This is a genomic window from Halobaculum magnesiiphilum (assembly GCF_019823105.1).
Taxonomy (GTDB): Archaea; Halobacteriota; Halobacteria; order Halobacteriales; family Haloferacaceae; genus Halobaculum; species Halobaculum magnesiiphilum.
In genome coordinates, this window is record NZ_CP081958.1 from 1,507,058 (window position 1) to 1,563,359 (window position 56,302).

Annotated in this window: 53 protein-coding genes, 3 tRNA genes and 1 pseudogene (2 of these 57 cut by a window edge); 29 read left to right on the top strand and 28 right to left on the bottom strand. The window is 71.7% G+C overall.

Features of this window, described 5'->3' with window-relative positions:
- The 3 genes from K6T50_RS07640 to K6T50_RS07650 form a co-directional block, all read right to left on the bottom strand.
- A protein-coding gene (locus tag K6T50_RS07640; protein WP_222606047.1) for a site-2 protease family protein crosses the window boundary here: on the bottom strand, positions 1-779 show its 5' portion. Its footprint begins 358 nt before the window's first position; the window shows 779 of its 1,137 coding nt (coding positions 1-779); its start codon is at positions 777-779; its stop codon lies off the left edge, out of view.
- 211 nt (positions 780-990) lie between these two features.
- Positions 991-1,257 (bottom strand): DUF7123 family protein, encoded by a 267-nt coding sequence (locus K6T50_RS07645; protein ID WP_222606048.1) that lies wholly within the window; start codon positions 1,255-1,257, stop codon positions 991-993.
- Positions 1,258-1,662: 405 nt separating this feature from the next.
- Positions 1,663-2,523, bottom strand: a complete 861-nt coding sequence (locus tag K6T50_RS07650; RefSeq protein ID WP_222606049.1) for a molybdopterin synthase — start codon at positions 2,521-2,523, stop codon at positions 1,663-1,665.
- Positions 2,524-2,658: 135 nt separating this feature from the next.
- On the opposite strand from K6T50_RS07650, the gene pyrH reads away from it, so the two are divergent.
- The 3 genes from pyrH to K6T50_RS07665 all read left to right on the top strand — a co-directional run bounded on the left by pyrH (position 2,659) and on the right by K6T50_RS07665 (position 5,880).
- Positions 2,659-3,375, top strand: coding sequence for a UMP kinase (gene pyrH, locus K6T50_RS07655; RefSeq protein WP_222606050.1), 717 nt, complete (start codon positions 2,659-2,661; stop codon positions 3,373-3,375).
- Complete coding sequence (gene lysS / locus K6T50_RS07660; protein ID WP_222606051.1) at positions 3,372-5,099, top strand: lysine--tRNA ligase; 1,728 nt, start codon at positions 3,372-3,374, stop codon at positions 5,097-5,099. The genes pyrH and lysS overlap by 4 nt, the downstream gene beginning before the upstream one ends.
- Positions 5,100-5,268: 169 nt before the next feature.
- Complete coding sequence (locus K6T50_RS07665) at positions 5,269-5,880, top strand: PadR family transcriptional regulator (RefSeq protein WP_222606052.1); 612 nt, start codon at positions 5,269-5,271, stop codon at positions 5,878-5,880.
- A gap of 28 nt (positions 5,881-5,908) precedes the next feature.
- On the opposite strand, the gene K6T50_RS07670 is transcribed toward K6T50_RS07665, so the two are convergent.
- A complete protein-coding gene (locus K6T50_RS07670) occupies positions 5,909-7,699 on the bottom strand; it encodes a site-2 protease family protein (protein WP_222606053.1) in 1,791 nt (596 codons plus the stop codon).
- Between the two features lie 103 nt (positions 7,700-7,802).
- Between K6T50_RS07670 and K6T50_RS07675 the strand changes: the two genes are divergently transcribed.
- Positions 7,803-9,377, top strand: a complete 1,575-nt coding sequence (locus K6T50_RS07675; RefSeq protein ID WP_222606054.1) for a heme-binding protein — start codon at positions 7,803-7,805, stop codon at positions 9,375-9,377.
- Between the two features lie 120 nt (positions 9,378-9,497).
- A complete protein-coding gene (locus K6T50_RS07680; RefSeq protein ID WP_222606055.1) occupies positions 9,498-11,099 on the top strand; it encodes a sensor histidine kinase in 1,602 nt (533 codons plus the stop codon).
- 174 nt (positions 11,100-11,273) lie between these two features.
- On the opposite strand, the gene K6T50_RS07685 is transcribed toward K6T50_RS07680, so the two are convergent.
- Complete coding sequence (locus K6T50_RS07685) at positions 11,274-11,468, bottom strand: hypothetical protein (protein ID WP_222606056.1); 195 nt, start codon at positions 11,466-11,468, stop codon at positions 11,274-11,276.
- Positions 11,469-11,478: 10 nt separating this feature from the next.
- Positions 11,479-12,543: an aldo/keto reductase gene (locus K6T50_RS07690; protein WP_222606057.1), complete on the bottom strand. Its 1,065-nt coding sequence runs from the start codon at positions 12,541-12,543 to the stop codon at positions 11,479-11,481.
- A gap of 128 nt (positions 12,544-12,671) precedes the next feature.
- On the opposite strand from K6T50_RS07690, the gene K6T50_RS07695 reads away from it, so the two are divergent.
- Entirely contained in the window at positions 12,672-15,062 is a 2,391-nt protein-coding gene (locus tag K6T50_RS07695) for a GH32 C-terminal domain-containing protein (protein ID WP_222606058.1), read from the top strand.
- Between the two features lie 45 nt (positions 15,063-15,107).
- Here K6T50_RS07695 and K6T50_RS07700 read toward each other — a convergent pair whose 3' ends face one another.
- The gene (locus K6T50_RS07700; RefSeq protein ID WP_222606059.1) at positions 15,108-16,496 is read right to left on the bottom strand and encodes a glycoside hydrolase family 68 protein; all 1,389 of its coding nucleotides are present in this window, start codon (positions 16,494-16,496) and stop codon (positions 15,108-15,110) included.
- Positions 16,497-16,643: 147 nt separating this feature from the next.
- Here K6T50_RS07700 and K6T50_RS07705 point away from each other — a divergent pair, with 147 nt between their 5' ends.
- Complete coding sequence (locus K6T50_RS07705; RefSeq protein ID WP_222606060.1) at positions 16,644-17,567, top strand: acyltransferase; 924 nt, start codon at positions 16,644-16,646, stop codon at positions 17,565-17,567.
- 36 nt (positions 17,568-17,603) lie between these two features.
- On the opposite strand, the gene K6T50_RS07710 is transcribed toward K6T50_RS07705, so the two are convergent.
- The 7 genes from K6T50_RS07710 to K6T50_RS07740 form a co-directional block, all read right to left on the bottom strand.
- Positions 17,604-18,032, bottom strand: coding sequence for a type II toxin-antitoxin system VapC family toxin (locus K6T50_RS07710; protein WP_222606061.1), 429 nt, complete (start codon positions 18,030-18,032; stop codon positions 17,604-17,606).
- Entirely contained in the window at positions 18,032-18,277 is a 246-nt protein-coding gene (locus K6T50_RS07715; RefSeq protein WP_222606062.1) for an AbrB/MazE/SpoVT family DNA-binding domain-containing protein, read from the bottom strand. The genes K6T50_RS07710 and K6T50_RS07715 overlap by 1 nt, the downstream gene beginning before the upstream one ends.
- Before the next feature lie 57 nt (positions 18,278-18,334).
- Positions 18,335-18,997, bottom strand: a complete 663-nt coding sequence (locus tag K6T50_RS07720) for a DUF7384 family protein (protein ID WP_222606063.1) — start codon at positions 18,995-18,997, stop codon at positions 18,335-18,337.
- Positions 18,998-19,052: 55 nt separating this feature from the next.
- Positions 19,053-20,153 carry a putative sulfate/molybdate transporter gene (locus tag K6T50_RS07725; RefSeq protein ID WP_225935284.1) on the bottom strand — a complete coding sequence of 367 codons (1,101 nt, stop codon included), beginning with the start codon at positions 20,151-20,153 and terminating at the stop codon, positions 19,053-19,055.
- A 113-nt stretch (positions 20,154-20,266) separates the two neighbouring features.
- The gene (locus K6T50_RS07730; RefSeq protein WP_222606064.1) at positions 20,267-21,031 is read right to left on the bottom strand and encodes an amino acid ABC transporter ATP-binding protein; all 765 of its coding nucleotides are present in this window, start codon (positions 21,029-21,031) and stop codon (positions 20,267-20,269) included.
- The gene (locus K6T50_RS07735; protein WP_222606065.1) at positions 21,028-21,747 is read right to left on the bottom strand and encodes an ABC transporter permease; all 720 of its coding nucleotides are present in this window, start codon (positions 21,745-21,747) and stop codon (positions 21,028-21,030) included. The genes K6T50_RS07730 and K6T50_RS07735 overlap by 4 nt, the downstream gene beginning before the upstream one ends.
- A 2-nt stretch (positions 21,748-21,749) precedes the next feature.
- Positions 21,750-22,706, bottom strand: a complete 957-nt coding sequence (locus K6T50_RS07740; RefSeq protein WP_222606066.1) for an ABC transporter substrate-binding protein — start codon at positions 22,704-22,706, stop codon at positions 21,750-21,752.
- A gap of 169 nt (positions 22,707-22,875) precedes the next feature.
- Between K6T50_RS07740 and K6T50_RS07745 the strand changes: the two genes are divergently transcribed.
- A complete protein-coding gene (locus tag K6T50_RS07745; protein WP_222606067.1) occupies positions 22,876-23,661 on the top strand; it encodes a TOBE domain-containing protein in 786 nt (261 codons plus the stop codon).
- A 66-nt stretch (positions 23,662-23,727) separates the two neighbouring features.
- Here the strand turns inward: K6T50_RS07745 and K6T50_RS07750 are convergent, their stop codons facing one another.
- Complete coding sequence (locus K6T50_RS07750; protein ID WP_222606068.1) at positions 23,728-24,609, bottom strand: dihydrodipicolinate synthase family protein; 882 nt, start codon at positions 24,607-24,609, stop codon at positions 23,728-23,730.
- A 336-nt stretch (positions 24,610-24,945) separates the two neighbouring features.
- Positions 24,946-25,602, bottom strand: coding sequence for a potassium channel family protein (locus K6T50_RS07755; protein WP_222606069.1), 657 nt, complete (start codon positions 25,600-25,602; stop codon positions 24,946-24,948).
- A 123-nt stretch (positions 25,603-25,725) separates the two neighbouring features.
- Between K6T50_RS07755 and K6T50_RS07760 the strand changes: the two genes are divergently transcribed.
- From K6T50_RS07760 to K6T50_RS07780, 5 genes and pseudogenes are all read left to right on the top strand, one after another.
- On the top strand, positions 25,726-26,334 hold the full coding sequence (locus K6T50_RS07760) for a metal-dependent hydrolase (RefSeq protein WP_222606070.1): 609 nt from the start codon (positions 25,726-25,728) through the stop codon (positions 26,332-26,334).
- 76 nt (positions 26,335-26,410) lie between these two features.
- Positions 26,411-26,782 (top strand): annotated as a pseudogene (locus K6T50_RS18910) (cupin domain-containing protein); the annotation flags it as partial.
- Positions 26,783-26,965: 183 nt separating this feature from the next.
- Positions 26,966-27,619: a VOC family protein gene (locus K6T50_RS07770; RefSeq protein ID WP_222606072.1), complete on the top strand. Its 654-nt coding sequence runs from the start codon at positions 26,966-26,968 to the stop codon at positions 27,617-27,619.
- A gap of 256 nt (positions 27,620-27,875) precedes the next feature.
- Entirely contained in the window at positions 27,876-28,811 is a 936-nt protein-coding gene (locus K6T50_RS07775) for a UbiA family prenyltransferase (protein WP_222606073.1), read from the top strand.
- Positions 28,812-28,895: 84 nt separating this feature from the next.
- On the top strand, positions 28,896-30,590 hold the full coding sequence (locus tag K6T50_RS07780) for a histidine kinase N-terminal 7TM domain-containing protein (protein ID WP_222606074.1): 1,695 nt from the start codon (positions 28,896-28,898) through the stop codon (positions 30,588-30,590).
- 53 nt (positions 30,591-30,643) lie between these two features.
- Here the strand turns inward: K6T50_RS07780 and K6T50_RS07785 are convergent.
- Both K6T50_RS07785 and K6T50_RS07790 read right to left on the bottom strand, forming a co-directional pair.
- A tRNA-Thr gene (locus K6T50_RS07785) sits at positions 30,644-30,715 on the bottom strand.
- Positions 30,716-30,839: 124 nt separating this feature from the next.
- Positions 30,840-31,505, bottom strand: a complete 666-nt coding sequence (locus K6T50_RS07790; protein WP_222606075.1) for a DUF7114 family protein — start codon at positions 31,503-31,505, stop codon at positions 30,840-30,842.
- A 60-nt stretch (positions 31,506-31,565) separates the two neighbouring features.
- Here K6T50_RS07790 and K6T50_RS07795 point away from each other — a divergent pair, with 60 nt between their 5' ends.
- Positions 31,566-32,246, top strand: a complete 681-nt coding sequence (locus tag K6T50_RS07795; RefSeq protein ID WP_225935285.1) for an enoyl-CoA hydratase/isomerase family protein — start codon at positions 31,566-31,568, stop codon at positions 32,244-32,246.
- An 87-nt stretch (positions 32,247-32,333) separates the two neighbouring features.
- A complete protein-coding gene (locus K6T50_RS07800) occupies positions 32,334-32,912 on the top strand; it encodes a thioredoxin-like domain-containing protein (protein ID WP_222606076.1) in 579 nt (192 codons plus the stop codon).
- 63 nt (positions 32,913-32,975) lie between these two features.
- Here K6T50_RS07800 and K6T50_RS07805 read toward each other — a convergent pair whose 3' ends face one another.
- The gene (locus K6T50_RS07805) at positions 32,976-33,809 is read right to left on the bottom strand and encodes an NAD+ synthase (RefSeq protein ID WP_222606077.1); all 834 of its coding nucleotides are present in this window, start codon (positions 33,807-33,809) and stop codon (positions 32,976-32,978) included.
- Positions 33,810-34,010: 201 nt separating this feature from the next.
- On the opposite strand from K6T50_RS07805, the gene K6T50_RS07810 reads away from it, so the two are divergent.
- The 3 genes from K6T50_RS07810 (at position 34,011) to K6T50_RS07820 (ending at position 34,926) form a co-directional block, all read left to right on the top strand.
- Positions 34,011-34,081: transfer RNA gene (locus K6T50_RS07810), tRNA-Gly, on the top strand.
- Between the two features lie 159 nt (positions 34,082-34,240).
- The gene (locus K6T50_RS07815) at positions 34,241-34,609 is read left to right on the top strand and encodes a DsrE family protein (RefSeq protein ID WP_222606078.1); all 369 of its coding nucleotides are present in this window, start codon (positions 34,241-34,243) and stop codon (positions 34,607-34,609) included.
- A 56-nt stretch (positions 34,610-34,665) separates the two neighbouring features.
- On the top strand, positions 34,666-34,926 hold the full coding sequence (locus tag K6T50_RS07820; RefSeq protein WP_222606079.1) for a hypothetical protein: 261 nt from the start codon (positions 34,666-34,668) through the stop codon (positions 34,924-34,926).
- On the opposite strand, the gene K6T50_RS07825 is transcribed toward K6T50_RS07820, so the two are convergent.
- Both K6T50_RS07825 and K6T50_RS07830 read right to left on the bottom strand, forming a co-directional pair.
- A complete protein-coding gene (locus K6T50_RS07825) occupies positions 34,927-35,685 on the bottom strand; it encodes an Nmad3 family putative nucleotide modification protein (protein ID WP_222606080.1) in 759 nt (252 codons plus the stop codon).
- A 230-nt stretch (positions 35,686-35,915) separates the two neighbouring features.
- On the bottom strand, positions 35,916-36,545 hold the full coding sequence (locus K6T50_RS07830) for a non-canonical purine NTP pyrophosphatase (protein WP_222606081.1): 630 nt from the start codon (positions 36,543-36,545) through the stop codon (positions 35,916-35,918).
- A 133-nt stretch (positions 36,546-36,678) separates the two neighbouring features.
- Between K6T50_RS07830 and K6T50_RS07835 the strand changes: the two genes are divergently transcribed.
- Positions 36,679-37,398, top strand: a complete 720-nt coding sequence (locus tag K6T50_RS07835; protein WP_225935286.1) for a DUF7119 family protein — start codon at positions 36,679-36,681, stop codon at positions 37,396-37,398.
- A 53-nt stretch (positions 37,399-37,451) separates the two neighbouring features.
- On the opposite strand, the gene K6T50_RS07840 is transcribed toward K6T50_RS07835, so the two are convergent.
- Positions 37,452-38,720, bottom strand: coding sequence for a M20/M25/M40 family metallo-hydrolase (locus K6T50_RS07840; RefSeq protein WP_222606082.1), 1,269 nt, complete (start codon positions 38,718-38,720; stop codon positions 37,452-37,454).
- A gap of 101 nt (positions 38,721-38,821) precedes the next feature.
- On the opposite strand from K6T50_RS07840, the gene K6T50_RS07845 reads away from it, so the two are divergent.
- Positions 38,822-38,929: transfer RNA gene (locus tag K6T50_RS07845), tRNA-Lys, on the top strand.
- Positions 38,930-39,096: 167 nt separating this feature from the next.
- Here K6T50_RS07845 and K6T50_RS07850 read toward each other — a convergent pair.
- Positions 39,097-39,555, bottom strand: coding sequence for a deoxyuridine 5'-triphosphate nucleotidohydrolase (locus tag K6T50_RS07850; protein WP_222606083.1), 459 nt, complete (start codon positions 39,553-39,555; stop codon positions 39,097-39,099).
- A 229-nt stretch (positions 39,556-39,784) separates the two neighbouring features.
- Between K6T50_RS07850 and K6T50_RS07855 the strand changes: the two genes are divergently transcribed.
- From K6T50_RS07855 to K6T50_RS07885, 7 genes are all read left to right on the top strand, one after another.
- Positions 39,785-41,770, top strand: coding sequence for an aconitate hydratase (locus K6T50_RS07855; protein ID WP_222606084.1), 1,986 nt, complete (start codon positions 39,785-39,787; stop codon positions 41,768-41,770).
- A 370-nt stretch (positions 41,771-42,140) separates the two neighbouring features.
- A complete protein-coding gene (locus tag K6T50_RS07860) occupies positions 42,141-42,722 on the top strand; it encodes a GNAT family N-acetyltransferase (RefSeq protein WP_345778647.1) in 582 nt (193 codons plus the stop codon).
- A gap of 83 nt (positions 42,723-42,805) precedes the next feature.
- Complete coding sequence (locus K6T50_RS07865; RefSeq protein WP_222606085.1) at positions 42,806-43,243, top strand: DUF5810 domain-containing protein; 438 nt, start codon at positions 42,806-42,808, stop codon at positions 43,241-43,243.
- A gap of 56 nt (positions 43,244-43,299) precedes the next feature.
- Positions 43,300-43,767 (top strand): DUF5809 family protein, encoded by a 468-nt coding sequence (locus K6T50_RS07870; RefSeq protein ID WP_222606086.1) that lies wholly within the window; start codon positions 43,300-43,302, stop codon positions 43,765-43,767.
- 32 nt (positions 43,768-43,799) lie between these two features.
- The gene (locus tag K6T50_RS07875; RefSeq protein ID WP_222606087.1) at positions 43,800-44,201 is read left to right on the top strand and encodes a hypothetical protein; all 402 of its coding nucleotides are present in this window, start codon (positions 43,800-43,802) and stop codon (positions 44,199-44,201) included.
- Positions 44,198-44,839, top strand: coding sequence for an NUDIX hydrolase (locus K6T50_RS07880; RefSeq protein WP_222606088.1), 642 nt, complete (start codon positions 44,198-44,200; stop codon positions 44,837-44,839). Before K6T50_RS07875 ends, K6T50_RS07880 begins: the two co-directional genes overlap by 4 nt.
- A gap of 87 nt (positions 44,840-44,926) precedes the next feature.
- Positions 44,927-45,301 carry a rhodanese-like domain-containing protein gene (locus tag K6T50_RS07885; RefSeq protein ID WP_222606089.1) on the top strand — a complete coding sequence of 125 codons (375 nt, stop codon included), beginning with the start codon at positions 44,927-44,929 and terminating at the stop codon, positions 45,299-45,301.
- On the opposite strand, the gene K6T50_RS07890 is transcribed toward K6T50_RS07885, so the two are convergent.
- The 5 genes from K6T50_RS07890 to K6T50_RS07910 form a co-directional block, all read right to left on the bottom strand.
- A complete protein-coding gene (locus K6T50_RS07890) occupies positions 45,290-47,515 on the bottom strand; it encodes a CARDB domain-containing protein (protein ID WP_222606090.1) in 2,226 nt (741 codons plus the stop codon). The genes K6T50_RS07885 and K6T50_RS07890 overlap by 12 nt on opposite strands.
- A 184-nt stretch (positions 47,516-47,699) precedes the next feature.
- Positions 47,700-47,993, bottom strand: a complete 294-nt coding sequence (gene yciH / locus K6T50_RS07895) for a stress response translation initiation inhibitor YciH (RefSeq protein ID WP_073307091.1) — start codon at positions 47,991-47,993, stop codon at positions 47,700-47,702.
- 125 nt (positions 47,994-48,118) lie between these two features.
- Positions 48,119-50,461, bottom strand: a complete 2,343-nt coding sequence (locus K6T50_RS07900) for a transglutaminase TgpA family protein (protein WP_222606091.1) — start codon at positions 50,459-50,461, stop codon at positions 48,119-48,121.
- On the bottom strand, positions 50,458-51,552 hold the full coding sequence (locus tag K6T50_RS07905; protein ID WP_222606092.1) for a DUF58 domain-containing protein: 1,095 nt from the start codon (positions 51,550-51,552) through the stop codon (positions 50,458-50,460). Before K6T50_RS07905 ends, K6T50_RS07900 begins: the two co-directional genes overlap by 4 nt.
- Positions 51,553-51,554: 2 nt before the next feature.
- Positions 51,555-52,553 carry an AAA family ATPase gene (locus K6T50_RS07910; RefSeq protein WP_222606093.1) on the bottom strand — a complete coding sequence of 333 codons (999 nt, stop codon included), beginning with the start codon at positions 52,551-52,553 and terminating at the stop codon, positions 51,555-51,557.
- A 309-nt stretch (positions 52,554-52,862) separates the two neighbouring features.
- On the opposite strand from K6T50_RS07910, the gene K6T50_RS07915 reads away from it, so the two are divergent.
- On the top strand, positions 52,863-55,115 hold the full coding sequence (locus K6T50_RS07915) for a hypothetical protein (RefSeq protein WP_222606094.1): 2,253 nt from the start codon (positions 52,863-52,865) through the stop codon (positions 55,113-55,115).
- Between the two features lie 104 nt (positions 55,116-55,219).
- A protein-coding gene (gene mutS, locus K6T50_RS07920) for a DNA mismatch repair protein MutS (protein WP_321170100.1) crosses the window boundary here: on the top strand, positions 55,220-56,302 show its beginning. Its footprint extends 1,710 nt past the window's final position; the window shows 1,083 of its 2,793 coding nt (coding positions 1-1,083); it begins with the start codon at positions 55,220-55,222; its stop codon lies beyond the right edge, outside the window.

Sequence of the window (56,302 nt, forward strand, 5' to 3'; positions counted from 1 at the left end):
CCCATGACCACGGGATGTGCGGTTTTCGTCGGGTCGGTGTAGCCGGTGGGCTGGTTCAACGCGGCGGCGATCAGGTCCAACAGCGGCGGGTTGTTGAACACGATGACCTGGCCGCCGCCGCCGAGCACCGACTGCGGGACCGTGAACGGCCCGAGGAGGAGGCCGACCACCGTGACGACGATCGTGGCGGCCAGCCCCGCGAGCGGGCCGGCGACGCCGATGTCGAACAGCGCCTCCCGGTCGGGCATCTGCCCGCGCATCCGGATGATCGCGCCCATCGTCCCGAACGGGAGGATGAAGGGGATGACGTAGGGGAGCGACACGTCGACGCCGTGGTAGCGACCGAGCGCGTAGTGGCCGAGTTCGTGCGTCAACAGCACGCCGAGGACGGCCGCGGTGAAGGGCCACGCCTGCAACACGGAGAGGGGGTTCTCCTGGATCGTCGAGAAGGGGACGTAGTACCACGCCGTCGCACCGACGAGCAGCGTCGTCGCCACCGTCGCGACGAACAGCCCGACGTTGACCCAGGGAACGCCGTCGAGGCCGTCGGCGTACGGGCGGGCGACGATCACGTCCAGCCCGGAGTCGGTGGTGACGACCTGTACCTCGTAGCCGGCCTCCCGGAACGCCGGCCAGACGCGACGGACGAGCTCGCGCTCGTCCACGTCGCTGATCCCGTAGTAGAGGATCCGATCGTCGTCCCGTCGGATCTCCGAACAATGGAAGACGGCGTCGAGTTCGGGGGGACGGGGATAGTCGGCTGCGGCCGCCTCGCTCATCGACGGTAGTTCGCCGCGAACGGGCATAAGTCCTCGGCGACGGGAGCGTCGCCGCCGACGGCATGACCGACGGGAGGGAGCCGGCGTCGGCGCTCCGGGTTCGGACTGGAACGGATCGGGGCGGGAGAATCGAGTCGACGGGAGAGACGCCGGATCGGCGCGGGGACCACCCGTGTGCGGGGACCGGTTCGGGGCCGTCGGGTACGCCTCGTCAGTTCGCCGGCTCGATGCGCCAGGTGGTCGCGGACGTGTACGACCACTTCTCGATGGAGAGCCCGCAGGCGGAGTCCTTGAGCTTCACCATCAGGGCGCCGATCTCCTTCGGCGAGAGGCCGACTTCCTCGGCGATGAACTTGCTCTTGAAGTAGAGCTCGCCGTCCTCGGCCTTCTCGCGCAGGAACGTCGCGAGACGCTCCTCCTTGGAGGGGGTGTCGGTCGAGGCGCGGTCGGTGTCGGAGGGTTGCACGGTTGCGCTCATTGTGTCACCTCGATTCACCCTACGGGCATCCGGGGGGATATAAAGTCGAGTCCGTTGAGTGCGATTCGGCTCCGTTCAGGGAATTTCTGCCGTGAAACGTGGTATGCCCGACCGTTCACGACTCTTTTGAATTCGTTTAGAATATTTATACCCGATTTTGAGGACGTTTGAGAGATGTTTCAGGGTACTGTCCAGATCGGTCCTGCAGCGGTTGATTCCAGTTTTGAATCACAGAATACATCGTCTGCCGCGGTCGCGCGCGTCGTCATCGGGACGACACGGGATCGCGGTTGTGGGCCGCAATAAGCCCGGTCGACGGGGTAGAGACCGCCGTCAACGCCGTCGGATCCGTGGCCCTCGGGCGGTCGCCGAGGGAGTGAGTCGCCACGGGACGTCGGTCGTAGGCTACTGAGACCGCTCGTGCACCCAGAACTCGTCGCTCTCGGTCGTCTCCTTCTTGAATATCGGGACCTCGTCCTTGAGCCGGTTGATGCCGTCCTCGACGGTGCGGAACGCCTCGGTCCGGTGGCCCGCGAGCACGACGACGAAGACGATGTCCTCGCCGTCGGCGACGACGCCGACGCGGTGGTGCATCCGCACGTCGAAGACGCCCTCCCGCGCCTCGAGCTCGCGCTCGATGCGGGCCATCCGATCGGCGGCGACGCCCTCGTACTTCTCGAACTCCAGCGCCTCGGTCCGGTCGTCGTCCGGGGCGTCCTTCGCGCGGACGCGGCCGGTGAACGTCGCGATGGCGCCCGACCGGTCGGCGCCCTCGCTGGCTTTCGCCTCGTCGATGAGCGCCTCCAGGGTGACGTGCGGCTCCGCGTCCTCGATGTGGTCGACGAGATCCTCGACCGACAGCTCGTCCGCGTCGGCGACGCGAGCGACAACGTCGCCCGGGACGGCCTCGTCGCCGACGACGACCGTCGGCAGGCGGAGTTTCGAGAACCCCGCGACGAGCGCGTAGTCGAAGTCGGGGGCCAGCCGGTCGAGCAGGTCGGGGAACGTCTCGCCGGCGCCGGCGCCGGTCCACCCGCCGTCGTCGCCGAGGCGGTACGCGGCACCGGGGCCGCGATCCGTGTCTCCGGGCCCGCCAGCCGAGCCGGCCGCCGGTTCGTCCGCGTCGGCCGGTCGACCGGCCGATCCGGCGGCGATACCGCCGTCACCGTCGTCGCGACGGATGGTCGCCACGCGGCCGTCGAGCCGCGCCGACAGGGGGGCCAGGAGGTCGGCCGCGCCGGGGCCGACAAGCGAGAGCGTGCGCATGTCAGGGAGAGGGCGAGCGACCGGCTTAGGCCTTCGGCCCGCGGGGACGGTTCGGGCGGCTCGACGCCTGACAGTCGGTACCGAGCCGGGATCGCTCCGGGAGCCTTAAGAGCGAAACGGGGGTAGGCGAGTGCAATGAGAGTAGTCCTGTCGCTCGGCGGGAGCGTCCTCGCGCCGGAACTCGACTCCGGGCGCGTGGCGGCGTACGCGAACGCCATCGAGCGGTTGGTCGACGAGGGCTGTGAGCTGGGGGTCGTCGTCGGCGGCGGCGGCGTCGCGCGCGACTACATCGGCGCGGCCCGGGATCTGGACGCCAACGAGGTCCAACTCGACCAGCTGGGCATCGACGTGACGCGGGTGAACGCCCGGCTGCTCATCACCGCGCTGGGCCCGTCGGTCGACCCCTCCCCCGCGCACGATTACGACGAGGCGGCCGACGCCATCCGCCGCGGCGACGTGTCGGTGATGGGCGGCGTCACGCCGGGACAGACCACCGACGCCGTCGCGGCCGCGCTCGGGGAGTACGTCGACGCCGACCTCCTCGTGTACGCGACGGGCGCGGACGGCATCTACGACGCCGACCCGAACGTCGACGAGTCGGCCACGCAGTTCGCGGAGATGACGCCCGAGGAACTGGTCGAGGTCATCGTGCCGATGAGCCGCGACGCCGGCGCCTCCGCGCCGGTCGACCTGCTGGCGGCGAAGCTCATCCAGCGCGCCGGGATGCGGACGGTCGTCCTCGACGGCCACGACCCCGAGGCGGTCGAGAACGCGGTACTGTACGGCGAACACACCGGGACCGACGTGGTTCCCGCCGGCGGCGACGAGCCGACGTACTGGGCGCAACGATGAGCGGCGAGGACGAACGCAGTGAGTCCTCGGACCGAACGGGGAGCGCAGCGACCCGTGAGGACGACGATCCCGCCGTCGATCCGCACGCGGTCGGCGGTCGCGGCGACGGGGACGGCGACGCACACCACGCGTTCTGGGCCGACGAGGTCGCCGACGAGATCGAGGCGCGCGACCCCGACGAGCCGATCGTGATCAAGGGCGGCGTCTCGCCCTCGGGCATCGCCCACATCGGCAACTTCAACGAGATCATCCGGGGCTACTTCGTCGCGGCGGTGCTTCGCGAGCGGGGCCACGAGGTCCGGCAGGTGTTCACCAGCGACGACAAGGACGCCCTCCGGAAGCTCCCCCGGAAGCTGGCGGACACCGACGGCGACATCGTCGAGCTGGGCGACGTGAACGCCGGCGCGCTCGGCCAGAACCTCGGGAAGCCGTACACGGACATCCCGGACCCGTTCGAGGACGGCCACGATTCCTACGCCGCCCACTTCGCGGCGCTGCTGTCGGCCGACGCCGAGGCCCTCGACATCCCGGTCGAGATGGTGTCGAACACGGAGCTGTACGCCGACGGCTCCTTCGACGACGTGGTCGAGCGCGTGCTGCGCAACGCCGACGCCGCCCGCGAGACGCTGGGGAAGTACCAGGACAAGGTCGACGAGGACTACGTCCCGTTCATGCCGCAGTGCTCCGAGTGCGGCATGCTGACGCAGGACGTGACCGAGGTGGATCTCGACGCCCGCGAGGTCCACTATCGCTGTTCGGGGATCGAGGCGGGCGAGCGGTTCATGGAGGGGTGCGGCCACGAGGGCGTCGCCTCCTTCCGCGAGGGGAAGCTCCCGTGGCGCTTCGAGTGGCCCGCCCAGTGGGAGGTGCTCGGCGTCGACTTCGAGCCGTTCGGCAAGGACCACGCGGAGGGCTCCTGGCCCAGCGGCGTCGACATCGCCCGGAACGTCCTCGGCATCGAGCCGCCCGTCCCGATGGTGTACGAGTGGTTCACGCTCAACGGCGAGTCGCTGTCCTCCTCGGAGGGGCACGTCGTCACCGTCCAGGAGGTGCTCGACCTGATCGAGCCGGAGGTGCTGCGCTACTTCTTCGTCCGCAACCCGAAGAAGGCGAAGGACTTCGACGTCGAGCGGCTGGACCAGTTGGTCAACGAGTTCGACCGCTTCGAGCGCGCGTACTTCGGCGATGCGGACCCCGACGAGCGCTTCGCGGCGTTCGCCGAGCGGGGGTACCCGTTCGTCGTCGACGAGGTGCGGGAGGGTCGCGTCCGCCTGCCGTACACCTTCGCGGCGGTGCTCGGGATGGTCGACGACCGCGGGTTCCGGATCCAGCTCGCTCGCGACGAGGGGCACTTCACCGACGAGACGCCCGAGTGGGCCATCGAGGACGCGCTGGAGCGCGTCGAGCGCGCCCGCCGGTGGGCCGAGCGCTGTGACAACGAGTACAACTACCGGCTCCAGTCTGACCTCCCGGAACACGACTTCGAGGCGGCCGTCGAGGCCGCCCTCGACGACCTCGCCGACTTCGTCGCCGACGGGCACGACGGCGAGGCGATCCAGGGCGAGATCTACGAGACCGCCCGACGCCACGACGTGGCGGTCGGCGACTTCTTCGCCGCCGGCTACCGGCTGTTCTTCGACGAGACGCAGGGGCCGCGGCTGGGCGAGTTCCTCGGCGAGTTGGAGCGCGAGTTCGTCGTCTCGCGGTTACGGCGGGAGTCGTAGCCGGAAGCGACGCGGACCACCGGGTCGCGCCGTCCCCCGCCGGCAGAGCCGATCACCCGCGTTCGAAATCGGGTGAACGCAGATCGCCCGCGAGACGAACTGACTGGACAGTCAGTGACGGTTTCGGCGACCGAAACCCTTAGTGAGCGACGGCGAAACCGTCGGGGTAATGCGGAAGAGCGGCCCGCCGCGTGGCCTCATCTCGTACATCGTGCTGGAACTCCTCGAGGAGAAGCCGCGCTACGGCTACGAGATCCTCAAGGAGATCACCGACATCAGCGGCGGCCACTGGGAACCGTCCTACGGCTCCGTCTACCCCATCCTCTACAAGTTCGAGGACGAGGGCTACGCCGAGCGGATCGAGCGCGAGGACGAGCCCGACCGGAAGTACTTCGCGCTGACCGACGAGGGCCGCGACCACCTGACCGAGAAACGTCGCGAGGTCGGCGGGAAGGCGCGCGACTTCGCGGACGTGATCTTGGGCTTCTACCACATGTACGTCGCGTTCGCGACCGACGAACGCTTCGACGTGGACCCGTCGGACGACGACTGGCACTTCGACGGCGAGTACTCCGGGTGGATCGCCGAGCAGGTGATCCGCCACCACGAGCGGGACTTCGGCGAGTTCGAGCGCATCGGGGACACGCCCGAGGAGTTCCACGCCCGGCAGGGCGACGCCGACGCGCCCGAGGGCGACACTGGCGAGAACGCGGACGCGAGCGAGGACGGCGACGACAATCGCTCGGAGGAGGCGGCCGCCGACGGCGGGACGAACGCCTGACCGGTTCGGACCGGCCCCGGTACCCGACTCAGAGGAACTGCGGCGCGAACACGACGACCAGCAGCGCCGTCAGCATCGTGAGGCCGACGGAGGTGGTGAGCGTCGTGACCAGCCGGTTGCGGTTCGACACCGGGAGCCGGGAGACGAGTCCCTCGGCGCCCATACGGAGGATGCGACCGCCGTCGAGCGGATAGCCGGGGATACAGTTGAAGATCCCCAGCTGGATGTTGATCCATCCGGTCCAGAACAGCACGTTCGCGAGGAGGAACACCGGCCACTCCCCGAACGCGGCGAGCGGCCCGGTCACGTCGTAAAAGCCCGCGAACTCGCCGTAGAAGCCCGCGAAGTTGTACGGCAGCGCCGCGGAGACCGCGCTCGCGAGCGGGAGCAACAGCGCGGCGTACACCAGTCCCAGTGGCGTCCCCGCGAGCCCGCCCAGTCCGGGCGGCGCGCCGCCGGAATCGCCGCCCAGCAGCGCGAGGTACGCCTCGGCGGGGTACCGCTGGATCCCGAGGTCGTCGACGACGACGCCGGAGACCCCTTGCGTCACGACGACGCCCACGCGCGGGTCGTCGTCGGTGCCGCCGAGTTCGACGTCGACCTCGCGGAACTGCCCGTCTGCGTACACCCGCAGCGTCACCGTGTCGCCGGGGTCGTACTCGTCGCCCGAGAGGGTGCGGTCGAGATCGTCGTACGCGAGGATCCGTTCCCCGTCGATCCGAGTGATGGTCAGGGTGCCGGGGAGGTCGGTCTGGCTCCCGAGGGGCCCGTCGGCGGAGACGTTCGTGACGTACGCGCCAAGCGGCGCGGTGACCTCGCCCTCGGCGGTGGACACGCGCGCGAGTTCGTGCTCGCTGGCGACCTCACGGAACTCCGCGGCGGTGCGGACCTCGGTCCCGTTGACGGCGGTGATCTGCGGGGCGTCGCCCTCGGGATCGACCGAGAGTCCGAGTGGGTTCCCCTCGACGGCGCCGACGACGGTGACGCGCCTGTCGACGGTGACCGTCTCCTCGCCGTTGACGGTCATCTCGACGGACGGGTCCTCGGTCGCCGACAGCGCCGACTCGAAGGCCGCGGGGTCCGCGACCTCCGTCCCGCCGACGGCGGTGATCCGGTCCCCGCCCTCGATGCCGGCGTCGGACGCCGGCGCGCCCGCGTACGCGCCGCCGACCGCGAGCCCCGCGGCGGGGGTGATCGAGGCGATGACCGGGCCGAACAGCAACGCGAACGCGACGGCGGTGACGGCGAAGTTGTTCGTGACGCCGGCGGCGAACATCCGGCTGCGCGCGCCGCGGTCGGCGTTCGACTGGCTCTCCTCGTCGGGTTCGACGAACGCGCCGACGGGGATGACCGTGAGGAGGACGAGTCCGAGCGAGTCGATGTCGATGTCCTCGACGCGACACAGCAAGCCGTGACCGCCCTCGTGGACGACGAGCGCGATCAGCAGCCCGAGGACGATCTCCGGCGCGACCGCGAGCGGGAGGAAGTCGTTGACGCCGGGGATGATGAGGAAGTTCGAGGGCTGGTTCGCCTGCGTCTGGACGGGGCGTTGGAGGGTGGCGAGCGCCGACCACACGAGGAACGCGAACATCGCGACCATGACGACGACGGCGATGCCGACGCCGAGGTTGCTCCAGGCCCGCCAGAACCGCCGGGGGCCCGCGAGCCAGTTGAGGAACGCGCGACCGCGCTGGGTGTGGATCGTCGTCAGCGGCCCCTGGACGCGCACGGCGTCCGGGAGGTACCCGCGCGTGTACAGCGCCATGAGAACGACGGAGTACGCGAGGGCTCCCACGAGGACCCACAGGAGCGTGTTCATTATCGGGGACAGGTCATCGGCGGCCAAAGGGGTTCGGGTCTCGCCACGTCCGGCAGCGACGCGGTGACGCAAGCCACAAGCCCCTTCCATCCGAAGTGCGCGCATGGCGAAGCCCCCACGCACCGAAGAGGGTTGGTACGCGCTGCACGACTTCCGAACCGTCGACTGGGACGCGTGGCGTGCGGCCCCGGAGCGCGAGCGCGAGGCGGCCGTCGAGGAGGGCGTCGCATATCTCGAGGAGCACGAACGCGTCGTCGACGCCGAGGAGGGAGCCTCGGCCGTGTTCTCGGTGCTCGGGCACAAGGCCGACCTCATGATCGTCCACTTCCGGCCGACGCTGGACGCGCTGTCGGCCGCCGAGCGCCGCTTCGAGTCGACGGCGCTGGCGGAGTTCACCGACCAGCCGACCTCGTACGTCTCGGTGACGGAGGTCTCCGACTACGTCTCGGACAGCTACTTCGACAGCGAGGTGTCGGAGACACCTCGTGAAGGCGGCGAAGCCGCCGACGACGGCGAGGAGGAGACCGACGAGGGAATCCGCCGATACATCGAGGGGAAGCTGAAGCCCGACATCCCGGACACGGAGTACGTCTCCTTCTACCCGATGAGCCGCAAGCGGGAGGCCGAGCAGAACTGGTACACCCTCGAGTACGAGGAGCGCTCGGACCTCCTGTCGGCCCACGGCGAGATCGGCCGCGAGTACGCCGGGAAGATCAAGCAGGTGATCGCCTCGTCGGTCGGCCTGGACGACTACGAGTGGGGCGTCACCCTCTTCGGCGGCGACCCCGCCGACATCAAGGACATCGTCTACGAGATGCGCTTCGACGAGGCCTCCGCCGAGTACGGCGAGTTCGGCCCCTTCTACGTCGGCCGGCGCTTCCCGCCGACGGATCTCGGCGCGTATCTCGACGGCGAGCAGGTGCCGACGAGCGAGCACGAGTCCGGCGGCCACCACCACGGCGACGCGGACGCCCACGGCGAGGGCGGACACCACCACGAGGGTCACGGCGACGGCGAGGGCGACCATCACGACGACGCGGACGGCGGCCATCACGGCGGCGACGCGGACGACGGGAGCGACGACGACGCCGAGGAGGAGAGCATCCGGTCGGAGCTGGAGGACCTCGACGTTTACGCCGGCAAACCACACGGCGAGGACGTGTTCGCGACGGTCCTCTACTCCGAGGCGGACGCCGACGAGCTGTTCGAGGAGGTCGACGGGCTGCGCAAGAACTTCGACCACTACGGCACCCACGTGAAGACCGCGGTGTACGAGGGCAACGAGACCGACCGCGCGGCGGTCGTGAGCATCTGGGAGACCGCCAGCGCCGCCGAGACGGCCGCCGGCTTCCTCTCGGAGCTGCCGGGCATCGTCGAGCGCGCCGGCGAGGAGTCCGGCTTCGGGACGATGGGAATGTTCTACACCGTCAAGCCCGAGCACCGCGGGGACTTCGTCGAGAAGTTCGGCGTCGTCGGCGACACCCTCGAGGACATGGACGGCCACTACGAGACGGATCTGATGGTGAACCGCGAGGACGAGAACGACATGTTCATCGCCAGCCAGTGGGCCTCCCGCGAGGACGCGATGGACTTCTTCCGGTCGGACGCCTTCCGCGACACCGTCTCGTGGGGCCGGGACGTGCTCGCCGACCGGCCGCGCCACGTGTTCCTGGCGTGATACTGGCCCGGTTCTCCGCCGAGAACCGCACGACTGCGTAGCCTCGATCCGCCCCTCCGAATATCCGAGTTGATGCTTGCGGACAGGGGTTTATATCGGGAGTGGCGAGACGGATCGGTAATGACGGTCGACGAGGCAGCGGGCGCCGCCGACGACCGACTCCGGTCGCTGTACGCGGCGACGCGGGATCTCATGAGCGCGACGACCCGAGCGGAGCTGTGTCGCGTCGTCGTGGACGTGAGCGAGCGCGTCCTCGGCTACCCGCTGACCGGCGTTCACCTCCGCGGCGACGACGGGCACGGGCTCGTCCCGATGGCGTACCCGCCGGCGGTCCGCGATCGCTTCGAGGGGGAGCCGCCGACGTACGCACCCGGCGACGAAGTGTACGAGGTGTACGAACGCGAGGAGCCGCTTCGCCTGGGTGCCGTGGCCGACCGACAGTCGGCGGCCCACCGCGGGATCGTGGTTCCGATCCCGGACCACGGCGTGTTGATCGCGGGCACCGATCCGCCGGAGGAGCCGGACGACGCCCGTCTCGACTTCGTCGAGACGTTGGGCGAACACGCCGCCGTCGCGCTCGACGGCCTCGAGCGTGAGTCGCGACTGAACGGCCTCCACGAGACGACGCGGGAGCTGATGGAAGCGCGCGACAGCGCCGCCGTCGCCGCGTCCGCGACGAACACCGCCCACGAGGTGCTCGACCTCCGTCTGAACGCCGTGTACCTGCGAACGAGCGACGGCGACCGGCTCGTTCCGGTGAGCGTGACGAGCGAGACGCGGGAGCTGTACGGCGAGGTCCCCGACATCACGCCCGGGAGCGTCGGCTGGACGGTGTACGACACTGCCGAGCAGCGGGTGGTTCCCGACGTTCGACGGTCGGCCGCCGTCGACGATCCCCCGCCGGCGGTCCGGAGCCTGCTGGTGATGCCGCTCGGGGACCACGGCGTCTTCCTCGCCGGGGACGAGCGTCCCGGCCGGTTCGACGAGAGCGACGTGGCGCTGGCGCAGCTGTTCGCCGACACGGTCGAGGCCGCCCTCGATCGCGCCGAACGGGAGGCGCTCGTCAGGCGTCGCGAGGGCCAACTCGCCAGACAGAACGAACGCCTCGACGAGTTCGCGAGCGTCGTCTCACACGACCTCCGCAACCCCCTCAACGTCGCTCAGGGTCGCCTCGAGCTGCTCGACGACGACTGCGACAGCCCGCACATCGCACGGATGGAGACCGCCCACGAGCGGATGGGCGAACTCATCGAGGACCTGCTGGCGCTGGCGCGCACCGGGCGGTCCGTGGGCGACACCGAGCCGGTGTCGCTGGAGCGGACCGTCGTCGACGTGTGGCGGACGGTCGACGGCGGCGGGTCGCTGTCGGTCGCCGACGACGTGGGATACGTCGACGCCGACGCCTCCCGGCTGCGGGAGCTGTTGGAGAACCTCGTCCGCAACGCCGTCGACCACGCGGGCGACGACGTGACCGTGACCGTCGGCCGGATCGGCGGGGTCGACCGCTCGGGCTTCTACGTCGCCGACGACGGCCCGGGGATCCCCCCGGAGCGCCGCGAGACGGTGTTCGAGCGAGGGCACACGACCGCCGACGACGGCACCGGCTTCGGCCTCGCGATCGTCGCGGAGATCGCCGACGCCCACGGCTGGTCGGTCCGCGCGACCGACGCGGACGACGGCGGCGCGCGGTTCGAGGTCGTCGTCGCCGATACCGCGGAGTGAATGTGAACGGTTCACGGGATGTCCCCCGAACCGTCCCCGGGTTTCGAGCCGAAGCGAGGGGGTCGAGAATCGAGGGCGCCCGGGCGTCAATCGGGGCAGTCTGACGACAAACGAGCGGTCAGCGGCGCGCCGGCGACGACCGGCAGTTGCCGACGGACTGCGATGGTGGGATCGTCACCGGCGACGGAGGTACCCGGCGAGGCCGAAGAGCCCGCCGACAAGGGTGATCGCGGCCCACAGCACCCCGGACACGTCGCGGTCGGCGGCGTCGCGGTAGACGAACCACGCGAGCGCAACGTGGACGGCGGCGGTGGCGCCGGCGAGGCGGGCGAGCCGGCGGGCGTACCTCCGGGTTCGGTCGTCGGTCACGGGAGCCCCCTCAGTCGGCGGGCTCCGGCGGGAGCACGCCGGCGCTGCGGAGGTCCTCGCCGCCGACGGACGTCCGGAAGTTCTCCGGACTCATGCCGTCGTCGCGGTCGATCCCGAAGTTCTCGGCGTACAGCTCGTCGACGCGTCGGCGCTCCTCGTCGCTGAGGCGGGGGGTGTCGGGCGCGGCGGCCCACTCGTCGATGTCGTCGAGCGAGCGGAACGTGGGGACGACGCTGGCGACCTCCTCGTCGTCGAGGAGGTACTGGATCGACGCCTGGCCCATCGTCCGCTCGCCGTCCCGCTCGAGGAACTCGATGGTCTCGATCTTCTCCCAGCCCGTCTCGAACCACGCGTCCGGGCGGTGCGCGCGGTGGTCGCCCTTCCCCAACTCGGTGTCGGGGGTGACCTGCTTGTTGAGCAGGCCCGAGGAGTGGGGAACGCGCGCGATGAGGCTCGTGTCGGCGCCCTCCTCGCGGACCGTGTCGAGGAAGTGGCGGCCGGGCGTCTGCTCGAAGAGGTTGTAGACGGTCTGGACCGCGTCGAAGTCGAGTTCGATCGCGCGGTCGCCCTCGGCGAGCCAGCCGATCGAGGGACCCAGCGCCCACCCGAGCGCGTCGTACAGCCCCTCCTCGCGCATGGCGTACAGCTCCTCCAGCGCCTCGTCGGTCACCTCGTCGACGTTGGCGTTGTGGAGGAACAGCACGTCGAGGTACTCCATGTCGAGCCGGTCGAGGCTCTGTTCGACGGCGTTCCGGAGGTACTCCGGCGAGATGTCCTTCGGGATCTCGCCGTGGCCGGCCTGCGCGTTGTTGTAGAAGTCGTAGCCGACCTTCGTGCCGACGGTTACCTCGTCGCGGTACTCGCCCAGCGCCTCCCCGATCAGCTCCTCGGAGCGCCCGTGGCCGTACACGTCGCCGGTGTCGAAGAACGTGACGCCCTCGTCCAGCGCGTGCTGAACCATGTCGACGGCGTCCTCGTCGGAGCGGTCGCCCCACCAATCGGTGCCGACGACCCACGCACCGAAGGCGACCTCGCTCACTTCGACGCCCGAGTTGCCGAGTTCTCGGTACTGCATACGCTCGCGTTGGTGCGGACGCCACTTATCCGGCCCGGTTGTCGCGTGTCGGACCCGGTCGCCGCGTCGCCCGCACCGGCCGCCCGCGACGCGAATACTTTTTCGCCTCCGAGTGAATCTATCGACCCATGCATACGGCCCCGGTTCACGTTGGGGTGCTCGCGGCCGACGAGCACAGCGCGGAGCGGCGGTCCGCGCGGTCGGTCGCCGAGCGCGTCGCCGCGTCGGTCGAGTCGGTGTCGCTGTCGGCCGTCGCCGACGGCGAGGTCGACCTCGACGCGTTCGACGCGCTCTGGTGGCACCGCGACGCCCCGTTCGACGACTGCGACGCCCCCGTCGCCGACGCGGGCCCCGCGATCCGCGCGTATCTCGACGCGGGCGGCGGGCTCGTCCTCAGCGCGCGGGCGCTCCCCGCGGTCGTGCCCCTCGGGATCGACTCGGTCGCGCCGGACGCGACCGGCGCGACCCACTCCGACGACGTTGCCGGCTACCGCGTTCGGGAGATCCACCGCGACCACCCGCTGTTCGAGGGGTTCGGCGACCCGGACGCCGGCGGCCCGCCGCGGATCCCCGTCGTCGGCCCCGGCGGGGAGGCGGCGTACGCCCGATACGACGACCTGCTGCCGGCGAACGGCGACGTGCTCGCGTGTGCGACCCACGGCGGCCACGATATCCACCCCGAGAAGGCGGTGATCGAGTGGCGCGTCGGCGGCGACGCGGACGGCGGGGACGGTGACAGACCTGGCGCCGCCGACGGCGCCGTCCTCGGTCTCGGCGGCACCCTCCGGTTCGACGGCCCGAACGACGGACACGGGTACGAGCGCGAGCGCCTGCTGCGGAACGCGTTCGCGACGCTCGGGCGCGGGACGCTGCCGGAATTCACCGGGCGGCCGTCGACGCCGGCGGGGTTCGCCGCCGTGCGCGACCGCCTCGCGGACGACCATCACCGGCCCGCCTACCACCTCTCGCCGCCGGCGAACTGGCTCAACGACCCGAACGGGCTGATCGAGTACGAGGGCGAGTACCACGTCTTCTACCAGTACAACCCGGGCGGGCCGTTCCACAACGCGATCCACTGGGGCCACGCCGTCAGCGACGACCTCGTTCACTGGGAGGACAGACCAGTCGCGCTCGCGCCGGACCCCGACGGCCCCGACCGCGACGGCTGCTGGTCCGGCTGCACGGTGATCGACACCGATGGAACGCCGACGCTGCTGTACACCGGCGGCCGCGGCCGCGACCAGCTCCCGTGTCTCGCGACGACCGACGACCCCCGGCTCGACTCGTGGGAGAAGCACCCCGGCAACCCCGTGATCGAGTCGGCGCCCGAGGGGCTGAACGTGTACGAGACGGCCGACTGGGCCGCCGAGTTCCGCGACCACAACGTCTGGCGCGAGCACGGCGTCTGGTACCACCTGATCGGCACCGGGATCGCCGGCGACGCCGAACCGGCCGACCGCCGCGCCGCCCACGACGGCGGTGAGGGCGAGACCGCCGTCGACCGTTCGAACGACGCCGACGCGGGGGAGCTGGAGGCGCCCGTCGGGGACGGCGGCGACGACGCCCACGAGGGCGACGGGGCGGCGCTGCTGTACCGCGGTGACACCCTCGACGAGTGGGAGTTCGTCGGCGTGCTCCACGCGGGCGAGGGCCCCCGCGGCGCGCCCGTCTGGGAGTGTCCCGAGTTGCTGACCTTCGAGGACGCCCGCCTGCTGCACGTCTCCGACGACGACCGCGTGGCGTACTACCTCGGGGAGGCCGACCTGGGCGACCCGGAGGCCCCCGCCGGGAGCGACGCCGCCGTGCCCGCCTTCGACGTGCGCGAGGCCGGCCTGCTCGACCACGGCGACTTCTACGCGCCGCAGTCGCTGTGGGACGAGGAACACGACCGCTATCTCACGTGGGGATGGCTCCCCGAGACGCGCGACGGGAGCGCCCAGTGGGACGCCGGCTGGTCCGGGGCGATGTCGCTCCCGCGGGTGATCGACACCGACTGCGACGGTCGCCTGCGACAGCGTCCGGCGCCCGAGTTGACCGCGGCGCGCGAGGACCACGCGCTGTCCGCGACGCTCGCGCTCGACGCGGAGGAGCGCGTGCTCGGCGTCCGCGGCGCCGCCCTCGAACTCGGCTGCACGCTCCGCCTCGGCGACGCGGAGGCGGTCGGCCTCTCGGTGCTGGAGTCGCCCGCGGCGGGCGAACGCACCGTGATCCGCTACGACGGCGAGACGGTGACCGTCGACCGCGGCGACAGCGGCGGCGACGAGCGCATCAATCGGGCGCCGCGCGGGATGCCCGTCGACGGCGGGGACGACGCCGAGCGGTCCGTCTCGCTTCGCGTCTTCGTCGACGGGTCGACGCTCGAACTGTTCGCGAACGAACGGCGTTGTCTCACGACCCGGGTGTACCCGACGCGGGCGGACGCCGACCGCGTGTCGGCGTTCGCGGTCGGCGGCGACGCTGAGGTCGAGATGGACGCGTGGACGATGGCCGGCACGTGGCCCACGTCGACCGGGCGGTAGGCGGGGCGAGGGCGCGAAGGGGGGCCGGATTCGGTCCGACCGCCGTTACTGCGAGCCGCCGTAGCCGCCGCGGCCGGCGTCCACGTCTCGGGTGACGAGTTCGGGCAGGTCCTCGGAGGGAAGCGGAATGTGCCCGTGTGCGAGCTTCCCGAGCACCCGGGTTCGGCCGCCGTCGAGGTCGATCCGGATCGTCGGCGAGAGCGTGCCGCCGAAGCGGCGGAACTGCTCCTCGGGCGGCAGCTCGGCGACCTGGTCGAGCGTGCGGCCCTCCAGATCGTAGTAGTTGAAGAAGGAGGTGACCAGCAGCTCCTCCTCGTGAGGGAACGCGAGCCACGAGTACGTCTGGAACGGCGCGTTCCCGGGATTGGTGAGCACGAGCCCGGTGTCGTTGAGCGGGCGGTACTCGCCGTGCAGGGAGTCGGCGACGAAGCCGTACAGGGCGTCGAACCCGTCGATCCCCGGCGCGAAGGTGTGCTCGTGGCTGGAGACGAACAGGTAGTAGCGCCCGTCGCGGACGACGACGTGCGGGCGCTCCAGTTCCTGGTTGACGCACGTGGAGTGCAGGAGGGGGTCGCGAAGCTCCCACTCGGTCGGGTCGCCGGTCGGCGAGTCGGCGATCCCGACGGCGCCGTTGAACTCCTGGCCGACGGCGTCGCCGTCGCAGGCGTCGCTGTCCTCGGGGACGGGGACGTTCGCCTCGAACAGCAGGTGCGTCTCGCCGGTCGCGGGGTCCTCGAAGAACCACGGGTCGCGGAAGGTGTAGATCATCCCACGCGACTGCTCCTCGGTCTCGTAGCGGACGCCGTCCGGGTGCAGCAGCGACTCGTGGGTGAAAGTGCCCTCGACGCGGAGTCCGTCTCCGGCGGTTTCACCGCCTCCGTTCGAGTCGCTCCGCGACTCGCCGTCGGCGACGAGGGTGCCGCCGGTCGCGAGCGCGAGGTGCTGGGTGTAGCTCAGGTCCTCCTCGTCGGCCTCGCCGGCGGCGGTGTAGTAGCAGTACAGGTCAGAGGGCCCCTCGCCGTCGGGGTCCCACAGCGCGCAGCCGGCCCACTGGCGCGACCCGAGGGGGTCGCTCCCCTCGAAGACGGGGCCGGCCGACTCCCACGACTCGCCGTCGGCGGAGTAGAAACAGCGGATCGTCGCCACGTCGTGGCGCTTGCCGGGGAGGAGGTCCCGCGGCGCGGTGAGCGCGAAGGCGACGCGGTAGCCGCCCACGTCGGCGATGGCGCCGTCGCGCTCGCGCAACAGCCAGGTGTCCCACAGGTACACCTCGTCGCTGACGGGGTCGCTCGGCGGGTAGATCACCGGCTTCACGGCGTCGTCGACGCGGGCGAGCCCGCCGGCCTGTTCGCGGGTCCACGCAGGCGTTCGCGACCGGATCGACTCCGCGTCGGGCCCCCTTTCGGGGTCGGACGTGCCGTCGGGGTCGGTCATTGTCGGTCGCAGGGAAGGCGGGGCCTAACCGCTGTCGCTTCCGCGTTCGCGAGGGTTCAGTGTCGGAACGGTGGCGCGTGCGCCGCGGAATGGCGCCGACTTCGCATATCCGAACCCCTTTGACTCGTCGCGGCCAATCGTGGCGGTATGACCAAGCGCCACGTGTCCCTCCCGGACGAGGCGGACGAGGGGGTCACGGCCTTCATCGAGCAGGTGGACGACCGACTCTCGTCGGGGGAGGACACCTGCGAGGTCGTCCGCGACACGCTCGTGGACCTGTTCGGCGACCGCGACGCATACGAGCGATGGCAGGCCGGCGGCGACGTGACGCCCGCCGAGCGGGTGCGGCTCCAGGGATACGATCCGTGTAACGCGACGCTGGAGTCGGAGTACTACGCCGAGAAGGACGAGGACCGGTTCACGCGCTCGAAGCACCTCCAGTGGCTGTGGCGTCAGTTCGACGCGACGCCGATGGCGGATAACATCGCGTTCGCGCTGCGCTTCCGGCAGATGCTCGCGAACCACCTGTTCGCCGACGCCGGCGACGATCTCCGGCTGTTCAAGGGGATCACGTTCACCTACGGCCACAACATCGAGATCGGCGACAACACCGTCGTCCACGACGACGTGCATCTCGACGACCGCGGGAAGCTCACGATCGGCGACCGCGTCTCCATCTCGGATTCGGCGCACATCTACAGCCACGACCACGACATCGTCGACCAGACGCACGTCGACAACTACCACACCGTCGTCGACGACGACGCCCGCGTCACCTACGACTCGATGGTCTCCGCCGGCTGCCGCGTCGGGAAGAACGCCGTCGTCGGCGCGAAAGCCACCGTCCAGGGCGACGTGCCGGACCACCACATCGCGGTCGGGTCCCCCGCCCGGAGCATCCGCGTGAAGCCCGGCTGGGAGTCCGTCGCCGACCCCGTCGAGGACAAGCTGACGAACCGCGCCGAGGAGCGAGCGATCGAGTACGACCTGCCCGACGACCTCGACGACTTCGACGAGTTCCAGCGCGACCTCACGCCGCCGGACGGCGTCGACGCGCCCGACGCCGAGTAGTCAGCGCTCATACCACGGCGACGAACCTGCGAGCGGTCATTCGAACGGATTTTCGGCCGTCGTGAGCCGCGTGATATCTTCGACCGCGTCGAAGTCGTCATCGAAGGAATAGAGGAACTCGATACCCTCGCGACGCATCGATGCGGCGATCACTGAATCGGTAAGCGAGAGCCCCTCGTGGCGCCGGAACAGCGATCGACCCGCGTCGAGATCCGCCTTCGGCGTGTACGCGAGTTCGAAGCCCCCGCTCTCGACGAGCGCGTCGAGCGTCGCCACCGCGGCATCGTGTGTGGCCTTCGCTCGGATGTAGTTGCACACTTCGACGAGGACATCGCTCGGAACGTAGGCGGTCGGAAGCTCGCCGCGATCGACGGCGCCGACGATCGGAACCGCTCGGTCGTGGTTCTGATCGCGGGAGAGTCGCGCCGCGATGACGACGTTCGAATCGACGGCGACCCGCGGCACTACGAGTCCCCGACCACGAGGTCGTGGTCCTCGGCCACGTCGGTTTCGGCTCCCGTGTCGACCGGGTCAAGCGACGAAAAGGCTCCGTACCGCTGTTTGACGACTTCGATCGACAACTCGCCGTCGTCGCCGACGCGCCACCTGATCTTGTCGCCCGCCTCGATCCCGGCCTCGCGTCGAACTGCGGCCGGCACCGTCACCGAGAAACTGTCGTTGACCGTCGTCTCGTCTTCGACACCCGACATACCTGATCTGAGGTCGGCGGACGTCAAATAATTTGGCCCCGAATTAGCGAGTGACGATCACGCCCGCGGATCGCTGTCCGGTCCCGGATACTCCCCCGCCGCGACCTCCGGATACAGCTTCTCCGCGTCGAACAACACCGCGAACGCCCGCGGGTCGCGCACGCTCACCGGGAAGCGATCGGTGAGTCCCGCGCCCGCGCCGGGGGCGGTGAGCCGCTCGTCGAACGACAGCACGTGCATCGCGCCCCCGCGGTACGCCGACGCCAGCGCGGGGTGATCGCCCGACGGCTGAGTCACGGGGTCTCGCCAGGCCTCGGCCTTCTCACGCCAGTCGGCCGCGAGATCGGACTCCGCGAGGTCGGCGATCACCGCTTGTGCGTCGGCGACGAGCTCGTCGCTGGCGACGAGGGTCGTCCACGAGTGGCTTCGGAGGCCATCGAGCGCGTCGCGAGCGTCGCCGCCGACCAGCAGATCCGCCGCGAGCACGTCCGCGTCGGCGACGACGCGGGCGGGCGAGGGGTCGTCGCTCGGTGGGTCCGGCGACGGGTCGTCGTCGCGGTCACCGACGTCGGCATCGTCGCCGACGATGTCATCGGCGCCGTCGCCCGTGCCGTCGCTGGCTCGCTTCCGCTCCCTGCGTGTCGCGAGCGCCGACCGGATCTCGGCCTCGTCGACGCCGAACGTCCCCGCCCGCTCGAACAGCGCGGCCCACGTCTCCATACCGGAACCGCGGTGGCGCGTGGCAAAAAGCCGGGTCGTTCGGCGCGGGTCGCGCTCACGCCGCCGCGAGCCGCTTGCGGGCCGCGTCGGCGACGAGACCGACGAGGAACGCCGCGCCGACGTTCCACAGGAGGCCGACGCAGCCGACGAGCGCGACCAGCGCGAGCGCGCGGCGGCCGTCCACGTCGACCGCGCGGCGGCCGAGGTGGACCGAGACGACGACGAGCAGGACGCCGAGCACGGCCATCGGGAAGGCGGCGACGACGCCCGCGAACGGGACGGCCGCGAGGTACAGCCCCCCGAGCACGAGGTTCGCGCCGCCGGTGCGGGCGCCGAAGGCGTGTTTGCCCGCGAGCCCGCCCGAGCCGTGACACATCGGGATCCCGCCCAGCGGGATCGCCGAGAGACACATCGCGCCCATGCTCCCCGAGAGCCGGTCGGCCGAGACATCGGCGTCGAACAGATCCGACAGCAGGAGGCTCGTCGCGACGGCGGCGTTGCCGACGGTCATCGCGAGTTGCCCCGTTGTCGCCGACAGCGCGTTCGTCGTGACCGCGGGCGCGGCCGCCGGGAAGACCGCGAGCGCGGGCAGGTCGGCGGCGGGAACCCCGGCGTCGGCGACCGCGAGCGCGAGCCCGACGCCAAGCACCGCCAGCGCCGCGCCCCGGCGGAATCCCGCCAGCGCGACGACGCCCGCGACGCCGGCGGCGACGAGCGCGAGCGTCGGGTTCGCCAGCCCCAGATCGAGCCCCGAGCGGACGAGCAACAGCGCGACCGCCAGCTGGATGCCGCGGATCACCGGCTCGCTCACGTAGCGTTGGATTCGCCCGAGGGCACCCGTCGCCGCCGCGAGGAGGAGGACGACGCCCGCAAGGAGGCCCGCGGCGACGTACTCGCCGGCGGTGACCGTGCCCGCCAGCGCCAGCCCCGCGAGCGCCTTCATCGGCTCCACCGAGAGGGGAAGCCCGTAGACGAGCCCCCACACGACCTGGAAAATACCGAAGAACAACAGCGCGTGCGACAGCGAGACGGGGGTCAGCGCGGCCAGCCCGACGACTATGGGGAGGACCGTAACCGAATCCCCCAACGCGCCGGTCCACTCGCCGGCGTCGAAGCGAACCCCGTAGTCGGTCGCCAGCCGCTCCGAGATCGCCACGATCGAAGGTCGCCGGCGACGTACTTGAGAGTGTCCGGAAACCGATCTGCCCTACACCGAACGTGTTCGATAACCGTGAAGAGTTACGTCACGTCGTTCGAGTTCGATCGGGGTCAGTACACCAGTTCCCCGGAGATGAACTTCCGGGTGCGCTCGTCGCTCGGGTCCTCGAAGATCGTCTCGGTCGGACCGACCTCGGTGAATCCGTCCCCGAGCAGGACGCCGACGCGGTCGGCGATCCGTTCGGCCTGGTGCATGTCGTGGGTCGCGACGACGACGCCGAGGCCGCGGTCGCGGGCCTCGCTGATCGCCTCCTCGATCAGTCCGGTGTTGCGCGGGTCGAGGTCGGAGGTCGGTTCGTCGAGCAGCAGGTACGTCGGGTCGTACGCGAGCGCCCGCGCGAACGACACCCGCTGGGCCTCGCCGCCCGACAGCGAGTCGGCCTCCTGGCCGAGCTTGTCGTCGAGTCCCACCACGTCGAGGGCCCCCTCGACGGCCTCGGGCGTCCCGTTCGACCCCAGGATCGACCGGAGCCCGTCGCGGAGCCGGTCGTCCCACCCCCGGCGGATCCGCAGCCCGTACTCGACGTTCCGGGCGACGGAGGCGTCGAACAGGCTCGCCTCCTGAAACACCATGCCGACCCGCCGGCGGAGTTCCAGGCGAGTGTCCTCGTCAGCCTCCCAGACCGAGGTTCCGTCGAGCTCGACGGTTCCCTCGTCCGGGCGGAGGAACAGCGCGAGCATCCGCAGCAGGGTCGTCTTCCCGACGCCCGACGGGCCGATGATCGCGACGACCTCCCCCGGTTCGACCGACAGCGACGCGTCGTCGACGACGACCTCGTCGCCGTACGACTTCGAGACGTGCGAGAGTCTGATCACCGTCCCGACACCCCGTCGGAGCCGAGCCGGACGACGATCGCGTTGACCAGCAGCACGAGGGCCACCAGGACCGCGCCCAGCACCATCGCGGTGCCGTACTGTCCCTGCCGGGCCTCCAGTTGGATGGCGGTCGTCAGCGTCCGGGTCTTCGAGATCCCGTCGGCGCTGGTGATGTTCCCGCCGACGATGAGGACGGAGCCGACCTCGCTGATGGCCCGGCCGAACCCGGCGAGGACCGCCGTCGCGATCCCGTATCGCGCCTCCTTGATCACCACCAGCGCCACGTCGATCCGGGTGCCGCCGAGGGCGTGTGCGGCGTCGCGGACGTTCCCGCTCACGCCGGTGATGGCGGCGAGGCTGATCGCCGTGATCGGCGGCGTCGCGAGCACGAACTGCGACATGATCATCGCCTGCTTGGTGAAGATGAGGTCGAACGTGCCGAGCGGCCCCTGATTCGAGACGGCGAACAGCACGAGCAGGCCGACGACGACGCTGGGGAAGCCCATTCCCGTGTTGATCACCGACTTCACGAACTGCTGGCCGGGGAAGTCGGTGAACCCCATCACCAGCGCGACCGGGATGCTGAACAGCGTGCTCAGCGTCACCGCGATGAGGCTCACGTACAGCGAGACGAAGATGACGCTCGAAACGTACCCCTCCTCGAACGGGAGCCCGGCGACGGCCGGGACCAGCTGTGCGACCGTATCGAGCGGCATGATCACCCGTCGGTCGAGTTGCTACTCCAGCCTTCCGGAACGTACTGCTGGAAGTCGGGGTCCTCGGAGACCGCCCTCGGGAAGAACAGCTGCTCCCCGTTGACCTGGTACTCCGAGATGGCCTCCTGCGTTTCGGGACTGGTGATCCAGCCGATGTACGCCATCGCGAGGTCGTAGTTTGCGTTCTCGTGGACGCCCGGGTTGACCGCCATGATGCCGTACGGGTTCGCGAGGATCTCCGGGCCGCCCCCGATGGGGCCCTGCACCAGGATCACGAGGTCGAGCTCCGAGCGCTGGGAGATGAACGTCCCGCGGTCCGAGAGCGTGTACGCGTCCTGCTGGTTGGCGATGTTCAGCGCCTCGCCCATCCCGGTGCCGGTCTCCTGGTACCAGTCGCCGCCCGGCTCGGTCCCGGCGGCCTCCCAGAGGTTGAGCTCCTTCGTGTGGGTGCCGGAGTTGTCCCCGCGGGAGACGAACGGCGCCTCCGCCTCGGCGATGGCGGTCAGCGCCTCGGTCGCCGAGCCCATGCCCTGGATCCCGGCGGGGTCGCTCTCCGGCCCGACGATCACGAAGTCGTTGAACATGAGGTCGCGGCGGTTGATCCCGTAGCCGTTGCGCATGAACTCGTCCTCGAGCCCGCGGGCGTGGACCATCACCACGTCCGAGTCGCCGTTTCGCGCCGTCTCGAGGGCTGCGCCCGTCCCCTGCGCGACCGCGTCGACGGATACGCCGTACATCTCCTCGAAGTCCGGGTGGATCGCGTCGAGCAGCCCCGTGTCGTACGTGCTCGTCGTCGTCGTGAGCGTCAGCGTCTCGCCGGCGACGCCGGCCGCCTCCTCCTGTCCCCCGCCGATGCCCGCACAGCCCGCGAGCGCGCCGGTGACGCCCGTCGCCGCCGCCGCCAGGAACGCCCGCCTGCTGGCCGTTCCGTCGTGCCCGTCGTTCCGTTGTTTCGACATAGGAACAACGATCGCTCACGGACACATATAGCTGTGGGAACCAGTTACCCCGAAGGCGGATACCGCTGATTCGAAACGGGTCACCGTTTCGTGTCTGAGCGCGCACCCGCGAACGGCTGGCGGACGGCGCGCGCAACGGTTTTCACACGGGTCGCCGAACCCGAGGCCGATGGGATCGAACGGCGCGACGGGGTCGAACGGGGCGGCGGGGCCGAACGGCGACGAGGGGACCGCGGGGTTCGAGGCGAGTCTCACCGCCGGCGAGGCGACGTTCGACGGGCGTGACGCCGCGTTGTTGCGCGCCATCGCGGCCGCGGGGTCGGTCAGCGGCGCCGCGAGCGACCTGGGCCGGTCGCGGGCGCGGGCGCTCTCGCGGTTGGAGGCGCTGGAGTCGGCCTTCGGCGACCTGGTCGACCGGCGCCGCGGCGGCGCCGACGGCGGCGGGAGCAGCCTGACCGGGAACGCCGAGTCGCTGTTGGCGCGCTTCGAGCGGCTGACGGCCGCGCTGGCGGGCACCGCCGGCGCCGCGGAGTCGGTGTTCGACGGGACCGTGACGGGACGCGAGGGCGAGCTCGCGGTCGTCGACACCGACGCCGGGCCGCTGCGGGCGCTCGCCGTGGGCGACCCGGAGCCGGCCGACGGCGACGCGGTGCAGGTGAGCGTCCGCGCCGACGCCGTGACGCTGCACGAGCCGAGCGGGACGCCCTCGCCCGACGCGACGAGCGCAAGGAACCGGTTCCCGGGCGTCGCCGCGGCGGTCGAGCGCGGCGACGCGGTCGTCGAGGTCCGGATCGACGTGGGCGCCGGCGAGCCGCTTTCGGCGCTGATCACGGTCGACAGCGCGGACCGGCTGGGCCTGCGCGAGGGGAGCGAGGTGGTCGCCTCGTTCAAGGCGACGGCGACGCGGGCGACCCGCACGAACGCCGACGACGACGGGGACGACCGGAAGGAGTAGCGGGAGGTGTAGCCTGGGGAGTGCGGGACCGGCGCCGCCTCCGGGGGGTTCGCGGCCGGCGCCGCCTCAGAGGTCGCCGCGCAGGTCCTCGAAGTCCGCGAGGTGGTCGTCGAGCGCCGCCTTCGCCTCCGCGTCGATCGGGCGGTGGGGCGAACGGGCGTGTCCGGCGGGCGCCCCGCGCCGGCGCATCGCGTACTTCAGCCCGGGGATGCCGTACTCGGCGGTGATCGCGTGGTTCAACTCGACGCAGGCGGCGGTGAGTTCGCGGGCGCACTCGTCGTCGCCGGCCGCGTGCGCCTCGTAGATCGCCGTCGTCGCCTCCGGGGCGACATTGGCGAGCGCGAGCACGCCGCCGGTTCCGCCGGCCGCGAGCGCCTGCCCCAGGACGCCGCCCGCGCCGACCACGAGATCGAAGTCGGCGTCGGCGGTCCGGTCGAGCGTGCGCTGGAACGCCCCGATGTCCCCCGAGGAGTCCTTCATGCCCGCGACGTTCGGGTGCTCGGCGAGGCGGCCGACCGTCTCCGGCTCCAGCGTCACGTCGGTGAAGACCGGCACCGAGTAGAGGTACACCGGGACCGGCGACTCGTCGGCGACCTCGCGGTAGTACGCCTCCAGGGTCGCCTGGTCGTGGCCGTAGTAGAACGGCGTGACCACGAGCGCGGCGTCGGCGCCCGCGTCGGCGGCGGCGTCGGTCGCAGCCAGCGTCTCGCGCTTCCCGGGGCTGCCCGTGCCCGCGAGCACCGGCACCGAGGCCTCCTCGGCGACGACCTCGATCGTCCGGGTTCGCTCCTCGGCGGTCATGAGCTCGGCCTCGCTGTTCGACCCGCAGGGGACGAGGAAGTCGACCCCGCGATCTTCGACCCAGCCGACGAGGTCGCGCAGGGCGGCCTCGTCGAGGGCTCCGTCGGCGTCGAAGGGCGTGACGAGCGGCGGTCCGGTTCCGTGCATGTGGGATGCGTCGACAGCCCGCGTCAAGAGCGTTCCCGTCGATCGGCGAAACGGCGCGGGGCCCGATCGCGGCGCATCCGCCGAAATCGGGTCGTACGGGCGTCTGACGGACCGCTCACGTCTGACGCGGCTTTATAGTGGGGCGGTCGGACCCGTCCAACGGGCGCGGGACCGTACGCACCGTCCCGACCGTCGACTGCGGGACGCCGACGGCGACGGGCCGGCCTCGCGCGCCGCACACGCTCGGCCCGGTATCCGCGTCGCAGGCTCGCGGCCCCCCGATCACGCCTGCCAGGGCATCGCCCTGCCTCTTTCCCCACACGCTCCCCGATGTGCTCACTCGCCCAGCAGCGCCGCGCGCACGTCGCCGACGCGCTCGGTCTCGGCGAGCACGGCGATCCGGTCGCCGGACTCGACGGTGGTGCCGGGCAACGGGATCGTCAGCGGCTCTCTCGCGCGGCCGTGCGCGTACACCCGCCCGCCGTCGACCGAGAGCTCGTTGACGTGCCCGCCGATCACGGGGGCGTCGTCGTCGACCGCGATCGTCACGAGTTGGAGGCGCTCGGTGAGGTCGCCGATGGCGTTGAAGTCCCCGCCGAGCATGGCGGTCTTCGCGCCCGCGGCGCCGAGTCGCTCGGGGTAGATGATCTCGTCGACGGCGCGCTCGAACTCGTCGTAGATCTCCTCGTGGAAGTCCTCGGAGACGCGCATCACCGTCCGGCAGTCGCCCAGCTCCTTCGCCTCCATGCAGATGTCGAAGTTCAGCTTCGGGTCGCCCGTGATCCCGCCGACGGCGTCGCTGTCGGCGACGCCCGCGTCGGCGAGCACCGACGGGTTCGACCCGTCGCCCTCGATGACCCGGAAGCCGCGCTCGCGCGCGCGCTCGACTTTCGTGTGGTCGTTGTCGACGACGACCACGTCGTGTCCCTCCTCGTCGAGGACCCGGGCGGTCCGGGACCCGACCCGACCGTACCCCACGATGACGATCTTCATGCAGTGGTATGCCACGGCATAGCACAAAGCGCTATCGCCGATTCGGCGCCGCCGCGGTCGCGGAGGCGGGACGGTAGCACGGATCACGGCCGGCTTTTCCGGCCTCGTCGCCTCGGATCGCCCATGATGGCGACGACCCACGTCCTCGCGGGCGTGGCCGTCGGGCTCGGGACGGTCGCGCTCGCGCCGGAGGCCGGCCCGGTCGTCCTCGCGGGGGCGGTGGGCGGACTGGCGCCCGACCTCGACCTGCTCGGCGACCACCGGAAGGACCTCCACTTCCCCGCGTACGGCACCGTCGCGGCCGCGGTCGCGGTCGCGGCGGCGGCGGTCGCCCCGTCGCCGGCGACGCTGTCGCTCGCGACCTTCCTCGTCGCGGCGGCGGTGCACGCCGTCTCGGACATCGTCGGCGGCGACCTCACCCTCCGGCCGTGGGAGGCGACCGGCGACCGGGCGGTGTACGAGCACCTCCGCGGGCGGTGGCACGCACCCCGCCGGTGGGTGCGCTACGACGGCGCCCCGGAGGACTTCCTGCTCGGGGTCGCGCTCGCGCTTCCCGCGCTGGCGGCGCTCGACGGGCCGGCGCGCTGGGCGATCGGAGGGCTCCTCGTCGTCTCCGCGGTGTACGCCCTCGTTCGGCGGCGGCTGGTCGACGCGGGCGAGCGCATCGTCGCTGCCGCGCCCGATCCCGTGCTCGCGGCGGTTCCGGAGACGCTGATCGAGGACCTGCGGTAGGCCCATGGATCGGCGACGGGCCGACGGAGCGGCGTCGGGGCGACGGCTTTTCTCCGGGCGGTACTCAGGGTCCGGCATGGAGAAAGTATCCCTCGCGGAGGGCTTCGACTCCGTCGAGGAGCCGTGGTCGCCGCGGCTGGCGGCGGAGTTGAACGGACAGGCGGTGAAGCTCGCCCGCCTCGACGGCGAGTTCGTCTGGCACAGCCACCCCGACGCGGACGAGCTGTTCTGGGTTATCGAGGGCGGCCCGCTGGACATCGAGTTCCGCGAGGAGCCGACGGCGACCCTGTCGGCCGGCGAGCTGCTGGTCGTCCCCGCGGGCGTCGAGCACCGCCCGGTCGCACACGAGGAAGCGAACGTCGCGCTGTTCGAGCCCGCGGGCACCGAGAACACCGGCGACGCCGGCGACACGGGCGACGAACGGACGAACGCCGTGCGGGAGCTTGAGACGGGCGTGAGCCGCGGCCGCGTCGGCGTCGACGAAGCTGGCGAGTCCGCGGACGACGCGGACGGGACGGCCGACGGCCGCGACCGCGACGACGAGAGCGGGACCGGCGGCGAGGGGCGTGTGGAGTAGCGGGTGACACCGATGTCAGCGAGCGGCTAAGTGGCCCGAGGACGTACCGGGAGTATGGCCAGAGACGACATCGACGGCGAGGTTCCCGCCGACCAGTCGGACGTCCCCGTGACCGCCGAGCGCCCCGAGGACAGCGTGCTGCGGACGACCGGCACCGACCACATCACGCTCATCGGGAGCAACGAGGAGGCGACGGTGGCGTTCTACCGCGACGTGCTCGGGATGCCGCTGGTGATGCGCCAGCCGAACCTCGACGCGCCGGAGGTGACGCACCTGTTCTTCGACAGCGGCGACGGCCGCATCATCACGTTCTTCGTCGAGGAGAGCCGGGATAACGCCCCCGGCCAGCGCCCCGGCGTCGGCGCGGTCCACCACCTCGCCTTCTCCATCGACGCCGAGGAGCTGCCCGAGATCAAGGAGTCGCTCTCCGAGCACGGGCACCGCTACAGCGAGTTCGACCGCGGCGCGTTCCACTCGCTGTACACCCGCGACCACAACGGGCTCACCATCGAGCTCGTCGTCGACAAGTACGAGCTCCCCGACGACCGCCGCGGCGAGGTGATGGCGCTCGCGCAGTCGAAGCGCGTCGCCGCCGGCGCGAACTACGTCGACGACGAGCACATGGAGGCCGCCATCGAGGAACTCGGCCTCGACGTGGTGAGAAACGAGGTTCCCGACGCCGCGACGGGTACCGGGTTCGACGACTGAGGTCGACGCCGACCCGCCGCCCGTCGACCCCGTTCCCGACTTCTGCCCGAGCGACTGACCGGTCTGCTGCTCCGAGCCGTCCCCGGTTCGCCGCCCCGGCGAACGCTTAAATACCTCAGCTATCGCCAGCGATTTCTATACGGTCGGGGGCTGACTCAATTCAGTGTCACATACACCAGAATTTTTATGATAGTGAGGTGGTGGTACCCCCAAGGGTCCGCCGGCGTCCATCCGCCGGCCACTCCGTCGAACACACATGTCCCACGAATCAAACTACGCGTCGGACGGACACGACGCGACCGGGAGATCGGGTCGGATCGTCGAGCTGCTGACCACGTACGGCGAGCGCGCCGGCAACGCGCTCGTGTACAGTTCCGCGTATCTGGCGGCGATCGCGATGGCCGAGGTGGCGATCGCGATGGTGCTGCTGTCGTTGCCGCCGAACCCGGCGCCCGTGGTCGTCGGGCTGGTGACGTTCGCGGTGTACACGAACGACCGGGTCGCCGACGTGGACACCGACGCCGTCTCCGACCCCGACCGTGCGGCGTTCGTCCGGCGTCACCGCGACAGCCTGTACGTGTCGGCGTCGGCCGCGTACGGGCTCGCGGTCGCGATCTCCGTGCTGGGCGGTCCCGTCGCGCTGGCCGTGACGCTGCTCCCCGGCGTGTTCTGGGTGGCGTACGCCGCCGACTGGGTGCCGAGCCTCGCCCCCAGGCTCCGCCGCCTGAAGGAGGTGCTCGTCGTCAACTCCCTCGTCGTCGCGCTCGCGTGGGCGACGACGCTGACCGCGCTCCCGGTCGCGTTCACCGACGCGGCGGTCACCCCGGCGACGGCGGTCGTGTTCGCGTACTTCCTGCTCCGGTCGTTCGTCGACACCGAGATCCCGAACGTCGGCGACGTCGAGGCCGACCGCGCGATCGACGTGTCGACGCTGCCGGTCGCGTTCGGCGTGCCGACGACGCGTCGGATCCTCTACTGCGTCGATCTGCTCACGGCCGGGATCGTGGCCGCCGCGGCGACGGTCGGAGTTCTCGGGGCGGGCCCCGCGCTCGCGCTCGGCGTGGGCCTGGCGTACTCGCTGGTCGTCACGGGGCTGCTCGGTCGCGTCGACAGCGACACGCTCGCGCTGGCAGCGGAGTCCGGCTACCTCGTCGTCGCGGCCGCGTTGGTCGGGCCGCTGCTGCTGGCGTAAGCGGGCCGTCGGTCGATCTGTCAGATCGTCGCGCGCTGCGCGACGGCGGAATTTATTACGGTGCTCCCCCGAGCAGGAGGGTACGTGCTCCCGTCCGGAACGCTGACGGCGGTGATGCTGCTCACCGTCGTCGTGGGGACGACCGCCGCGCTCCTCGCGTGGCGCGAGCGACAGGAACCCGGCGCGGTCCCGCTGACTGCCCTGCTGGCCGGACAGGTGTGGTGGTCGGTGTTCTTCGTCTTCGAATACCGCGCCGGGACCCTCGCCGGGAAGGTGTTCTACTCCGATGTCCAGTGGGTGGGAGTGGTGGTGATCCCGGTCGCGTGGCTCCTGTTCGCGCTGGAGTACACGGGCCGCGATCACTACGTCCGGCCGCGGTACGTCGGCCTGCTGTCGGTCGTACCGGTCGTCACGGTCGTGCTCGCGGCGACGAACGGGTATCACGACCTGCTGTATCTCGACACGGAGCTCGTCACCGAGGCCGGGCGAACGGTGCTCCACCGGACCGGCGGCCCCTGGTACTGGGTGATCACGGGCTACACCTACCTGCTCGGCCTGCTCGGGTCGATCCCCCTGTTGGGGCTGGTCCGCAGCGACTCGCTCCCGTTCCGCGGCCAGAGCCTCGGGCTGCTCGTCGGAACGCTCGCGCCGTGGGCGAGCAACGTGTTGTTCCTGGCCGGCGCGGTCCCGATTCCGAGCCTCGACCCGACGCCGGTGTTCTTCGCGGTCTCGGGCGTCGCGTACCTCGGCGCGATCACCCGCTTTCGGCTGCTCGGGACGAGCCCGTCGGCGAACCACCGCGCGCGGCGGCTGGTGTTCGAGCGCATGCGCGAGGGCGCGGTCGTCGTCGACAGACACGACTACGTCGTCGACATGAACGAGCAGGCGGCCGAGATACTCGACGTCGACCCGCGGGACGTGCTGGGGGACCCGGCCGCCGAGGTGATCCCCCGATACGAGCACCTGCCGGAGGAGGGGCGCGCCTCCCGACACCTCACGCTCGGCGAGGGGCTCCAGAGCCGCCAGTACGACGCGACGGTGACCGCGGTCGCGGACTTCCACGGCCGCTCGCTGGGCGGCGTCATCTCCTTTCACGACGTGAGCGACCACCTCCGGCGCCAACAGCGGCTGGAGGTGCTCAACCGCGTGCTCCGGCACAACATCCGCACGGAGACGAACCTCATCTACGGCAACGCGGACCTCATGGACGCCGAGGGCGCCCACGTGGAGGCGGTAAAGGAGGGCGCGATGCGCATCGAGGCGATCAGCGACAAGGCGCGCGACGTGATCGACATCTTCGAGCGGGGCCGCCAGCCCGGCCGGGCGTTGACGCTGTCGACCGTGCTCGACGAGTGCGTCGAGGAGGTCCGCGAGGAGTATCCGTCGGTCGCGGTCGACCTCGAGATGGCCCCGGACGGCGGCTGCGGGGACGGCTCGGACATCGCGGTGTCGCCGGTGCTCACGTCGGTCGTGCGCAACGTCGTCGAGAACGCCGCCGAACACAACGACGACGACCCGTGGGTTCGCGTGCGGGCGACCTGCGCCGACGACACGGTCGAGATCCGCGTCGCCGACAACGGCCCCGGGATCAACGACCACGAACGGACCGCCCTCGAACGGGGCAACGAGACGCCGCTGGACCACGGCAGCGGCCTCGGCCTGTGGCTCATCGCCTGGGGCACCGAGATGGCCGACGGCGACCTCGAGATCGACGACCGCGAGGGCGGCGGGACCGAGGTGACGGTGCGTGTGCCCCGGCTCGCGGCGGCGGAGGAGTGACGGCATCGTTGGCGGCGTGAGGACGGGACTGTGGGTGGTGTAAGAACCGAAGAAGCCTAGGGCGGGATTTGAACCCGCGCTCTCGTCCTTACCAAGGACGCGCTTTACCGCTAAGCTACCCAGGCGCGAATAGGGATAGCCGGGAGTCGTCTTTAGGCGTTACGATCAGACGCCACGAGGGGCACGCAGTATCACGGGACGACGACCGGGTCGAACCGAAAGCCGGCACGCCGGGAGCCCGCGACCGAGTCAGGAGTCGGCGGACGACGCCACGCGGTCCTCGTCGGCGAGGGAGGCGATGCGGTCGCCCGTCGAGTCCGGAAGCGCGCCGACGGCGGGCATGCGGTCGTCGTCGCCGGCGGCCAGCTCGGCGGCGTACGACAGCAGGTCGGCGGGCGCGCTGGCGCCGACGGCGGCGGTGCCGGCGACGACCGCGAGCTCGAACACGTCGGCCTCCAGGTTGCGGTCCAGCGCCGCCGCCTCCTCGGGCTCGGTGTCGCGCCGGAGCGTCTGATCCCGCCCGAACGCCCGGACCGTCTCGACGGCCTTCCCGGCGGCGGCCGTCCGGGCGAGCAGGTAGAAGCCGCGCGAGACGGATACGTCCGCCGCGAGCACGTCGAGGTCGGCGTCGATGTCGCCGGCGGCGTCGAGGTCCGCGGTCGCCCACGGCTCCGTCTGGGAGAGCTCGCGGGTGAGCCGCAGGCCCTCGTAAATGAGCTGGACGCCGGCGGCGTGGTCCTCGACGCCCGCCAGGTCCACGTCGGGGTCGAGCGCGCGGGCCGACAGCAACGTGAGCGCTCCGGGCGTCATCTCCGCGTCGTCGAAGCGGTCGGTCAGCGCGCTCCGGAGCGCCGCCGGCTCGACGTCGCCGACCGACCGCTCCGCGGCGGCCCGAGTCCGCGCGGCGTCATCCATCGGCACGCGATAGACCGGGCACACGCAAAGACCTTTGGAAACGGGGGGCTATCCCGTCCCGTGATACGCGCCGAACGGGCCGCCGACGGGGAGTACCGGACCGTGACGATCGACCGCCCCGAGGCCCGGAACGCGCTCACCCCCGACGCCCTCGACGCGCTGGAGGCGGCCGTCGTCGAGGGCGACGAGCCGGTCGTGCTGCTCCGGGGCGCCGGCTCCGCGTTCTGTGCCGGCGCTGACCTCGACGTGGTCGAGTCGCTGGCGGACCCCGCCGCGTTCGCGGAACACGGCCAGCGCGTCGCCGACGCGATCGAATCGGCCGACGCGGTCGTGATCGCCGGCGTCGACGGCGCGGCCCGCGGCGGCGGCGTCGAGCTGGCGCTCGCGTGTGACCTCCGGGTCGCGACGCCTGCGGCGACGTTCGCGGAGACGGGCGTCTCCTTCGGGCTGTTCGGCGCGTGGGGCGGCACCGCCCGGCTCCCCCGGATCGTCGGCGAGGGCGTCGCCCTCGACATCGCCTGCTCGGCGCGGGTCGTCGACGCCGAGGAGGCGCGGGCGGTGGGGCTCGTCTCCCGCGTCGTCCCGGACCCGACGACCGTCGCGCGGGACGTGGCCGACAACGACCCCGGGGCGCTTTCGGCCGTGAAGCGGCTCGTTCGCGCCGGCGCCCGCGGCGCGGAGACCGCGGCCGACGAGCGGGCGGCGTTCGCGCGCCTGCACGACGAGCGGTTCGGGGAGTGAGGACGGCCGGCCGGGAGTGAGAACGACCGACCGAGGAGCGAGCACGACACCACAACAGTTGAATCCTCGCGGCCGCGTACCTCGGGTATGACCGACGGACACGACCCCGCGGATCGCTCCTCGCTCTCCAGACGCCGGACCCTCGGCGTCGTCGGCGCCGGCGCGGTCGCCGCGCTCGCCGGCTGTCTCGGCGGCGGCGGCGACACCTCGCTGCCGGAGAACGGCGACCCCGAACTCCTCGAGGACGTGGAGTCGTTCCCCAGCGAGGGCGTCGAACACGTCGAGCGCGGCACAGAGGTCGAGTACGACACGCAACCACCCACCTCGGGACCCCACTACTCGGGCGTCGTCGAGGCGGGGTTCTACGAGGAACCGCAGACGATGGGGGATCTCGTCCACACGCTCGAACACGGCGCGATCGTCGCCTACTACGTTCCCGACGCCCTGACTGACGAGGCGCGGTCGTCGCTGGAGACGTGGGCGAACAGCCACACCGGCACGTGGCAGAGCTTCGTCGCCGTCCCGAACCCCTACGACGACCCGCAGGCGCCGTACACGCTCACCGCGTGGCGCCACCTCCTCCGGATGGACGAGTACGACGAGGACGTCGTGCGGGCGTTCGCCGCCGAGTACATCGGTCGCGGCCCGGAGAACCCGGTCCGATAGCGGAACGGGTCTCCGAGCCGGTCGCCGACCCGGTCACCGATCCGGTTCGTGTCCAGGCAGACGCTACAGCGACAACTCGGCGGGCGCCGGCGGCATCGCGCGCTTGTGTTTCGAGGACTCGTACAGCTCCTCGACGCGGGCGATCTCCTCGGCGGTCACGTCGAGCGCGCGGACGGTCGCGGCCGTCGACAGCGGCCCGTCGACGTGGAGCGCGAGCACCGCATCGAGGGTGTCGTAGTCGAGCCCCAGCTCCTCCTCGTCGGTCTGGCCGGTCCACATCTCCGCCGAGGGCGTCTTCATCACCAGGTCGTGCGGGACGCCGGCGTGGGCCGCGAGCTGGCGAACCTGCTGTTTGTAGAGGTTCCCGAGCGGGTTGCAGTCGACCGCGCCGTCGCCGTACTTCGTGAAGTAGCCCGTGAGCGCCTCGCTACGGTTGCCCGTCCCGAGGACGAGGCGGTCGTCGGCGTTGGCGGCGAAGTAGTTGAGCACCGCGCGAACGCGCACGCGGACGTTGCTCTCGGCCATTTTCTCGTCGGCCGCCTCCGGGAGCGCGTCGTAGAACGCCTCGGCGATGGGCTCGATCTCGATCACGTCGTAGGCGATCCCGAGATCCTCGGCGACGCGCTCGGCGTCGCTCATGTTTTCCTCGGTGTTCACCGACCCGGGCATCACCAGGCCCCGAACGCTGTCGGCGCCGAGGGCGTCGACCGCGAGGTACGCGACCGTCGTCGAGTCGATCCCGCCCGACAGCCCCAGCACCGCCCCGTCGGCGCCCGCTGCGTCGACCTGGTCGGCGATGAAGTCGGTGAGGTGCGCGTGTACCCGGTCGAGTTCGGCGTCGGACAGGCGCAGGTCCAACGGGGTCGATTCCTCGTCCAACAGGACGGATTCGCTCATCGCCTCCGGGTAGGTCGGCGCCGAACTAATAGCTCCCTCGTCTCCGCGGATCGTGGACGTGCGTCCAGTTCCGTGGCGACGCCGGCGACCGATTAGTTGAAGTGCGGCGATCGAATACGTTGAGGCACACACGAGCGCCGTTGGTGAGCGATTCCGGAGGAATCGCGAGCCTCGGGGCGCGAGTGAGTGAAACGAACGAGCGCGCCGTTGGTCCAGTGGTAGGACATTAGCTTCCCAAGCTAATAGCCCGGGTTCAATTCCCGGACGGCGCATGTCTCGAACGCCAGTGAGAGACATCGCCGACGGGAATTGAAGTAGATCGGACGCGCGCAGCGGCGCGAGCACGTCCGAGCGTGGTTCAATTCCTGGACGGCGCACTTCTGGCGAAGCCGAACGAAACAGCCACGGCGCCGACGACCGTGACACAGGATATGCGCACCGTCTTCCACGTCTCCACCGTCGATCAGCTCTCGTACGTCGACGCGAAGGTCCGGAACCTCCTCGGCGACGACACGGTGTCGGTCACGGCCGTCGCGGTCGTCGTCGACAACCCCGCGGTCATCGACGCGGCGGCCGAGCCCGACGGACGCGAGCGCGTCGAGGCCGTCCTCGCCGCCGACGGGGGCGAGGACGGCGCCGGCGGCGACGACGCGGAAACGGCGTTCAGCGTCTGCTCGAACGCGCTGCGGGGCGCGACGGCGACGCTCGACGACCTCCCCGCGGGCGTCGAGGCGGCGTCCTCCGGCGTCGGCGAACTCACCCGGCTCCAAGGCGACGGCTGGGCGTACATCCGCCCGTAGCCCGCGCACGTTCACCGGCACTAACATATATCACCCCGACGCGACGACAGCGACGTATGCCCCACCGAACCGGTATCTCGCACGCCGTCGCCGCGTTGGCGGCGATGGTGTCGGCCTCGTATCTGAAGGACGTCCTGAAGCACCTCGTGAGCGCGCGCGAACTCGTCGCGTACGCCAACGCTGCGGGCGTCCATCTCGTCGACCGTGTCGGCGCGGCGGCCGCGACCGACGCGGTGGCCGGCGTGGCCGCCGCCGGGCTCCTCGTCGTCCTCACGTTCGTGTGGGGGTGGGCGTACCACCACCGCGTTATCGGGTGATCACGCCGGCCAGTCGGCCGGATCCGCGTCGATCCGCTCGCGCAGCGTCGCGGTCGCGTCGGCGTCGTACCGGAGGACGCGCCGCCACCACGGGCCCTTCCCCGAATCGGCCGAGAGATCGGTGACCAGCCGGTTCGCGTCGGCGCCGCCGGCGGGCGTCGACAGCGGGACCGCGCGGTCGAACAGCCGCGAGCCGTCGGGGTCGCCGCGGACGACCACCGCGGCGTCGAACGACTCGCGGCGGGCGTGCGCGTTCGAGGCGAACCGCTCCCGGGTCGCCGCGTCGGATTTCCGGTACTCGTCGCCGGTGAGCACCTCCGCGACGCGGAACTCGCCGATCAGGAAACAGCCCCAGTCGGGTGGCAGCCAGTCGACGCGGTTGGCTCGGGCGGGGCGGTCGGCGCGGTTTGCGCGGTCCGCGTCCTCGTCGCTGACGGTCAACGTCGCGTAAAATAGGAGGGAGTCGCCGGGCTCCAGCGCGGAGATCGGTCGGGCCTTGACGCCGTAGGGATCGCCGTAGGTGTACGCCTCGCGGCCGAGCGCGCCCGCGAACTCCGGATCGAGGTGGACCGGGCGGTCGACCGCGTCGTCGGGGACGTACGCGGCGAGGTCGAGGTCGGCGTAGGTGGGGACCGGCCCGGCGGTCGGCTCGCGCTCGGGGATCGGGACGTAGACGAACGAGCCGTCCGGGTACACCGGCCCGCGACGACCCGGGAGGTTCGTGTTGGCGGCGACGTTGATGGCGACCGCGCGGGGCATGCGATCGCGTTGCGGCGGCGACGGCTTAGCGTCGGCGACCGCGGCGCGTGTCGGCCGCCGTTCGCCTCGCCCGACCGTCAGCCGTGGTTCGCTTCGCTACCGCTCGGCAACCCACGCCGAGACACTTCTCGCTGCGCTCGAACCGACTCGTCTACTATCAGTCGCTACGCTCCTGATACCACCTGAAGACTGCACTCGCTTCGCTCGGTTGTCTTCCGTAGTTTGCCTCGCTACCGCTCGGCAAACCACACCCCGAACTTCTCCAACGCCCGCCCGCGGTGGGAGATCGCGTTCTTCTCTGCGGCGTCCATCTCGGCGAACGTCGACCCGTCGTACTCGAAGATCGGGTCGTAGCCGAAGCCGCCGTCGCCGCGCGCCTCGACGATCTCGCCGCAGACGACGCCCTCGAACAGCTTGACGGGGAGCGGCTCGGTCTCCGCGTCGTCGCGCTCGGCCCCCGTCGCGGCCGCTGCGACGCGGTCGTCGCGGTCGACGGGGTCGGGGGAGGCGTCGAACGGCTCGCCGTCGCAGTACGCGAGCACGCAGCGGAACGAGGCCCGGCGGTCGTCGAGCTCGGCGTCGACGAGTCGACGGACGGCCTCGACGCCGATCGTGTCCTCGACGTACGCGGAGTACGGGCCGGGGAAGCCGTCGAACCCGCGGACGAACAGGCCGGCGTCGTCGACGAGCACCGGCTCGCCGGCGTGGCGGTACGCCTCGCGGGCGCCGCGGGCGGCGATCGGCGCGAGGTCGTCGGCCTGGATCTCCGTGTAGTCGAAGTCGAGCTGGGAGACCTCGTCGCCGAGGTACTCGCGGGCCTCGCGGACCTTCCCGGGGTTCGTCGTGACGTAGCGGAGCATACTCGCGCTCGGGTCGGCCGCGGCAAAGCGGCGTCGATGTGGCTGGCCGCGGCGACACCCCGGCCGTCACAGGTCACGGCAGGGACGGCCACCCCCGGGAGCCTTTTGACGCGGCGGAGCCGACGAGTGGACGATGAGTCACGAGCGCCCCGGCGACGGCCGTGACGACGAGGACCGCGCCCGGGGGCGGGATCGACCGGTCGGCACCCGTCGCGCCGACCGCGAGGCGGAGGTCGGCGAGCCCGTGGTCCGGGGCGACCCCGCGGTCACCGGCGAGCGTGCCGAGCGCGCGGCCCGGTTCGACCCCGACGACGACGAGAGCCTCGCCGAGGCCGCCGAGACCGTCCGCCGGTTCGCCAGCGAGGCCGTCGCCGGCGACGACAACGTCGTCATGCTGCGCGGGGCCGCCGCCTGCGCCGCGCTCGTGCGCGGCCACGGCTCGTACAAGGCCGCCGCCGAGGCCGCCGGCGACGGCGTCCAGGTGTCGTTCATCCGCAAGTGGGCCCGCGTGCACGACCTTCCCGAATCGGTCCGCCGGCACGTCGCCCGCGGCCACATCGCGCCGACGGCCGCGAAACACATCGCGCGCGTCGCCGGCGACGCGCGCTTCGACCTCGCGTGGGCGGTCCTCGACGCCGGCCTCACCGTCCGCGAGGTGCGCCGCGCGGCCAGCGCGATCAACGACGGCACCGCCCCCGAGGCGGCGCTCCGGGCCGAAGGTGTCACCCCCGGAACCCTCAACGTCGACCTCCCGCTCGACGTTTACCGCCGGCTTCGTGACCGCGCGTCGCTGGAGAACCGCGACCCGGGCGACGTGATCGCCGACTCGCTCGACGCCGCCCGGGAGGACTGACCGACCGATCCCGTCGGCTACGTCGCGGTCGCGTCACCGTCGCCCGCGACGGCTCAGTCGGTCGCGAGGAACCGCGCGGCGGCGTCACGGATCACGGTTCTGGCCGTCTCCACGTCCGTCCAGCGGACCGTCTCGTCGGGGAAGTGCGCCCGCTCGACGCTCCCGGGCCCGAACACGACCGTCGGGACCCCGGCGGCGACGTAGTGGCGGTTGTCCGCGCCGTACGTCGCGCCGACGGGTGCGGTGTCGGACAGTCCCGCGTCGGTCATCGCCGCCCGAAGCGACCGGACGACGGGTTCGTCGGCGCCGATCTCCGCGGGCTCGAACATGATCGAGAAGCGCTCGAACTCGGGTGGGTGTTCGCGCAGCCAGTCGTCCTCCGCCACGATCCGTGCGAGCCGTTCCTCGAACTCCGCCTCCACCTCGTCGACGGTCTCGCCGGGCGCGACGCCGATCCGCCACTCGGCGGTCAGCGTTCCCGGCACGGTCGAGGCCCACGACCCCGCCTCGACACGGCCGCAGACGACGGGCCACGGCACGTCGAACCCCTCGTACAGCGGATGGGTGACGCGCTCGCACCGCTCGGCCTCCAGGTCGGTGAACCCCCGCCTGATCTCCTCGAACAGCGGGAGGGTGTCGACGCCGTTCCACCGCGTCGCGGCGTGGGCGCTCCGGCCCGCGATCTCCAGACGCTTCATCACGGTTCCCTCCGTCGCCGTGACGGCGCGGAGTTCGGTCGGCTCCGCGACGAGGGCGGCGTCGCGGTCGAACGGGTACGGCGAGTCGAGCGCCGCCGCGGCCGCGCCGATGCCGCCCTCCTCCTCGCCGGCGACCGCCTCGACGACGACCCGGCCGTCGATGTTCAGATCGCCCGAATCGACCGCCTCCCGGAGGTCGAGCGCGGCGTGGACGCAGGCGGCGACGGCGGCCTTCATGTCGACGGCGCCGCGGCAGGTGAGCGTCTCCGCGCCGTCGTCGGCCACGCCCCACACGGGGTCGAAGGGGTCGCTCGTCCAGAGGTCGTCGTCCGCGGGAACCACGTCGAGGTGGCCGTTGAGGACGATCGTTCGGCCGGCGTCGGGGTCGCCGAACGGGAGAACGCCCGCGACGCTCGGACGCCCGGCCGCGTCGATGTCGGCCGGATCGTCCGGGAACGACGGGTGTTCGGCGAGGCGTTCGGGGTCGGCCTCCCAGGAGTACGTCTCGAAGCCGGCGTCGGCAAGGCGGTCGCGGAGCCACTGGGCGGCGGCCGCCTCGTCGCCGTCGGTCGTCTCAAACGAGCACAGCCGGGTCGCGAGGTCCCGGAGGTCGGGGACGGTCATGGGTGCCGGTCGGCGGCCGTCGATAAGGTCGTGTGGGTGGCGGCCGGGCCGTCGCCGTCGTTCGTAAACGCTTATGCGCGCACGACGGTATGGTCGGATGAGGGCTGGTAGCTCAGTTAGGGAGAGCGTCCGGCTTTTAACCCGTTCGGACGGCGCGTGCGTGCGGGGAGGTCACCGGACGGTCGGGGGTTCGAATCCCTCCCAGCCCGCTATTCCTGCGAGCGTCAGCGAGCAGTGAATAGCGCCCGCTGGAGGGATTCGAAGTAGACGGCGGCGAGCGAAGCGAGCCGACGGCGTGGTTCGAATCCCTCCCAGCCCGTTTCTGTGTGCAGCACCGCGACGAGCGAAGCGAGGAGCCGCGGTGACGCTTGCGGTCCTATCCCTCGCCGTGGTACGTGCCGTCGTAGTGGCCCTCGTGGTCGGCGGCCGCGAGAACGAACTGCGCCACGCGGGCGCCGGGTTCGATCTCGATCCGGTGGCCCACCTGAAGCAGTCCCTCGCCGCGGCCCTCGTAGCCGGCGTCCCACACCGCGGTGTTCAGCATACAGGAGTTGCGCAGCAGCGTCGACCGCGGGTAGACGAAGCCGACGTGGTCGTCGGGGATCCGCAGGTGCTCGCCGTACTGCAGCACGTACGCGCCGGGGTCGAGGCAGTACAGGCCGTCCTCCGGCTCGATCTCGGCCCGGTCACCGACGCGCTTCCCGTCGCGGGTGATCCGGCCCGCTTCGGTCTGTTCGTACAGCGCGTCGACGGTCAGGTCGACGCCGTTCGGCTGGATCTGGTCGTCGTCGACGGGGTCGATGTGGTCCGCGACGGCGGCACCCGATTCGAACATACCCGAGGGAGAGACAGGCCGACCGAAAAGCCCGCCGGTCGACAAGCGACGGTCGAGACGCGGATGCGACCGTCCACGAACGACGGCGAGGAAGGATCATTCGACCAGAATGTGAGGCAATATTCGCGTCGGCTGTGCAATAATTACCGGACGGAGCGGCAGTCTATCACGAACGTCAGGGTGAGAACTCGCCGGATTTATATCCGCAGAGCGAAGATACGCGGACGATATGGGACAGACGATTACGGAGCAGATTCTCGACGATCACCTCGTCGAGGGCGAGCTGACACCCGGCGAGGAGATCGGGATCGAGATCGACCAGGTCCTCACGCAGGACACGACGGGCACGATGGTGTGGCTGCAGTTCGAGGCGCTGGACCTCGACGAGGTTCAGACGGAACTGGCCGCGCAGTACTGTGACCACCAGACGTACCAGTTCGACTTCAAGAACACCGACGACCACCGCTTCCTCCGCTCTGCGGCGGGCACCTTCGGCGCGTACTTCTCCCGCCCCGGCAACGGCATCTGCCACCAGGTCCACAAGGAGAACTTCGCCGCGCCCGGCAAGACGCTGCTGGGCTCGGACTCGCACACGCCGACCCCCGGCGGCCTCGGCCAGCTGGCGATCGGCGCGGGCGGCCTCGACATCGCGGTCGCGATGGGCGGCGGCGCCTACTACGTCGAGATGCCCGAGGTCGTGAACGTCCAGCTGACCGGCGAGCTCCCCGAGTGGGCCACCGCGAAGGACGTCGCGCTCCACCTGCTGGGCGAGCTGACCGTCAAGGGCGGCGTCGGCAAGGTGCTGGAGTACACCGGCCCGGGCGTCGAGGAGCTCACCATTCCCGAGCGGACGACCATCACGAACCTCGGCACCGAGCTGGGCGCCACGTCCTCGATCTTCGGCACCGACGAGAAGACGAAGGACTGGCTGGCGCGCCAGGACCGCGAGGAGGAGTACGTCGACCTCTCGCCCGACGAGGACGCCGAGTACGCCGAGACCATCGAGGTCGACCTCTCGTCGCTGGAGCCGCTCATCGCCAAGCCGTCGATGCCCGACAACGTCGTGCCCGTCCGCGAGGTCGCGGGCGAGGACGTCGAGCAGGTCATCATCGGCTCCTGTACGAACGGCGCCTACGAGGACATCCTCCCCGGCGCGAAGATGCTGAAGGGCCGTGAGGTCGCCAAGAAGACCGAGATGATCGTCGCGCCCGGTTCCAAGCAGGCCTCCGAGATGCTCGCCCGCGAGGGCTGGACGGCCGAGATGATGGCCGCCGGCGTCAACTTCTCCGAGGCGACGTGTGGCGCCTGTATCGGCATCGGCCACGTGCCCGCCTCCGACTCCGTGTCGCTGCGGACGTTCAACCGCAACTTCGAGGGCCGCTCGGGCATCGAGGACGACTCGGTGTTCCTCTGCTCGCCCGAGGTCGCCACGGCGGCGGCCATCGCCGGCGAGATCGTCGACCCGCGCGACCTGGCCGACGAGCTCGGCGACCTGGAGGCGCCCGGTCTCGAGATGGGCACCAAGTACGGTCCCGGCATGGGCGAGTCCGACCCGGACATCATCAGCCCCGACGAGGCCGTCGACGACGACCTCATCAAGGGCCCGAACATCGGCGACGTGCCCCTGAAGGACGAGCTCGCCTCCGATATCGAGGGCGAGGCGCTCCTGAAGATGGAGGACAACATCACGACCGACCACATCATCCCGGCGACGGCGGACATCCTCAAGTTCCGCTCGAACATCGAGAAGCTCTCGGAGTTCACGCTGAGCCGCGTCGACGACACGTTCGCCCAGCGCGCGCTGGACGCCGACGGCGGCTTCCTCGTGGCCGGCGAGAACTACGGCCAGGGCTCCTCGCGTGAGCACGCGGCCCTGTGCCCGATGTTCCTCGGCGTGGAGGGCGTGCTCGCACAGAGCTTCGCCCGCATCCACAAGGCGAACCTGTTCAACTTCGGTCTCGTCCCCCTCACCATCGACGAGGAGACGTACGAGAGGATCGACCAGGGCGACGACGTCGAGATCGTCGACGACGTGGGCGAGGGCGTCCGCAACGGCGCCACCGAGTTCACGGTCCGCGTGAACGACGACTGGGAGGCCACGGCGCACCTCGACGCCTCCGAGCGCGAGCGCAAGATCCTCGCGGCCGGCGGGAAGCTCTCGTGGACGAAGCAGCAGCACGAGTCAGGCAGCGGCGCGGCGCCCGCTGACGACTAAAGCGAGGTCGAGCGCAGCGAGACCTCGGTCTGACGGCGGCGAGGTGTGTGCGGCCGACCTCCGGTCGGCCGCACGGCCCGAGCCGCCCACGAAGAACCGCTTTTCGGATGAGGGTTTCCTCGGCCGCCTTCGGCGGCCTGCGGGAACCCTCATTGAAAACCCGTTCATGTCGTCGGATTCCGCAGGAATCCGACTGCTGACGGGAAATCTTCGATTTCCCGTAATGCCAAAACTGCCGCTCGCTCGGGCCTAACGGCCCTCGCTCGCGGTACGCTACGTCGGCCGCGCCGCACCGCAACACACTATGGAGATGCCGCTTCATCGGTCGTCCGCCAGTTCACTTATCCCTACAACCTCCAAAGGGCGGGTCGTGACCACCTCGCGCGGCGCTGCCGCGGGCGATGACGAAACCGACGAGCCGCGGATCCGCCCGGCCGGCCGGGCGGACCTGCTCGGCGTGTTCCGCATCGAGAAGGCCGTGTTCGCCCAGCCGTGGCCCTACGCGGCCTTCGAGGGGCTGCTCGACGCGCCGGGGTTTCTCGTCGCGGAGGGCGATCCGGACGCCGGCGCTCGGGCAGCAGCGGGCGGGGACGCGATCGACGGCGCGATCGACGCCGGCGACGTGATCGGCTACGTCGTCGGCGACGTGACGCCGAACCACGGACAGGACATCGGCCACATCAAGGACCTCGCGGTGCGCCCCGACGCACAGGGGAGGGGGCTCGGCCGGCGGCTGCTCCGGGCGTCGCTGTCGGAGCTGGCGGCCGCGGGCGCGAGCGTGGTGAAGCTCGAGGTTCGCGAGAGCAACCACCGCGCCCAGGACCTGTACGACGACGAGGGGTTCCGGCCGGCCCGGCGGATCCCGCGATACTACGGCGACGGCGAGTCGGCGTTCGTGATGCGACTCGACCTGGGCGAGTGGGTCCGCGAGCGCAACGCGGGCGAGTCGTAGGTCTGGAGCCGACGCCGCCTCGCGGCCGCGGCCCGGCGACCGCGGACGGCAGTCGTTTTCACGCTCGGCGCCCCAGTCGGCGTATGGGATACGCCTGTCCGGTGTGCGAGACGCCCCAGCGCGACAGCGAGCACCTCGCGAACCACTTGGCGTTCACGGCGATGCTCCACGGCGACGAGCACGAGGACTGGCTGGACGAGCACGTCGACGACTGGGGCGACCGCACGCCCGCGGACCTGGCGTCGGTAGTGACAGAGTTCGCCGAGGAGACCGAATACGACGAGGTGTTCGAGGATACGACCGGTTCGGGGGCGACCGGCGGACACGGGCACTCGCACGACCACGGGGATCAGGAGCGCCCGGACGTCGCCGGCGGCGGTGGCATCGCCGAGGCGGTGACGGACGAGGCGGTCGAGTCGGTGCTGGAGGAGGCACAGGAGTTGACCGAGGAGATGTACGGGTTGGACGAGGACCGCGACGGCGACAGCGACGGCGACGGCGACGACGCGACCGAGGAGTAGCCGGTCGCGGTCCCGGAAGGGAACGACTCTTGGCTCGCACGCCCGCACCGACGGGTATGGACACCGAAGGGACGCTCGCGCCGGCGACGCCCGCGGAGGCCCGCGAGGAGTACGACACGCTCGTGCCCGCCGCGAAGGTCGCCGTCCGCGAGGCGGCGAAGGCGATGGAGTTCGACCGCGAGGAGTACGCCGACCGCGTCACCGGCGAGGTGATCGAGACGGTTCGCGACGCGCTGTTCGCGTCGCTGCTGGAGGTTCACGTCGGCACGCGCGAGGAGTACGAGGCGTGGCTCGACGACCACCCCGAGTACGAGTCGGACATGGCCGGCAGCGACAACGTCGACAACGTCGTCTGGCACCCGGTCGCGTTCGCGCCCGACGGCGAGGTCCCCAAGCCCGTGGTCGCGGCGACGTGGCAGGCCGAGCGAGAGGCCGCGCTCGGCACGCTCCGCCGGCGCGCGTTCGGACGGGCGTACCGACCCGTCGTCGACGACGGCGGCGAAACCGGCAGCGACGAGGCATAACGCGTTTTGCGCCGCCGTCCCCTACCGCGCCCATGCGACCGGTCACCCGGAAATTCCTCGTCGGCATCGTCGCCGTCGTCCTCCTCCTGCTCGCGCTCGGGGCGCTCCCGTCGTACCTCGGGTCGGGCGACCCGTACTACCTGGAGGCGACGCCCGCGGCCGAGGCCGACGGCCCCGCCTACGAGCTGAACGCGACCGAGGGCGGCATCGCCGAACAGCGGTTCCAGTACTTCTTCTCGGCGGTCGAGGCGGACGACGGGCGCTCGGAGGCGTACCGCCGGGGACCGTACGGCCTGAAGGAGGAGTTCAGCCACTCGCCGTTCGACGAGCTGTCGACGTTCCGGGAGTTCGCGCCCGCGGGCGCCGTCGACGGCGACGCCGTCTTCGTCCGGTACAACGATACCCGCTACCGCGTAAGCGTCGTCCAACCGTGAACGACGACAGCCGCGACGCGAACGACGCGAACGACTCGGAGGCGGCCGCCGACGAGTGGACCACCGACGAACCCGACTTCGGCGACGGCCGCCGCCACGACTGGCCGGGCGAGCCAGAGTGGCCCGTGCTGGAGACGGCGGTGGAGTACGAGACGGGGTGGGTGACGGCCGGCTACGACCTCGTCGAACACCCCGACGGCTCGACGAAGAAGTACTACTGGTCAGAGCTGGCGACGGCCGTGGTCGTCGTTGCCCGCGCCGGCGACGATCTCCTCATGGTCGAGCAGTACCGCCCGACCGTCCGCAACACGCAGCTTGAACTCCCCGCGGGCATCGTCGAGGCCGGGGAGTCGTACACCGGAGCGGGCCGGCGGGAGCTGCGCGAGGAGACCGGCTTCGCCGCCGACTCGCTCTCCGTGCTCGGCGAGGTGCAGTGTACGACCGGACTGCTTCGCCACACCCGCGGGTTCGTCTTCGCGGAAGGGTTGGAGCCCGTCGGACAGGAACTCGACGACAACGAGTACCTCGTCCCCCGGGCGGTCCCCGTCGACGAGGCGGTCGACGTGGTCCGCTCGCCGCCGACCAACGACGCGACCCTCGAGGGCGTGCTGCTCGCCCGCGAGGAGGGGGTGCTGTAGCCGGGACGGTCCGGTCGGCGATCGACGGGGTCCGACGGGGTCGCCGACGGCGGAGCGCTTTTCACCCGGCGACGGCTCCCCACGGGCATGGACGGCGAGATCACGCCCGACGAAGTCGAGCGGCTCCTCGCGGAGGACGCGGACGTCCGCGTCGTCGACATCCGCTCGCCGGGGGCGTACGAGCGCGGCCACATCCCCGGCTCCGAGAACGTCCCGTTTCAGGAGCTACCCGACCGGGTGGCGTCGCTGACCGGGAGCGAACACATCGTGACGGTGTGCCCGCACGGCAAGGCGAGCGTCCAGGCGGCGAACCTCATCACGTCCTTCGAGGGGACGACCGACGCGCGCGTCGAGAGCATGGCAGGCGGGCTGGAGGCGTGGGACGGCGAGCTCGAAGCCGGCGTCGCCGACGCGGACGGGGACGCCGCCGCGGCCGACGACGGCCCGCAGTCACCCTTCTGACCGGCGCCCCCGCAGGGCCGCCAGCGCGAGCGCGAGCGCCAGCGACGCCGCGGCCGCGCCGACGCCGAATCCGGGGGCGGAGACGCCGAGGTCGTCGGCGTCCCCGTTCGCGTCGCCACCGCCCGCGTCGTCCCCGCGTTCCCCGTCAGCCGCCTCGACGGTGAGCGACGCGGTCGCGTCGCCGACCGACACGGTGTAGGTTCCCGGCTCGTCGACGCGGATCGGTACCCGCAGCGTCGCTGCGTCGTCGGGGGCGACGCGGACGCGCTCGGTCGCGACCGTGCGGCCGTCGACGCGGACCGCGAGGTCGCCCGCGGCGGGAACCGCCCCGTCGGCGACGACCTCGGCGGTCACCAGCACCGCGTCGCCGGCGGCGACGCTCGTCCGGTTCAGCGACACCGCGGCGACCGAGGGCGTCGACGGCTCCTCGACGAAGACCTCGTAGGTGTGCCCGCGCACCGTCAGCGCGTACGTCCCGGGCTCGGTCGGCGTCCACGACAGCGGCACGGTCGCGTTCTCGCCGGCCGAGAGCGTCCCGTTGGCGACGGCGACCGTCCGGTCGTTCGCCGCGAGCGCGACCCGGTAGTCGCCGGCGGCGCCGCCGTCGTTCGAGACCGACAGCGGGACGGTGACCGTCTCGCCGACGGCGACCGTGACGGGCGGCGCGAGGCTCCCGTTCCGGAACTTACTCCCGACGCCGACCTCCGCCGGCGAGTCGACCGCGATGCGAGCGACCGGGGTGCCGAACGCTGTCTCGTGGGCCGATGCCGACCACATCTCGGGGACGGCGTCCGTCCGGACGACCCGTCCCGTCTCCTCGGCGACCGACTCGTCGCCGGCCTCAGCGACGAGCGCGAGGAAGCGGTCGCCGGAGACGGGGGCGGACTCGGGGTTCAGGCGAGCGAACACCGTGTCGAAGCTGGCGCCGCCGTCGGCGGCCAGCCGGACCCGGCGGTCGGTCTCCCCGACGACGAGCGAGCCCTTGCGGTAGGGCGTGGCCGTCGTCCACGTGTCCGGGTTTGCAAGCACGTCGTCGGCGTACGGCGCCTCGGCGCCGCGTTCGAGGTGGTCGGCGAACGCCGGGAAGTCGATCAACCCCTGTCGGAGCGCGAGCAGGGCGGCGTAGTAGTCGGCCGAGCCCTCGATCACCCAGCGCGTCTCGGCGGTCGTCGTGAACGACTGCCGCGTGTGGACGTACTCGTGGAGCCAGGCGCTTCGGGGGTCGGCGAGCGGCTCGTCCGCGCGAACCCACGCGTCGGCGTCGCCCGTCTGGATCCCGGCGACCCCCCAGTCGACGCCGGTCGGCGCGGCGACGAGGAACACCGACTCGTCGCGGTCGCCGACGCGGAGCGTCTCCGAGGCCGACGCCAGCGAGTCGAGCACGCGGTCCGGCGTCGCCCGCATCGCGTCGGCCGACGCGGCGGGGACGACGAGCCGGAACGTCTGCCCGTTCGCGCTGTGCTCGCGGACGGTGTGCTCGCCGAGGAACGCCACGCGCTCGCCGACGGCGCCCGGGCCGTCGGTCGTCGCATCCCGCGAGAGTCCCACGGTGTCGCCGCGGTAGCGCCACGACACGCCCGTCCCCGGAACCTGCACGAGTGCCCAGGGGCCGGGGTCGACGAAGACGTACCCCTCGTCGCCGGCGGCGGAGGCGGATGCTGTGGCTCCCTTCAGCGTTCCGCCCGAGAACGCTGGTTCGGCCCGATCGAGCCGGCCGGACGTGGTCGTCCGGTTGGCCGGGAGGCGATAGCGGATCGTCGGCGCCGCCGTCTCGCCGTCCCACTCGTAGGTGTCGCCGTCTGTCGCGTCGAACCCGTCGGTCGCCACCGACTCGGCGTCGGCGGCGATCCGCGCCTCGATGGCGGTGACGCGGTCGGGGGCCTCGAACCGGAGCGTGACCGCGACCGAGCCCGGCCGGTCGGGCGTGAGCGCGAGCGTCGTCGTGAGCCGGATGTCGTCGCCAGCGGCGGTCGAGGCGGCCGTCGGCGACGACGGCGACGACGACGGTGAGACGGTTCTCGGCGACGACGTGGAATCGATCGCCGCCGGGGGATCGGAACCGACCCCCGTCGGAGGCGTGACGTGAGCGATAGCTACGGCGTCAGCGTCGGCGTCGCCGCCGGCGTCAGTCGCCGGCGCGGCCGCGACCGCGGGCGCGACGAGCGACGAGACGAGGCAGACGACGACGAGCGCGACGAGGCCTCGCTGCTGCATTGGCTCCCGGTAGCGCGAGGGCGGCTAAAGCCGTTGGCGTCTCGGCTGCGTCGGTCGGCCGGTCGCCGGCGGGGCCGAGGCCGGGGCGCGTGTCGGCCGTGCGCGACGACGCAGTAGCTCGCGGCGTCGAAAACGGGAGAACGAAACGCGACTGCTCGAGTGCGGTGTCAGGTCGGTCCGATGGTCACGCGACGTTGAACCCCTTGTCGCGGAGGAACCCCTCGACGCGGCCGCTGTGGTTCCCCTGCAGTTCGATGGCGCCGTCCTCGACGGTGCCCCCGCAGGCGAACTTGGACTTCAGATCGCTGGACAGCGAGTCCATGTCCACGTCCTTGGGATCGAATCCTTCGATGACCGTTACCTCCTTCCCGTACCTGCGCTCGTCGATGCGGATCGAGATCTCCTGAGACTCCTTGGCCACGTCCTCACAGACGCAGAGTTCCTCAGGCAGACCGCACGTCGAGCATACCTCGGACATTTCCGCCCGAACCTACAAGAGCGCCGTATTAAATCCTGTCGGGTGTTCGCATACGGATTCCGACCCACGGGCGCGCGGTCGCGGGGAATCCGGACGGACGCAGGGGGCAGCGGCCCGAACGTCGATCACGTCGGTTTGCCGGCGCCGCCCAGGCGCCGGAGCACGGGGGCGTGCCGACGGATCAGGTCGTCGACCGCCTCGACGGCCCGCCGGGCCTCCGCCTCGTCGACGCCGCCGCCGTAGCGGGCGCGCTCGTACGCCTCCGCGACGGTGCGGGCGGACTCGCCGAACCGATCGCGCGAGAGCGCCTCGACGTACTGCCGGGGCGTCTCGCCGGGACGGCGCGACCGGTAGACGACCGACGCGAGGTACTCCAGACGCCGGAACGCCCGCTCGGCGTCCGTGTCGGGGTCGGCGCTGGACTGGTGGAGCAGCCAGATCGTCCGTCGGACCCGCCCCGTCAGGCCGAAGCGGCGCGCGCCGGCGACGACGCCGACCAGCGCGGCGGCGCCGACGGCGACGTCCTCGCGGGTGGGCGCCCACCCCTCGTTTCCGTCGCCGCCGCCGGATCCGCCGCCGGCGGGCGTCGCGTTCGCGGTGAGGCCGCCGGGGCCGGCGGTGGCGACCGTCGCGTTGCCGAACTGGTCGATGCCGGGGTCGATCGCCTCGACGCCGGGCGCCGAGTCGGCGGGGGTGGATCCGCTGTCCGGCGTCGCGGTCGGCGTCTCGTAGCTCCCGTCCTCCGAGCCCGCGGCGTCGACGTTCTCCTCGCCCTCCTCGCGGGCGGACTCGACGCTCGCCTGTTCGGCGGTCTCGCGCGGACCCGAGGGAGTTGGGTCGAACTGGACCCAGCCGTGGCCGGGGAAGTACACCTCGACCCACGCGTGCGAGTCGAGACCCCGGACGACCCACTCGTCCTCGGCGACGCGCTGGCCGGACGTGTAGCCGGTGACGAACCGGGCCGGGACGCCCTGGGTTCGCAACATCGCGACCATCGTCGTCGCGTAGTAGACGCAGTAGCCCGCGTTCATCTCGAACAGGAAGCTGTCGGCGGTGTTCCCCTGCGGCGGGGGTACGTCCAGCGAGTACTCCTTCGTCCGTTCGAGGTACCGCTCGATCGCGACGGCCGCCTCGTAGGGATTCGACGCGTCGGTCCGGTCGATCACCTCGGCGGTGCGCTCGCCCACGCGGTCGGGCGTGCTCTCGGGCAACTGCGTGTACCGCGAGGAGACCGACGACGGGTAGTCCGTCCCGGCGCGGCGAAGTTCCCCGGGGGTCGCGTTCGGGCGCCGGCTGACGACGGTGTAGGTGTCGTTCTCCAGCAGCGTCGTCCCGGGCTTGAGCCCGTCGTGGTCGGTCACCTGCGCGGTGTCGGCCGCGCGCCCGCGGAGCTCGACCGGCTTCCACGCCGCCGGCAGCGCGTCCATCTGCCCGCGTGCGGTCACCCGCTGGGCGAGGCGGTCGCTCTCCCCGGGCGGGTCGCCGAGCGATCCGGGGCCGGTGTAGGGAGTCGTCTCGCCCGTTCTGACCCACCTGCCGCCCGTGTAGCGGTCGTACGAGCCGACGCGCCAGTAGGCTGGCTCGTCGGCCTCGACGGTGAAGCGGACCTCGGGCGAGAGGCGGATGCTGCCGAGCACGCCGACGGAGTCGGTGTTCGCCACCAGGCTCGACTCGACGGTCGGGGAGTCGCCGCCGGGGAGCACGGGGTTCGTCGCGCTCCCGGGGACGACGGTGACGACGGAGGTGACGACGACCATCGCCGCGACGACGACCGCGAGCGTGTCCCACTGGGCGAGCACGCCGGAGCGCCCGGCGGCGGACAGCTCGGAGAAGCCGACCGCGAGGGTGACCCCGACGGCGGCAGCGAGGGCGACGCCGACGCCGGCGTCGCCGGTGAGGACGAAGAAGCCGGTCGTGGCCGCGCCGACCGTCGCCGCGGCGGCGTAGCGCCGACGGACGAGGAGGTACGTCGACAGGAACGTCGGCACCGGAACGAGGAACAGCGCCCACGCGCCGGCGTTGAGCAGCCGCAGCACCGACAGCCCCGTGAGCAGCGCGAGCACGTCGCCGACGACGCGCCCGGCCGTGAACAGCGCGCGCGCCGACGGCGGCACCGACATGAAGTACCCGACCAGCGCGAGCGCGAAGCCGACGGCGGTGAGGCCGACGGCGGTCCGCTCGCGGAGGAAGCCGCCGAGCCACGCGGCCGCCGCCGCGACGAGCGCCACCTCCATCAGGAGGAGTGTCGCGCCGCCGACCACGTCGACGACGTGGTGGAACACCGCGAGGAACGACGCGACCGCGAGGGCGACGCCGGCGGCCGCCGGCGTCCGGACCGCCGCGGCGACCGAGTAGCGGCCGGCGGCGTCCCCGTCGTCGCCGGAACCGCCACCGCGGTCGGCGGAGCCGTCGCCGGCGGTCCGTCCGGATCCCATCCCGCCGAACCGGTTTCCGACGGGAGTGCTCACGCGATCACCTCCCCGTCGCCGGCGGCCTCGCGACTCCCTCGGGCGCGGTCGAGGCGCGGGTCAGGTCGGGAGACGCCGTACGTCGCGGGCCGGTCCGAGCGGAAGTCGGCGAACTCGTGGTCCTCGCCGGCGACGGAGACGCGAACGGCGTCGGCCTCGCCGTAGACGGTGACGTCCGCGTCGGCGTCGGCGACGCGTCCGGGCCCGATCACCGCCAGGCGCTCCAGCAGGCGCACCTGGCTGCCGCGCTCGCCGGTGACGGTGAGCGTCCCGTCGGGGAGGGACACGTCGACCGGGACGCCGTCCTCGACGAGCGCGAGCGCGAGGCTCGCGGTCGCCTCGGCCATGCCGTCGGCGGCGCCGGGCGCGGCGGCCGCGCCGGCCGCGACCGAGACCGCCTCCGTCTCCGCCTCCGCGGAGAACTCCTTCACGATGAGGTCGTCGCGCTTGGCGGTCGACTTCCAGTGCACGTCGCGCAGCGAGTCGCCGCGGGCGTACTCGCGGAGGCGGTCGAACTCGCGGCGCTCCTCGTGGACGCCCGTCTCGTGGAGCGCGCGCAGGTCGCGGCGGGCCCAGCCGGCGATGGCGTGGACCGCGGGGTAGACGAGCACCTCGTCCGTCTCCGTCGTCGAGAGGTCGGTCTCCGCGAGCCCGAGCGCGTCGCGGGCGGTCACGCCGGCCGGGCCGAGGCGGTGGCGCCCGCGCGACTCGTAGGTAACGTCGTACTCGACGGGGACGGCGCCGACGACCGTGTCGAAGACGACCCGGTCGGCGGCGACGCCGTCGCCGACCCGCTCGCGGACGCGGCCGGCGAACGGGCGGTCCATTCCCTCATCGACGCTCGGGCGGGGGCCGTCGCGGTCGCCGAAGAACAGCCGGACCGGGTACGTCCGGCCGACGTGGTCGTCCGGCGGCACGTCGCGCGCGACCGCCGGGGGCTCGACCCAGCGCAGCTGGAGATAGGCGGCACTCAACGCGACGACGGCGGGCACGACGACGGCGTTGAGTGATCGCGGGCCGAACGCGAGCCCGGAGGCGACGGCGACGAGCGCCACGGCGACGACCGTCTTTCCACGTCGGGTGAGTCGCATGGTTACTCGACTGCCACGGACGAGAGGGCGTCCTCGACCACGTCGAGGCCGGACTCGCTGCCGGTCCGGGGGCGGACGCGATGGGCGAACACCGACGGCGCCTCCGTCTGCACGTCGTCGGGGACGACGTAGTCGCGGCCGTCGATGACGGCGCGCGCCTGCGAGGCGCGCACGAGGGCGATGCTTCCGCGGGGACTCACGCCGAGCTGGGCGTGCTCGCGGGTGTAGGTGGCGAGGTCGGTGACGTACTCGCGCACGGGTTCCGAGACGCCGACCTCGCCGACGGTCGCGCGGGCGCGGCGAAGCTCTTCGGTGGTCGCTACCGGCTCCAGCGACTCGATCGGGTGCTCGCCGGCCGTGCGGTCCAGCATCTCCGTCTCGTCGGCCCGGTCGGGGTAGCCCAGCCGGAGCTTCTTCATGAACCGGTCGATCTCCGCCAGCGGGAGCTCGTAGGTGCGCCCCGGCTCCACGTCGTTCTGGGTCGCGATGACAGTGAAGGGGTCGGGGAGGCCGCGGGTGACGCCGTCGACGGTGACCTGCCCCTCCTCCATCGCCTCCAACAGCGCCGACTGCGTCTTCGGCGGCGCGCGGTTGATCTCGTCGCCAAGGACGATGTTGGCGAACACCGGTCCCGGCCGGAACTCGAACTCGCCGGTCTTCTGGTTGTACACGTTGATCCCGGTCACGTCCGACGGGAGGAGGTCGGGCGTGAACTGGACGCGCTTGAACTCGCAGTCGACCGAGGTCGCCAACGAGCGCGCGAGCATCGTCTTGCCGACGCCGGGCACGTCCTCCAGGAGGAGGTGGCCCCGGCCGAGCACGGTCACGAGGATGTGCTCGACGGCGGCGTCGTTGCCGACGATGACGCGGGCGACGTTGTCGGCGACCCGATCGACGAGGTCGGCCGCCTCCGAGACGGGAAGCGGCGCGAGGTCGTGGGGCGTCCCCTCCGGGTCCGCGCCGTCGCGGTCGGTCTCGGGCTCGGCCTCCGCGTCGCTCACGCGTCGTACACCCCGGCGGGAGAATACACCCGGATGCGGGCTGTCTGGGTGCCGTTCACAGACCACGTCAAGGGCCGAACGGACCTAACTCTGCCGCATGCGGACGTATGTCACGCCGAACCGTCACGGCGTCGCAGTCGTACCGTTCCGGGGACCTATCGAGCCGTCCGGATCCGAACGAAGGCGCGACGAGCCGACCGGAGCGAACCCGATCGCTTCGGGTGGAACTCGGCCGCCGACCGTCCGAAACCTGGCCGGTCGACTGAGAAAGGATTAGGTAGGTCCGATTTCGAGGGATAGCCGATTCGGGTGCGAGACATATCAGGTGCCCCACGCGGTTCGTACGGACAGGGCTTCGTAGAGCGCGTCGTCGAGGCGGCCGACCGGGCCGAGGCGACGCTCGACGCCGACGCCGGCGCCGAGACCGTCGCGGCGACGCTGTGTGCGGCGCTGTTCGGCGACGTGCTGGGGTACGACCCCGACGCGTACGAGCTGGACGGTCGCGTCGGGCGGCTCCGCGACGACGACGGCGCCGTGAGCGCGACGTTCGCGGCGGTCGGACGCGACGCCGAGAACGTGGGTGCCGCGGTGGTCGCGGCGTTCGAGGCCGCCAGCGCCGAGCCGACGGCTCGATACGTCGTCGCCGGGGGCTTCGACCGGCTGCTCGTCTTCGAGCGCCTCGACCGCGGGGGAGCCGAGAAGGGAGGGGACGGCGGAAGCGCCGGGGACATCGAGAACGCCGAGGACGGCGAGAGCGCAGAGGAGGTCCGGACCGTCGCGGGCGTCTCCGCGGTCACCCACACCGAGATCCCGCTGGCGCGGATCGTCGACGCCGGGCGCCGGGGGCGGCTCTCGAAGACGCTCCGGCCGGCTCAACAGCTCGCCGTCGCGAAGCTGACCGCGTTGCGGCCGGCGGAGCTGTCCGCGGTCGACGAGGCGGGCGATGTCGACGACGCCGACGGCGTCGGTACGTCCGGACGCCACGCCGTCGCCGACGACGACGGGCTCGACACGCTCGTCGGGACGCTGCGCGACTGCCTCGGCGACCTGCTCGCGCCGGCCGTCGAGTCGGCGCAAGCGCGGCTCGTCGACGACCTCGACGGCTACGACGAGCGCGCGGCCGACCTCCGGGACGCGGTCCGCGCCGCCCGCCGCGGCGACGGCGACGAGACCGCCGCCGGGCCGGCCCGCGCGCGACTGCTCGCCCACGAGCGCGACCACGCCGACGCGCGGGCGCTGCGTGCCGCCTACGGCACGTGGGTCCGCGGCGCCGGCCGGACGGGCTTTACGCCCTCGGAGAACCGCCGGGCGTTCGCCCGCGTCGTCGCCTTCCAGCTGGTCGAGGAGGCGCTGCTGGAGCGGGTGCTCGCGGGGACGGACCTCCTCGACGAGGCGCTCACCGGCGACGCCGTCGAGCGGTTCGAGGAGTTCGCCGAGGCGACGGGCGTCGAGCGCGACGCGGGCGACCTGCTCGGGCTGGCCCGCGAGCGACGCGGGACGGTGTACGACCGCCGTGCGCCGGATCTGGCCGGCTGGGCGCTCGACGACGACGGGGTCTGTGCGGCGCTCTCGCGGACGGTCGGCTACCTCGATCACTTCTCCTTCGACGGCGACCCCGACCGCGCGGTCGCCGCCTACGACCGCCTGCTGTCGGTCGCGGACCTCCACGGCATCGACACAGATCCCGCCGAGCCGGACCCGCTTCCCGAGGCCCTGCTCGACGCGGCCGGCTACGACGCCTCGGCGGAGGCGGACCTGCACGGGATCGATGGCGACCTCCTCGACCCCGCCGTCGGCGACGGGCGGTACCTGCTCGCGTCCGCGGAGCGGCTCCGTTCGGGGCTCGCGGACGCCGAGCCGGCCGACCGGCTGCGGACCCTCGGCGACCGGCTGACGGGCGCGAGCCCGGACCCGCTGGCGTGTCGCGTGACCGAGACGCGGCTGTTGCTGCGGCTGCTCGGCGACTACCGCGAGGCGCGGTGGGAGGACCCGACGTTCACGCTCGACTCCCTTCCGGTATACTGCACGAACCCCCTGATCCGAGACGGCCACGAGCCGGCCGCCCTGGCCCGGGAGGACTACAACTACGTGGTCGGAGCGCCGCCGGCGACGCTGCGGCGCGACGTGGCCGACGGGCCCGTCGCGGACGCGTACGCCGACTACGAGGCGGCGTACTACACCTACGACACCTCCGCGCTGTACGTCGAGCGCGCGAGCGACTGGCTCGCCGAGAACGGGACGCTCGCGCTCCGGGTCGCCGGCCGGTTCCGCGACACGCGGTTCGGGGAGAAGCTCCGCGAGCGCATCCCGCAGTGGTACCGGCTGGAGGCGCTTCGGGAGGTCCCGGGCGAGGCGGCCGGCGGCACCCCGGTCCTGCTGGTCGCGCGGCGCTTCCGGAGGAACGAGTCGGTCGTCGACCCCGACGAGTACGAACCGCCGACGTACGGCTTCACCTACGCCGAGGGGCTCGCCGACGGGGGCGTGCGGCGCTCGTCGGCCCGGCTGACCGCCGAGCACTGGGAGTGGGACGCCGACGGCGACGACGACGAGATCGGGATCTGATCGGCGGCGCGCTCGGCGAGTCGGACCGGGTCGGTGCGAAACCCTTTCGCCGCTCGCCCGCCCGCTGGCAACCAACGACTATGGTCACGGGAGCGCCGGCGACGATGCTCGACCGCCGCGAGGAGCTGACGCCGATGCTCGCCCAGTACGTCGAGGTCGCCGAGCGATACGACGACGCGATCGTTCTCTTCCGCGTCGGCGACTTCTACAAGGCGTTCTGCGAGGCCGCCGACGAGGTCGCCCGCGTCTGCGAGCTCACCCGGATCGAACGCGAGGACTCCACCGGCACCTACACCGCCTGCGGCATCCCCGTCGACAACGCCCCGAAGTACCTGAAGCGCCTGCTCGACGCCGAGTACCGCGTCGCCGTCGCCGACCAGGTGGAGGACCCCGAGGAGGCCTCCGGCCTCGTCGAGCGCGCGGTCACGCAGGTGCTCACCCCCGGCACCGTCGTCGAGGAGGAGTTACTCGCCGAGGGGTCGAACACCTACGTCGCCTGTGTCGCGAGCGAGGCCGAGGGAACCGAGGCCTCGGCCCGAACGGGGAGCGGAGCGACCCGTGAGGACGAGGACCAGAACGACCCCGCCTACGGCGTCGCGTACGTCGACGTGTCGACCGGCGAATGCGCCGTCACCGCCGGCGACGCGGCCGCCGTCGACGAGGAACTCGCGCGGATCGACCCCGCCGAACTCCTCGTCGCCCCCGGCGTCGACCCCGCCGTCGTCGACGGCGCCGACTGCATGCGAACCGAACGCGACCCGGAGACGTTCGACCCCGAGGCCGCCCGCGGGGTGCTCGACCGCTACGCCGACCCCGACCGGTTCGACGCCGCCGAGCGCGTCGCCGCCGGCGCGCTGCTGTCGTACGCCGAGTACACCCAGGGCGACGACGGCCCCCTGGAGTACGTCCGTCGCGTGCGGCGGTACGACCCCCGGCGCTCGCTGCGCCTCGATGCGACCGCGCTCAGGGGGCTGGAGCTGTTCGAGAACCACGTCGGGTCCGGGCGGACGCTGTTCGACACGCTCGACGAGACGCGCTCGGCGCTGGGCCGTCGGCGCCTGCGCGCGTGGCTTCGTCGACCGCTCGTCGACCGCGAGGCGATCGAGGCGCGCCACGACGCGGTCGCGGCGTTCGCCGAACGCACGCTCGCCCGCGAGGCGGTTCGCGACGCCCTCTCGGCCGCCTAC

Bases quoted from the DNA above. Each gene is read 5' to 3' on its own strand.
- K6T50_RS07645 (WP_222606048.1), bottom strand. From the start codon at position 1,257: ATGAGCGCAACCGTGCAACCCTCCGACACCGACCGCGCCTCGACCGAC.
- K6T50_RS07650 (WP_222606049.1), bottom strand. From the start codon at position 2,523: ATGCGCACGCTCTCGCTTGTCGGCCCCGGCGCGGCCGACCTCCTGGCC.
- pyrH (WP_222606050.1), top strand. From the start codon at position 2,659: ATGAGAGTAGTCCTGTCGCTCGGCGGGAGCGTCCTCGCGCCGGAACTC.
- lysS (WP_222606051.1), top strand. From the start codon at position 3,372: ATGAGCGGCGAGGACGAACGCAGTGAGTCCTCGGACCGAACGGGGAGC.
- K6T50_RS07665 (WP_222606052.1), top strand. From the start codon at position 5,269: ATGCGGAAGAGCGGCCCGCCGCGTGGCCTCATCTCGTACATCGTGCTG.
- K6T50_RS07670 (WP_222606053.1), bottom strand. From the start codon at position 7,699: ATGAACACGCTCCTGTGGGTCCTCGTGGGAGCCCTCGCGTACTCCGTC.
- K6T50_RS07675 (WP_222606054.1), top strand. From the start codon at position 7,803: ATGGCGAAGCCCCCACGCACCGAAGAGGGTTGGTACGCGCTGCACGAC.
- K6T50_RS07680 (WP_222606055.1), top strand. From the start codon at position 9,498: ATGACGGTCGACGAGGCAGCGGGCGCCGCCGACGACCGACTCCGGTCG.
- K6T50_RS07690 (WP_222606057.1), bottom strand. From the start codon at position 12,543: ATGCAGTACCGAGAACTCGGCAACTCGGGCGTCGAAGTGAGCGAGGTC.
- K6T50_RS07695 (WP_222606058.1), top strand. From the start codon at position 12,672: ATGCATACGGCCCCGGTTCACGTTGGGGTGCTCGCGGCCGACGAGCAC.
- K6T50_RS07700 (WP_222606059.1), bottom strand. From the start codon at position 16,496: ATGACCGACCCCGACGGCACGTCCGACCCCGAAAGGGGGCCCGACGCG.
- K6T50_RS07705 (WP_222606060.1), top strand. From the start codon at position 16,644: ATGACCAAGCGCCACGTGTCCCTCCCGGACGAGGCGGACGAGGGGGTC.
- K6T50_RS07715 (WP_222606062.1), bottom strand. From the start codon at position 18,277: ATGTCGGGTGTCGAAGACGAGACGACGGTCAACGACAGTTTCTCGGTG.
- K6T50_RS07720 (WP_222606063.1), bottom strand. From the start codon at position 18,997: ATGGAGACGTGGGCCGCGCTGTTCGAGCGGGCGGGGACGTTCGGCGTC.
- K6T50_RS07735 (WP_222606065.1), bottom strand. From the start codon at position 21,747: ATGCCGCTCGATACGGTCGCACAGCTGGTCCCGGCCGTCGCCGGGCTC.
- K6T50_RS07740 (WP_222606066.1), bottom strand. From the start codon at position 22,706: ATGTCGAAACAACGGAACGACGGGCACGACGGAACGGCCAGCAGGCGG.
- K6T50_RS07745 (WP_222606067.1), top strand. From the start codon at position 22,876: ATGGGATCGAACGGCGCGACGGGGTCGAACGGGGCGGCGGGGCCGAAC.
- K6T50_RS07750 (WP_222606068.1), bottom strand. From the start codon at position 24,609: ATGCACGGAACCGGACCGCCGCTCGTCACGCCCTTCGACGCCGACGGA.
- K6T50_RS07755 (WP_222606069.1), bottom strand. From the start codon at position 25,602: ATGAAGATCGTCATCGTGGGGTACGGTCGGGTCGGGTCCCGGACCGCC.
- K6T50_RS07760 (WP_222606070.1), top strand. From the start codon at position 25,726: ATGATGGCGACGACCCACGTCCTCGCGGGCGTGGCCGTCGGGCTCGGG.
- K6T50_RS07770 (WP_222606072.1), top strand. From the start codon at position 26,966: ATGGCCAGAGACGACATCGACGGCGAGGTTCCCGCCGACCAGTCGGAC.
- K6T50_RS07775 (WP_222606073.1), top strand. From the start codon at position 27,876: ATGTCCCACGAATCAAACTACGCGTCGGACGGACACGACGCGACCGGG.
- K6T50_RS07790 (WP_222606075.1), bottom strand. From the start codon at position 31,505: ATGGATGACGCCGCGCGGACTCGGGCCGCCGCGGAGCGGTCGGTCGGC.
- K6T50_RS07800 (WP_222606076.1), top strand. From the start codon at position 32,334: ATGACCGACGGACACGACCCCGCGGATCGCTCCTCGCTCTCCAGACGC.
- K6T50_RS07805 (WP_222606077.1), bottom strand. From the start codon at position 33,809: ATGAGCGAATCCGTCCTGTTGGACGAGGAATCGACCCCGTTGGACCTG.
- K6T50_RS07815 (WP_222606078.1), top strand. From the start codon at position 34,241: ATGCGCACCGTCTTCCACGTCTCCACCGTCGATCAGCTCTCGTACGTC.
- K6T50_RS07820 (WP_222606079.1), top strand. From the start codon at position 34,666: ATGCCCCACCGAACCGGTATCTCGCACGCCGTCGCCGCGTTGGCGGCG.
- K6T50_RS07825 (WP_222606080.1), bottom strand. From the start codon at position 35,685: ATGCCCCGCGCGGTCGCCATCAACGTCGCCGCCAACACGAACCTCCCG.
- K6T50_RS07830 (WP_222606081.1), bottom strand. From the start codon at position 36,545: ATGCTCCGCTACGTCACGACGAACCCCGGGAAGGTCCGCGAGGCCCGC.
- K6T50_RS07835 (WP_225935286.1), top strand. From the start codon at position 36,679: ATGAGTCACGAGCGCCCCGGCGACGGCCGTGACGACGAGGACCGCGCC.
- K6T50_RS07840 (WP_222606082.1), bottom strand. From the start codon at position 38,720: ATGACCGTCCCCGACCTCCGGGACCTCGCGACCCGGCTGTGCTCGTTT.
- K6T50_RS07850 (WP_222606083.1), bottom strand. From the start codon at position 39,555: ATGTTCGAATCGGGTGCCGCCGTCGCGGACCACATCGACCCCGTCGAC.
- K6T50_RS07855 (WP_222606084.1), top strand. From the start codon at position 39,785: ATGGGACAGACGATTACGGAGCAGATTCTCGACGATCACCTCGTCGAG.
- K6T50_RS07865 (WP_222606085.1), top strand. From the start codon at position 42,806: ATGGGATACGCCTGTCCGGTGTGCGAGACGCCCCAGCGCGACAGCGAG.
- K6T50_RS07870 (WP_222606086.1), top strand. From the start codon at position 43,300: ATGGACACCGAAGGGACGCTCGCGCCGGCGACGCCCGCGGAGGCCCGC.
- K6T50_RS07875 (WP_222606087.1), top strand. From the start codon at position 43,800: ATGCGACCGGTCACCCGGAAATTCCTCGTCGGCATCGTCGCCGTCGTC.
- K6T50_RS07885 (WP_222606089.1), top strand. From the start codon at position 44,927: ATGGACGGCGAGATCACGCCCGACGAAGTCGAGCGGCTCCTCGCGGAG.
- K6T50_RS07890 (WP_222606090.1), bottom strand. From the start codon at position 47,515: ATGCAGCAGCGAGGCCTCGTCGCGCTCGTCGTCGTCTGCCTCGTCTCG.
- yciH (WP_073307091.1), bottom strand. From the start codon at position 47,993: ATGTCCGAGGTATGCTCGACGTGCGGTCTGCCTGAGGAACTCTGCGTC.
- K6T50_RS07905 (WP_222606092.1), bottom strand. From the start codon at position 51,552: ATGCGACTCACCCGACGTGGAAAGACGGTCGTCGCCGTGGCGCTCGTC.